Below are 57357 nucleotides of genomic sequence, written 5' to 3'. Positions count from 1 at the left end.
GCAGTGTCGCCGCCGGGATGACGACGCCGAGGCGTTTCGCGGCGTCGTAGGACTTTTCGATGGTGCCCCACAGCCTGGCCGGGCGGACACCTGCCCGCAGGGCGGTGTCGAGCAGCGTGGCCAGGTGGTCGGTGTCCGTGCCCGCAAGCGCGACGTCGAGGGCGACACCGGTGTAGGCGCCGTCCCCGCCGATGTAGTGCAGGTGTGCGAGAAGTGTTGCGGCGGTGGACCTTCCGCGTCCGGTCAGACGGCGGGTGAGTTCTCGCCAGAGGTGTTCGGCGGCTCCCCGGAGTTCGGTGACGGCCAGGGCGAGCGCGGCGTCGCGGACGTCGGGGCGCAGGATCGCCCGTTCCAGTCGGTCCAGTTCGCCACAATCCAGGGGTTGTTCCGCCTCGATGATCGCGCTGATGACCAGGTCGAGTGCCCGTGTCGAGGCCTCGACGTCCTGTTCCTCGGGTTCGAACAAGTCGAGATCGCTCTGATCCAGGTCGATGCCCCGGCATGCCCGACAGTCCGGCAGCGGACGTCCCGGACCGCATTCGCCGTCGAGCGGTTCGAGCATCGTCCGCATCTCCGAGCGCCGGGCGAGAATCCGCCGTCCCGAACGCACCGCCTCCGCGACCGCGGTCGGACTCGTGTGCGGATCGTCGAGCTGTCCGGCCGACCCCGCGGACACGTCGACCGACCAGGCCCGGTCCTCCGGACACCAGATGGTCGACCAGTGCACGCCGGCATCGAAGCCCGGCACCACGAAACCGGCGGCGACACCACCGACATCGCCGAAGTACCGGTCGCTCATCGCGAGGATCCGCCGATAGCGACGGTCGTCCGCCGGGTAGCGGTCATCGGCGATCACGACGACGATCTCCTCGATGCCGTAGGTGGACGTGATCTCACCGAGCCCGGCGAGGACGACGACCAGTTCGCGCGTGGGGCTGCCATCGGATTCGAGGGCGAGGTCGTGCCGCATGGTCGCGTTCACCGTGCGGTCGCCGGCGATGGCGATCGCGATGATCGACCGCTCGGGGACGAACCCCAGTCGAGCGGGGATCGAGGTGAGCAGCGTCGTCGGGTCGTGGGGGCCATGCGGTGGCGGTTCGAGGATCTGCATGGCGACAGCGTCACCCGTGGCAAAGCCGCTCGAACGGCGTGCGACACACGCTGTGGACAACCAGGGGTGGTCATCCACAGGGCGGTACTGATCAGCCGAACGCGGCCGCAAGCGCCTTTCCGAACAGCGCGTCGAGCGCGGCGGACGCTTCGGGAGGCACAGGACCTGCTGCGGGCCAACGGTATTCGGTGTACACCCGCACGCCGTCCCGCTCGCCGAGCAGCGTAAGGGCGCTCGTGGTGGACGGGACACCGCCGCCGGTCACGATCGCACGGCGGATCGTCGCGGTGTCGACCCTGTCCGGCGCCGGCGGCGGGGGCAGCACCTCGGTGGTGATCGTCGATGACGCCCCGAACGTGGTCGTGGTGGTCTCGGGGCAGCGCTCGGCCAACTCGACCACGTCGTCGAGCGGCGTCTCGACACCGGCCACGACCGAGGTGAGGGTGGCCCGCTCCCCCGGGCCGGGACCCAGGAACGCGACCGCTCCGTCCGCGGGGACGGACGCGGGTGCACACTCCGGCGGCGACACCTCGGTGCCCGTCTGTCCGGGCATCGGCGCCCCGGTCACGTCGGCCAGGGCGTTCGCGACCGCCGACGTCGGGATGGGACTCGCGGCGCCGTCCGGGAAGTCCGCGGCCTCGACCGATCGCGCGGACAGGTCCGGACTCGACGGCTCCGGCTGACCGCCGACGGAGCAGGCGGACAGCACGAACGCCGCGGCGACGAGACCGGCCACCGCGCCGGGAACGAGGCGGCCGGGCAGGGACAAGCGCAGTCGGGGCGCATGCGGCTCGATCACAACGGTCTACTGTGCCACCGGCGTCTCCGCCAGGTGTCGAGGACACACCCCCGGGGAACAACAACCAGGAACACCAACGGGGGGAATCACCGGTGTGTCGCGGTGGTTGCACCGAGGCGAGTGGCCACCGCCGGGTGCGGTGCGAGACAATGGACGTTCAGCTGTCTCTTCCGGGACAGTGCCAGCAGAAGGAGGGACGACGTGGACGAGCAGCCCGCGCGCAACGACGCGCTGTATGAACTCGCCTTTCCCGCTCCGCAGGTGACCCGGCCCGACGGCACGGGTCCGGTATTGATCCACGCGCTCGAGGGCTTCGCCGACGCCGGGCACGCGGTCGCGCTGGCCGCGACGCACCTCCGCGACAGCCTCGAGTCCGAGTTGGTCGCGACCTTCTCCTCCGACGAGCTGATGGATTACCGGTCACGCCGGCCGACCATCTCGTTCAGCGGCGAGACCTTCACCGACGTCGAGATGCCGACGCTGGCGTTGCACGCGATCCGCGACAACTCGGGCAAGGGTTTCCTCCTGCTCGCCGGTTCCGAACCCGACCTCCGGTGGGAGCAGTTCGTCGACGCGGTCCGACGCCTGAGCGACGGACTCGGCGTCACCGATGTCATCGGGCTCAACGCGATCCCGATGGCCGTACCGCACACCCGCCCGCCGTCGATCACGGCGCACGGCAGTGATCCCGACGCCCTCGGTGACCTGCCCCGGTGGGGATCGGCGATGAAGCTGCCCGCCAGCGCGTCGATGCTCCTCGAGTTGCGGATGGGCGAACACGACTACCGGGCGTCGGGCCTGTCCGTACATGTCCCGCACTATCTCGCGCAGACCAACTACCCGGCGGCGTCCGCACGCCTGCTGGCGGCGGTCGCCGAGCTCGCCGGTCTCGACCTCCCCCTCGCCGCTCTCGACAGCGCCGCCGAGAAGGTGCGCGCACAGGTGGACAACGAGGTCGAGGGCAACTCGGAGATCGAGTCCGTGGTGGCGGCGCTGGAGACCCAGTACGACACGTTCACCCAGGCCGCGCAGGAACGCTCGTCGCTGCTCGCCGCCGAGGAATCGCTGCCCAGCGGCGACGAACTCGGCGCCGAACTCGAACGGTTCCTGGCCGAGCAGACCGGCGACGGTGAGGCCGGCCCCGGGGACGAGGGTCCGCGATCACCGATCTGATCCCGGACACCGCACCGATACCCGCGCCGCACGTCCTGGTCCCCGCCGACGACGAGGACACCGCACTCGAGCGGTACACCGAGTGGTGGACGGGACGCGGCCTCGACCTCTACCCGCATCAGGAGGAGTCGCTTCTCGAGCTCCTCGCCGGCAGCCACGTGATCCTGGCGACGCCGACCGGCTCGGGCAAATCACTCGTCGCGGCGGGCGCGCTGTACTTCGCGCGCTGCCGCGGCGAGCGTGCGTTCTACACCGCACCCATCAAGGCGCTCGTCAGCGAGAAGTTCTTCGAGCTGTGCGCCATGTTCGGCGCCGACCAGGTCGGACTGCTGACCGGCGACGCCGCGGTCAACGCCGACGCGCCCATCGTGTGTGCGACCGCCGAGATCGTCGCCAACCTCGCCCTCGCCGCCGGCGGCGCGAGCGACATCGGCACCCTCGTCGCCGACGAGTTCCACTACTACGGCGAACCCGACCGCGGCTGGGCCTGGCAGGTCCCGCTCATCGAATTGCCGTCGACGCAGTTCCTGCTGATGTCGGCGACGCTCGGCGACGTGTCGTTCTTCGTCGACGACCTGACCCGGCGCACCGGACGCGAGACGGTCGAGATCACCGGCGCCGAGCGTCCGGTCCCCCTGGACCATGCCTACGCCATGACCCCGATCCACGAGACGATCGAGGAGCTCGTCGACCGGGGACGGGCGCCGATCTACGTGGTGCACTTCACCCAGGCCGCCGCGGTGGAGCGCGCGCAGGCGCTGCTCAGCGTCCGGATCTGCGACAAGGCGGAGAAGGCGGCGATCGCCGAGGCGATCGGTGACTTCCGGTTCTCCACCGGTTTCGGCAACACGCTGTCCAAACTGCTGCGCGCCGGTATCGGCGTCCACCACGCCGGGATGCTTCCCCGTTACCGCCGTCTGGTCGAACGTCTTGCGCAGCAGGGGTTGCTGAAGGTCATCGCCGGCACCGACACCCTCGGCGTCGGCATCAACGTGCCGATCCGCACGGTCCTGTTCGCGGCCCTGAGCAAATACGACGGACGGCGGGTCCGTCGCCTGCGGGCACGCGAGTTCCATCAGATCGCCGGCCGGGCCGGGCGCGCCGGTTTCGACACGATCGGCTACGTCGTCGCGCAGGCTCCCGACCACGACGTGGAGAACGCCCGTGCCGTGGCCAAGGCCGGCGACGATCCCAAGAAGCTCCGAAAGCTGGTGCGCAAGAAGCCACCCGAGGGTTTCGTCTCGTGGGGAGAGAAGACCTTCCTCCAGCTCGTCGACGCGCCCGACGAGCCCCTGCGCAGCCACTTCCAGATGACGACGGCCATGCTCCTCGAGGTCCTCGGCCGACCGGGCGACTGTTTCGCCGCGGTCCGCCACCTTCTCGAGGACAATCACGAACCGCGCGACCGCCAGCTGCGCACCATCAAGCACACGATCGAGCTCTATCGGGGGCTCCGGGACGCGGGCATCGTCGTGCAACTCGCCGAACCCGACGACACCGGCCGACACATCGCCCTGAGCGTGGACATGCCGGAGAACTTCGCGTTGACCAATCCGCTGTCCGCCTTCGCGCTGGCGACGTTCGAGATCCTCGACCCCGAGTCGTCCACTCACGCACTCGATGTGGTCTCGATCCTCGAATCGACCCTGGAGAACCCGCGCCCGCTGCTGCTGGCCCAGCGCAAGGTCGCGCGCGACGCCGCGATCGCGGAGATGAAGGCCGACGGCATCGAGTACGAGGAGCGGATGTCGCGCCTGGAGGAGATCACCTGGCCGCAGCCGCTGGCCGAGGAGATCTACGCCGCGTTCGACATCTATCGTCGCGGGCACCCGTGGGTGTCGTCGTTCCCGCCGGCGCCGAAGTCGGTGCTCCGCGAGATGCTGGAGAAGGCCATGACCTTCACCGAGCTGATCTCCGCGTACGGGCTGGCGCGCAGCGAGGGCGTGCTGCTGCGCTATCTGTCGGACTGCTATCGCGTTCTCCGGCAGGGCGTTCCGACGAGCGTCGTGACCCCCGAGATCGAGCGGATCGTCGAGGAGCTGGGCACCATGGTCCGCGAGGTCGACTCGAGTCTCGTCGACGAGTGGGAGGCTCTCGCCGCACAGGCGGCCGCGGCCGAGATGGCCGGCGGCACGGTCTAGAGCGCGGTCACGGCACCGGTCGCACCGACGAGATCGCCGATGAGAGAGCCCAGTTCGCGGTAGGCCTCGTCGTGGCGCGCGGACGCCCGGAAGACCAGGCCGATCCGCCGCCCCGGCCGCGGGGCCGCGAAGGTCGCGGTGGCCAGATCACCCGACGCCGTCTCGGAGGCCACCGCCGTCTGCGGGATGAGCGTCACGCCGAGTCCGCCGACGACGCAGTGCACCGCGGTGGTCAGCGAGGCGGCCCGGGTCTGACCCAGATCGGGCCGCACGCCCGCGAGCCGGCACACCTCGAGCGCCTGATCGCGCAGACAGTGCCCCTCGTCGAGGAGGAGGAGCGGCAGGTCGGCGAGCGCCGTGGGATCGACGCGGCGGCGTCCGGCCAGCGCATGACCGGACGGGAGTGCGAGAACAAAATCCTCACGATAGATGGGAACTTCGACGATGCCGGGCATGTCGACGGGGAGAGCGAGCAGCGCGACGTCGAGCGTGCCGGTGCGCAGTTGTTCGACGAGGCGGGCGGTCTGCTCCTCCACCACCCGGGGTACGAGGTCCGGGAGCCGTTGCCCGAGTCCGCGCAGCAGCGTCGGCAGGACGTAGGGCGCCACCGTCGGGATGACCCCCAGCCGCAGCGGCCCGCTGAGCGGTCGGCCCGTTCCGGCGGCCGCCGAGGTGAACTCGTCCATGGCCTCGGTCACCGCGATCGCTCGCGGGAGGAGTTCGTCACCCTCGGCGGTCAACAGGACACGCCGCGTGGTGCGTTCGACGAGGGTCACACCGAGACCGGACTCCAACGCCGACAACGCCTGCGACAGCGATGGCTGACTGACACCGAGATCGGCTGCCGCAGTGCCGAAGTGGCGTCGGTGCGCGAGTGCGACGAAGGCACGCAACCCGGCCACGGTCGGCTGATAAGTTCTATCGGACATGCTTATCAGTATAGTGCTAGTCATCACGTTTCGTTTTCGACCGGAATCCGGCACGATGGTACCCGTACGTCGCGAAACTCATTCGCGCGCAGATTCCGTACATTCACCAGCTGAAGGAGCGATACATGGCCCTGCTCACCATCGGTGACCAGTTCCCTGCCTACAACCTCACCGCCGTCATCGGTGGCGACCTCAGCAAGGTCAATGCCCAGCAGCCCGACGACTACTTCACCACCGTGTCGTCCGACGATCACCCCGGCCAGTGGCGCGTCGTGTTCTTCTGGCCGAAGGACTTCACCTTCGTGTGCCCGACCGAGATCGCCGCGTTCGGCAAGCTGAACGACGAGTTCGCCGACCGCGACACCCAGGTGCTCGGCGCCTCGGTGGACAACGAGTTCGTCCACTTCCAGTGGCGCGCACAGCACGAGGACCTCAAGACCCTCCCGTTCCCGATGCTGAGCGACCTCAAGCGCGAACTCGCCACCGCCGCAGGCGTTCTCAATGCCGACGGCGTCGCCGACCGCGCCACCTTCATCATCGACCCGAACAACGAGATCCAGTTCGTGTCGGTCACCGCGGGCTCCGTGGGCCGCAACGTCGACGAGGTCCTGCGCGTCCTCGACGCACTGCAGTCCGACGAACTGTGCGCCTGCAACTGGAAGAAGGGTGACCCGACGATCGACGCCGGCGAGCTCATGACGGCCGGCGTCTGAGAGGAGAACAGATGAGCATCGACAACCTGAAGGAAGCACTTCCCGAGTACGCCAAAGACCTCAAGCTCAACCTCGGTTCGATCAGCCGCACCACCGCGCTGACCGAGGAGCAGCTCTGGGGAACCCTGCTGTCGACCGCTGCCGCCACGCGAAACGCCAAGGTGCTCAGCGAGATCGCCGACGAGGCCGCCGACACGCTGTCCGCCGAGGCCTACAACGCCGCGCTCGGCGCCGCGTCGATCATGGGGATGAACAACGTGTTCTACCGGGGTCGCGGCTTCCTCGACGGCAAGTACGACGACCTGCGTCCGGGCCTGCGGATGAACATCATCGGCAACCCCGGCGTCGACAAGGCCGTCTTCGAGCTGTGGTCGTTCGCGGTGTCCTCGATCAACGGCTGCGGTCATTGCGTCGCCGCGCACGAGAACACCCTGCGCGAAGCCGGCGTCGATCGTGAGGCGATCCTCGAGGCGCTCAAGGTCGCGTCGATCGTCAGCGGTGTCGCCCAGGCGATCGCGACCACCGAGGTGCTCGCCAACGCCTGATCCGTCGCATGTGAGACGACGACGGGGCCCGGCTGCGCTACGCAGCCGGGCCCTGTCGTTCTCAGGCGCACTCACCGCGGTCCGGCGATGACCACCGGATCGTCGGGATGACCACGACAAGGCGTGGCCTGCGGCGTCAGCTCAGCGCCGCGCGCATCCGGTCGGCGAGTTCGCCGACCTCGGCGGTCGTCATCACGAACGCGGGCGAGATCTGCAGCGCCCCTTGACCTGCGGCCCGGGTGCTCACCCCGTGCTCGCGCAGCTTGACCACCGTCGCCGGCGCCGTCGCGGGGTCGGCCAGCTGTACCGCGGTGACCGCGCCCAGGCCGGTCCGGACCTCGGCGACCGTGTCGAGGTCGGCGAGCGGCGACAGCGCGGCGGCGAGGTCACCCTCGAGCCGGGTCGCCTCGGCGAGCAGGTTCTCGCGCCGGATGATCTCGAGGTTCGCGAGGGCCGCCGCCGCCGCGCCCGCGTGACCGCCGTAGGTGTACCCGTGCCGCCACCAGACGCCGCCGGCGAAGAACGGCTCGGCGATCCGCGGTGCGATGAACACCGCGCCCATCGGGACATACCCGGAGGTGAGTCCCTTGGCGGTGGTTATCATGTCGGGTTCGAGGTCGAATCGTGCGGAGGCGAACCAGGATTCGCCGCCGATGCGGCCGAAGCCGGTGACGACCTCGTCGACGACGAAGAGGATGTCGTGGTCGCGGCAGATGCCCCGCACCTCGGCGAGGTAGCCCTCCGGCGGGAGATAGATGCCGCCGGCCCCGATGATGGGCTCGCAGAAGAACGCGGCGATGTTGTCGGCGCCCACGCGCTCGATGAGACCGAGCAGGCTCTTCGCGTCGTCCCAGTCGACGTTCTGGACGTCGTGCATGAGTTCGCCGTAGCCGTCGTGGTTGAGCGGGATCCCGGCCAGCGAGGTACCCGCGACATGCATCCCGTGATAGGCCTTGGTGCGGCTGACGACGACCCGCTTGGACTCGCGTCCCTGTTCCACCCAGTAGCGACGGGCGAGTTTGACCGCGGTGTCGATCGAGTCGCTGCCGCCGGAGGTGAAGAAGATCTTCGATCCGCGTACCGGCGCGATGGCGCCGAGCTCCTCGGCGAGCTGCAGGGTGACGTCGCTCGCGAAGTCACCGAAGTTGGAGTAGTGCGCGAGGGTGCCGAGCTGGCGCGCGACGGCATCGGCGATCTCGGTCCGGCCGTGCCCGACGTTGGTGAACCACAGTCCGGCGGTCGCATCCAGGTAGGAGTTGCCGTCGCGGTCGAAGATCCGCGCACCCTCTCCCCTGGTCACGACGAACGGCCCGCTCGCGGTCACCGCACCCATGTCGGCGAAACCGTGCCATAACGATCCAGTACCAGTGCTCGAACCATCAGCCATGGCCCCATGATGCCGGTCCACGCGGCCCACGCGGCCACTGGGGTGAACCGGCCTCGGCGCTTCCCCATATCCTGGAGTGATCATGTCGGCCCCGTCCTCGTCACCTGACCCGTCCCCGTCTCCACCGGACACCGCTGCATCGGACATCCCCCGCTCGGATCTGCTCCGCGCACTCGACGACGTGGGCCTCGTCGACGCCGACCGGTTGCGTCGTCGCATCGATCGGCTCGCCGCGCGCCCGGATGCCGCGAAGTGGCGACAGTTGGTCGCCGATGTCGACAAGGCACGCGCCCGTCTCGACCGGCGGCGCGCGACCGTGCCGTTTCTGCGCTTCCCCGACGAACTACCGGTCTCCGCCGCACGCGACGAGATCGCCGAGGCGATCCGCAACCACCAGGTCGTGGTCGTCGCGGGCGAGACCGGCTCGGGCAAGACCACCCAGCTCCCCAAGATCTGCCTCGAACTCGGGCGTGGCATCCGCGGGTCGATCGGGCACACCCAGCCCCGGCGCATCGCCGCGAGCTCGGTCGCCAAGCGCATCGCCGACGAGACCGACACCGAACTCGGCGACGCGGTGGGCTACTCCGTCCGGTTCACCGACCGGTCGGGCGCCGACACCCTCGTCCGGGTCATGACCGACGGCATCCTGCTCCGCGAGATCGCCACCGACCCCATGCTGCGCCGCTACGACACCCTCATCATCGACGAGGCCCACGAGCGCAGCCTCAACATCGATTTCATCCTCGGCTATCTGCGCCGCCTGCTGCCCCGACGCCCCGATCTGAAGGTGATCATCACCTCGGCGACGATCGAACCGGCGCGCTTCGCACGGCATTTCAGCACGCCGAAGACCTCGGTCCCGGTCATCGAGGTATCCGGACGCACCTATCCGGTCGAGATCCGGTACCGACCGCTGAGCCTGCAGGAACGCCCCGACGACGGGGACGACGCCGGCGGCGGCGAACATGCCGACCTCGACCAGATCCAGGGCATCGACGCCGCCGTCGACGAACTGTGGGCCGGTGGCCGCGGCGACATCCTCGTGTTCCTGCCCACCGAACGGGACATCCGAGAGACCGCCGAGGCGCTCCGTCGACGAACCGGCGGCAGCAAGGGTCCCGGTGCCGAGATCGTGCCGCTCTATGCGCGACTGTCGATCGCCGAGCAGCAGAAGGTGTTCTCCCCCTCCGACGGACGCCGGATCGTGCTGGCGACCAACGTCGCCGAGACGTCGGTGACCGTGCCCGGCATCCGCTACGTCATCGACACCGGCACCGCCCGTATCAGTCGGTACTCGACCAGGACCAAGGTCAATCGTCTTCCCATCGAACCGGTCTCACAGGCCAGTGCCCGGCAGCGGGCCGGTCGATGCGGTCGTGTCGCCCCGGGCGTCTGCATCCGTCTCTACAGCGAGAACGACTTCGACTCCCGGCCGGCCTTCACCGACCCGGAGATCCTGCGCACCAACCTCGCGGCGGTCATCCTCCAGATGACCTCGCTGAAACTGGGTGAGATCGCCGAGTTCCCGTTCGTCCAGCCGCCCGACGACCGCGCGATCCGCGACGGTATGGGTGTTCTCACCGAACTCGGCGCCATCACCGTCCCGCGCGAGGGCGGGCCCCCGCGACTGACCCCGATCGGCCGGTCGATGTCGCGCATCCCGGTCGATCCCCGGGTCGCCCGGATGCTCATCGCCGGACACGAACTGGGTTGTCTCGACCACCTTCTCGTGATCGCCGCCGCGATGTCGCTCCCCGATCCACGGGAACGGCCGGCCGAGCACCGGGAGGCCGCCGACGCCCAGCACCGGCGCTTCGTCGTCCCGCAGTCGGACTTCCTGTCCTACGTGGAGCTGTGGCGGTACCTCGGCGAACAGCGCAAGGAGTTGTCCGGCAGCCGCTTTCGGCGCATGTGTGAGCGCGAGTACCTCCACTTCCTGCGCATCCGGGAGTGGCAGGACCTCCATCGACAGCTGACCGAGATCGTCAAGGACCTCGACTGGTCGGTCGCGCCCACCGAACTCGACGCCGACGCCGTCCACCGATCCATCCTGTCCGGGTTGCTCAGCAACATCGCCGCCCGCAACACCGAGGGCCGCGAGTTCACCGGTGCGCGCAACACCACGCTGATGATCTTCCCCGCCTCTCCGCTCGCCAAGAAGCCGCCCGCCTTCATCATGGCGGCCGAGGTCCTCGAGACGTCGCGCCTGTTCGCCCACACCGTCGCCGGGATCGATCCGCTGTGGGCCGAGAAACTCGCCGGGGATCTGGTGAAGCGCACCCACAGCGAGCCGCACTGGTCGGCGAAACGCGGAGCGGCGATGGCCTACGAACGCGTGACCCTCTACGGGGTCCCGCTCGTCGCCCGCCGGCGCGTCGACTACGGCCCCATCGACCCGGTGGTCTCGCGGGAGCTGTTCATCCGGCACGCTCTGGTCGAGGGCGATTGGCGGACGCAGCACGCCTTCTTCGACCGCAATCGCACGCTTCTCGAGGCCGCCTCGGACGTCGAGAACCGCACGCGCACCCGGGGTCTGGTGATCACCGAGGACCAGCTCTTCGAGTTCTACGACCAGCGGCTACCGGCCGAGGTCACCTCCGCCCGGCACTTCGACACCTGGTGGAAGAAGGCCCGCCGGGTCGAACCCGATCTGCTGGATCTGCGCCCCGAGGACGTCACGGGAGGCACCGACGTCGCGCCGACGGACTATCCCGGCGCCTGGCAGCAGGGCGACACCCGACTCGAACTGCGCTACCGGTTCGAACCGGGCGCACCCGACGACGGCGTCACCGTCGTGATCCCGCAGGCACTGCTCCCCCACGTCCGACCGGCCGGCTTCGACTGGTCGGTCCCGGGCATGCGCGCCGAACTGGCCACCGCACTGGTCAAGTCGCTACCGAAACAGTTGCGCAAGAGCATGTCACCCGCGCAGCGGTTCGCCGAACTCGCGCTCGGCCGGCTCACCCCGCGCAAAGAGCCGCTGGCCACCGGGCTGGCGCGCGAGCTCTCGGCGATCACCGGGATGCGGGTCACCGCAGCCGATTTCGACACCGACCGGGTACCGCCGCACCTGCGCATGCATTTCGCGGTGGCCGACGACTCCGGACGGATCGTCTCCCGCGCCGACTCGTTGCCCGAACTCCAGCAGACCGGAACGCCCGCGGCGCCGAAGACGGTGTCGCGCACCCTGTATCGGACCTGGACCGCCGACGGGATCGGTTCGCTCGCCGAGCAGACCACGGTCGATGTCGCGGGGCAGCGGCTGACCCGGTACCCGACGATCGACGTGGTCTCCGATGCGAAGGGCCACGCGCGGGGCGTCGTCGTCGTCGATGCGGCGAGCCCCGAGACACGAGACCGCCTCCTGCGACGAGGGATCGTCGCCCTCCTCGACCTCGCGATACCTCCGCTGCACAAGCGGATCGCCGGCTCGCTGAGTCCGGTCGACCGACTCGCCCTGAGCCAGAGCCCGTACTCGACCACCGAGGCACTGCTCGCCGACTGCACCCGACGGGCCATTCGGGACACCGTCGCCGACATCGACGACGCAGAGCTCGCCGCGGTTCGCTCACCACAGTCCTTCTCGGCGCTGCTCGAACGGATCCGGCCACGGGTCGCCGCGGCCGCACCGGACTATTTCTCGCTGGCCGTCGCGGCCCTCGAACGGATGGCCCCGCTGCGGGCGGCGATCGACCGGCACGCCGGTTCGCTGGCTGCCGACGACGTCGCCGAACAGGTCACCCACCTCGTGTTCGATGGATTCGTGGCGGCCACCGCGCGACGCCACCTGGAGAATCTGCCGCGCTATCTCGACGGCGCGCAAGCACGTCTGGAGGCACTACCCGCGTCCGCAGCACGCGACCAGGCCGGGGTGGCCGCCGTCGATCGCGTCGTCGAACGGTGGGCCCAGCGTCTCGAACAGGTACCCGAGCACCGGCGGGCGGTGGTCGACGACGAAGCGCAGTGGCTCGTCGAGGAGTTGCGCGTGGGGCTGTTCGCCCAGCGTCTCGGTACCGCGTTCCCGGTGTCGGAGAAACGGGTCCTACGAGCTCTGGACCGACTCGGCTGACACGGGTTCGGCGAGCGCGCTCCCGGAGCCCGATGCCGCCTTCAGGTCGTCGATCTCGCGCTGGAAGTCCTCCACCGAGTCGAACGACCGGTACACCGAGGCGAAGCGCAGATACGCCACCTCGTCGAGATCGCGGAGCGGACCCAGGATGGCGAGTCCGACCTCGTTGCTGGGGATCTCGGCCGATCCACTGGCGCGCACCGTGTCCTCGACCTGCTGGGCGAGTTGCGCGAGCGCGTCCTCGGCGACGTGGCGGCCCTGACAGGCTCGCCGCACGCCGCGCATGACCTTCTCCCGGCTGAATGGTTCGGTCACGCCGTTGCGTTTGACCACCGCGAGCACGGCGCTCTCCACGGTCGAGAACCGGCGACCGCACTCCACACAGGAGCGACGGCGGCGGATGGCCTGCCCTTCATCTGCGACACGCGAGTCGATGACCTTGGTGTCGTCGTTCTTGCAGAAGGGGCAGCGCATCGTGTCCTCACGCAGGTCGCGGGACGCTGGAACGCACCCGAAGCGTGCGCCCCGCCGCTTGTCGGCCGGCCCCTGTGACATCGAGGATACCGCCCGGCCTCAGCGGTACCGGGGGGTGAGCAGGGGCTGGCCCACCTGCAGCGCGCTCGACCCCAGATCGTTCATCGCGACGATCTCGTCGATCACGACCTCGCGCGGCATCTCGGGTGCCACCCGGCCGGCGATCGAGCTGAGCGAGTCCCCCGAGCGCACGTGGACGACCTCGGCACTCACGGCGGACGGGGTCAGCGAGTCCGAGTAGTTCTGGCCCACGACACCGAACACCCACACGACGAACGCCAGCCCGACGCCGGCGAGGAGCGCGACCGCGGTGCGGCGGCGGCGACGGAACACCGCCGCGTCGGGTCCGACCGGGCCACGCCCGCGCACCCCGACCGGAGAGCCACAGTGGGTGCCGCCCACCCGTGGGGTCACCGGCGACGCACCCCGCGGTCGGGTGCCGGCCGGCCGGTTGTCTACCGGGCGGCCGCCGTCGGACAGCGGGGCGCGCGTCCGGACCCGATCGGCGCGGTCGGTGGGGGGCCGGACAGCGTCGGGACGGTCGGTGCGGACGGGAGCGACGAGAGTGGCGGTGCGCATGGTGCCCTCCGGTGTTCTGGTGTCTGGATCGTGCGGGGTGTGGCGGTCGGTGTTCGAACATCGATCAGATGTTCGATGCACTGATGTTCGAATTTGTAGCACGACGTCCCGACAAAGTCTCGCGACACATCGAACAAATGTTTGAGGTGCCGGTCGCACTCCGCTAGGCTCGGACCCGGCGCAAGCCATCTACCAGCACGTTCCGAAGACGAGAGGAACCGAACATGAGTGACACCGGCGATAGGCGCGGCCGAGCGCGGGGCGCCGACGACGAGGCCCCGTTCGACGCCGCCGCCGCCGAGGCCTCACTCACCCCGCGACAGGCCGGGGTCCTGGAGGTGATCCGCCGCTCGGTGCGCGAGCGCGGTTATCCGCCGAGCATCCGGGAGATCGGCGACGAGGTCGGCCTGGCCTCGACGTCGTCGGTGGCCCATCAGTTGCGGACGCTGGAACGCAAGGGGCTGCTCAAGCGCGACGCGAACCGTCCCCGTGCGGTCAACATCGCCCCGAGTGACACCCCGTCGCCGGACACCCCGTCGGCCGGTCAGCTGCCCGAGCCGACCTTCGTGCCGGTTCTCGGCCGAATCGCGGCCGGCGGTCCGATCCTGGCCGAGGAGGCCGTCGAGGACGTCTTCCCGCTGCCCCGTGAGCTGGTCGGCGAGGGATCTCTCTTCCTGTTGCGCGTCGTCGGCGAGTCGATGATCGACGCCGCGATCTGCGACGGCGACTGGGTCGTGGTCCGGCAGCAGAACGTCGCCGACAACGGCGACATCGTCGCGGCCATGATCGACGGCGAGGCCACCGTGAAGACCTTCAAGCGTCAGGGCCCCAACGTCTGGCTCATGCCGCACAACGAACTGTTCGATCCGATCCCGGGCAACGATGCCGTCATCCTCGGCAAGGTCGTCACCGTGATGCGGCGAGTCTGACCTCTCCACCGACCGAACCGTCGAGCACCGCCGCGGCAGCCTCGCGCGCCGCGGCGGGATCCGAGGTGGCCAGGGCAGCCTCGGCGGCGGCCCGGCAGTCCGGTGCGGACACCTCGCCGAGCCGGGCCCCCACGGCCGCGGCAGCAGCCGGCGCGCTGGACAGCGAGGTGACCCCGAGACCGACGAGCACGCAGGCGAGGTTCGGATCGGCGGCGGCCTCGCCGCACACCCCGACCGGCTTTCCCTGACGTGCACCCGCTGCCGCGACACCCGCGATGAGGCTCAACACGGCCGGTTGCCACGGGTCGGTCAGTCCGGCGAGATCGGCCGACATCCGGTCGGCCGCCATCGTGTACTGGGTCAGATCGTTGGTGCCGATGGATACGAAGTCCACCTCGGCGAGGACGGCTTCGGCCAGGATCGCCGCCGCGGGCACCTCGATCATCACCCCGGCGACCAGACCACGGCCGCGGACCTCGGCGGCGAAGGTGCGCGCCTCCGCCGGCGAGGCGATCATCGGCGCCATGACCCACGGCGCGACGGCCGACCCCGACGCGGCCTGCGCGATCGCGTCGAGCTGATGCGCGCGGATCTCGGGGTGCGCCAGCGCGATCCGATCGCCCCGCACGCCGAGCGCTGGGTTCGATTCGTCGGGATGGGTCACGAACCGGAGCGGTTTGTCGGACCCGGCGTCGAGGGTGCGGATGACCACCTTCTGCCCGTCGAACGCATCGAGCACCTCCCGGTAGATCGCGGCCTGCTCGTCCACCGACGGTTCGTCGGCACGCTCGAGGAACGCGAGTTCGGTGCGGAAGAGCCCGACGCCCTCGACGGGGTACCCGGCCGCGGCGCGTGCCGACGATCCGTCGGCGACGTTGGCGAGCACCGCCACGGCCACCCCGTCGGCGGTCTGCCCCGGACCGGTCCAGCCGGCGACGAGTGCGGCATGCCGCCGATCCTCGTCGACGCGAGCCCGGGCCGCCTCCGCATCGGGCTCCACCTCGATTCGCCCGGTGCTGCCGTCGACGAGAACGGTTGTGCCGGGCTCGATCTCGTCCAGGTCGGCCACCGCCACCACGCACGGGATCCCCAGCTGGCGCGCGATGATCGCGGTGTGGCTGGTCGGTCCGCCGAGGCGGGTGACGAGGGCGATGGTGCTCGTGGGGTCGAGGCCCGCGGTGTCGGCGGGCGCGAGGTCGTCGGCGAGCAGGACCGACGGCACCTCCGGGGTGGGCACACCGGGTTCGGGTAGGCCGAGCAGTTCGGCGAGGACCCGGTCGCGCACGTCGTTGAGATCGGTGACCCGCTCGGCCATCAGTCCGCCGAGTTTGGTGAACACCGCCGCGAACTGTTCGGTGGCCGCGACGGCAGCGGCCTCGGCGGGAGCGCCCTTGCCGATGAGCGCGGTCGCTGCACCGATCCAGCCGCGGTCCTCGGCCAGGCCCGCCGTCGCGGCGAGCACCTCGGCCGTCACCCCGGTGTTCTGCGACGCGCGCGTGCGCAGCCGCGCGGCGACGGCGCCGGCCGCGGTGGCGAAGCGCGTGACCTCGTCGGCGCGCCGTTCCTCGGCGATCTCCACACCGACGCCGAGCTTCTCCGGCGAGTGGTCGGGTCGCTCGCCCGGCCACAGCGCGGGACCGTGGGCCAACCCGCCGACCACCGGGGTTCCCGTCAGGATCTGCGCCATCGTCTTGCCTCTCACTCGACTACCGATGTGACCACCGTTACAAAAAGTGCTTGACTTGTCAACACAAACAGGCGTAAACACAGTAACTACAACATCCAATCCCACACGCCTCAACAAGCGGGGTGGTCGAAACCGGAGATCGGAGCGGTGTGTACGCCGAGGAGAGACAACAGGCGATCGTCGACGAGGTGCGCCTCGCGGGGCGGGCATCCGTGGCCGCGCTCGCCGAGAAGTTCGACGTCACCAGCGAGACCGTCCGACGCGATCTCGCGGTACTGGAACGCGCCGGACATCTCCAGCGGGTCCACGGCGGCGCCGTGCGCGCCGAGATCATGCGCACCCTCGGCGAGCTCGGGATCGACGAACGGGAGTCGAGCCAGATCGAGCAGAAGACCGCGATCGGCCGGGCGGCCATCCGGTTCCTGCCGCCCGACGGCGGCTCGGTGCTCTTCGACGCCGGCACCACCACCTACCGCGCGGCCGAGGCGACCGCTCCCGATCGGAGGCTCACCCTGTTCACCAACAGCCTGCCCATCGCCGGCCTGCTCGCGGGCACCCATCCCGACGGTCTCCATGCCCTCGGCGGACGCGTACGCGGTCTCACCCAGGCGACCGTGGGCGTCGAGACCGTGGACGCGCTTCGCCGACTGCGCGTGACCACCGCCTTCATCGGGACGAACGGCCTGAGCGAGGCCCACGGGTTGTCGACACCCGACCCCGACGAGGCCGCGGTCAAGGCGGCGATGGTCGCAGCCGCGCAACGGGTCGTGGTCCTTGCCGACAGCTCGAAGATGGACCGCGAGGACCTCACCTCCTTCGCCGGACTCGACGACGTCGACGTCCTCATCACCGACTCCGGGATCGACCCGGCCTATTCGGCGGCCCTGTCCGCGCGTGGCGTCGAGGTCGTGATCGCATGATCGTCACCGTCACCGCCAACCCGAGTCTCGACCGCACCCTCGAACTCGGCGCACCGCTCGCCCGCGGCGAGGTGCAGCGCGCCGGCGTGGTCCGCACCGAGCCGGGCGGCAAGGGCGTCAACGTGGCCCGGGTCGTCGCGGCCGCCGGCCTGGCCACCCGCGCACTGCTCCCGGCGCGGCCGGGCGACCCGCTGCGGGCCGCACTCGACGACCTCGCACTCCCCTACGACGCCGTGCCGGTCGACGGCGAGGTCCGGTCCAACATCACCATCGCCGAATCCGACGGGACGACCACCAAGATCAACGCACCGGGCGTCACCTTGACGGGCCCGGATCGCGAGGCGCTCGTCGGGCTGATCCGTGAGCACGCCGGCTCCGCGCAGTGGGTCACCCTCTGCGGTTCGCTGCCTCCCGGCGTCCCCGACGACTGGTACCGCTCGATCGCCGACGACCTCGTCCTCGCCGGATGCCGGGTCGCGGTGGACACCTCGGGCGCTCCCCTCCGTGCCAGCGTCACCGGTCGCGTCGACCTGATCAAGCCCAACGAGGACGAGCTCGCCGAACTGACCGGCGCCGACCCCGGACAGCTTCGAGAAGCGCTCGCGCGCAACGATCTCGGACCGGTCATCGATGCCGCTGCGACCATCGCCGAGCAGATCGGGGGCAACGTCCTCGCCACCCTCGGCGCCGTCGGGGCCGTGTTGGTCACCGCATCCGGCGTGTGGTCGGCGACCCCGCCGCCGATCGTCCCGCGCAGCACCGTCGGCGCCGGCGACTCGTCACTGGCCGGCTACCTCATCGCGCAGAGCACCGGGGCCGCGCCCGCCGACTGCCTCCGGTCGGCCGTGGCGTACGGCGCGGCGGCCGCATCGCTCGCCGGCACCCAGGCCCCCACGCCCGACCACCTCGACCTCCCCGGCGTGCGGGTGACCGAACTGTCGGGAGCCGCGCGCATGACCTGACGGCACCGTCCCGGCGAGTCCCCGCATCCATCCAACACCGCACCCATCCAGCACCGACTCCATCCACCCTCGACACACCAGCACCGACCCCACCCTTTCCACCGAAGGACATGCCATGACCGAGCAGATCATCACCGCGCAGACGGTGAGTCTCGACGTCGACGCCGGCGGCGATCCCGCCGCCGTCATCACCGCGCTCGCCGACGCCCTCGCCGCGGCCGGCCGGACCACCGATCCCGCCGACCTCGCGCGGGCCGCACTGGACCGAGAAGCCAAGTCCGCCACCGGACTTCCCGGCGGCATCGCCATCCCGCACGCCCGTACCGCGTCGGTGACCGCGGCCAGTCTCGCCATGGCGCGGCTGTCCCGCACGGTCGACTTCGGCGCACCGGACGGGCCGGCCGACCTGGTCTTCCTCATCGCCGCGCCCGAGGGGGGTGCCAGTGCGCACATGAAGCTCCTCAGCTCGCTGGCCCGCTCACTCGTCCGGCCCGACTTCGTGGCCTCGCTCCGCGCGGCCGAGAACGAGGAGCGGGTCATCGAATTGGTCAACGAGGCCATCGACCCCGCGCCGCCGGCCGCGAGCACAGCCGCGCCGACCGCCACCCCGTCGACCCCTGCCCCGTCGACCACTGCCCCGTCGACCACTGCCCCGGCCGCCGCGGCAGCACCGCTGACGTCGACCACGAAATCCGAAGGTGCGCCGGCCCACCCGGACTCTGACCGGATCGCGGACCCGGGACCGGCCACGCCGCGCATCGTCGCGATCACCGCATGCCCGACCGGCATCGCCCACACCTACATGGCGGCCGACGCCCTGAAGTACGCCGCCGAGCGGGCCGGCGTCGAGTTCGCGGTGGAGACCCAGGGGTCCTCGGCGACCACGGCCTTCGACCCGGACGTGATCGCCTCGGCCGACGCCGTCATCTTCGCCACGGACGTCGGGGTCAAGGATCGCAACCGGTTCCGCGGCAAACCCGTCATCGCATCCGGGGTGAAGCGCGCCATCAACGAACCCGACGCCATGATCGCCGAGGCGGTCGCGGCGGGGCGCGACCCGAACGCGGCTCGCGTCACCGGCGACGGCTCGGACGCGGACGCGGCCGACTCGTCGAAGTCGGGCATCGGTCTCGCCGGCCGTACACGCCAGGCACTCATGACCGGTGTGAGCTACATGATCCCGTTCGTCGCGGCGGGCGGACTGCTCATCGCGCTCGGCTTCCTGCTCGCCGGCTACGAGGTCGCCAACACGAACCTCGACGACGGCGGCACCCTCAGCGACGGCGCGTTCATCGCCCTGAACAACAGCCTCTGGGACCTGCCGGCGGGCGGGCTGCTGCGATACCTGGGCGCGGTGAGCTTCGCGATCGGATCGGGCGTGATGGGTCTGGCCGTACCGGTCCTCGCGGGCTACATCTCCTTCGCGATCGCCGACCGCCCCGGTATCGCACCCGGTTTCGTGGCCGGCATCGTCTCGCTCGCCGTGGGCGCCAGCTTCATCGGCGCACTGATCGGCGGTCTCATCGCCGGCGTGGTGTGCCTGTGGATCGCGCGGACCCCGGTGCCCCAGTGGGCTCGTGGTCTCATGCCGGTCGTGGTCATCCCGCTGTTCGGCAGCATGATCGTCGGCGGACTGCTCTACATGGTCCTCGGCAAACCGCTCGCCTGGCTGACCGAGCAGATGAACAGCGGCCTCGAGAGCATGTCCGGCGGATCGGCCATCGCCCTCGGCATCGTGCTCGGCCTGATGATGTGCTTCGACCTCGGCGGACCGGTCAACAAGAGCGCGTACCTGTTCGCCACCGCCGGGATCGCCGACGCGGCGACTGCCGGACCCGCGCAGTTCCAGATCATGGCTGCGGTCATGTGTGCCGGCATGGTGCCCCCGCTCGCCCTGGCTCTCGCCACCGTCGTCCGTCCGGGCCTGTTCACCGAACCGGAGCGTGAGAACGGCAAGGCCGCATGGCTCCTCGGCGCGTCGTTCATCTCCGAAGGTGCCATCCCGTTCGCCGCGGTCGACCCCTTCCGGGTCATCCCGTCGATGATGGCCGGTGGTGCCCTCAGCGGTGCGCTGATCATGGCCTTCGGCGTCGAACTGCGCGCCCCGCACGGCGGCATCTTCGTCTTCTTCGCCATGAACAACTGGGTCCTGTTCCTCGTCGCGCTGGTCGCCGGTACGGTGCTGTCCGCCGTCCTGGTGGTCGCGGCCAAGCAGGTCCATCGCAGTCGCGACGCCGTCGCCTTCGAGGAACTCGAGGCGGTCGCCGTCTGACACCCGATCACACGACCACCTGACATCCGGGGCGGTCCCCGGCACCGAATCGCCCGACAACCACCACAGATCGCACGACAACACTCGAAGGAGTTCCCATGCCCAGCACCACCGCCACCGTCGGCTCCGCAGTCGGACTGCACGCCCGCCCCGCCACGATCATCGCCGAGGCGGTCGCCGAGACCGGCAGCCCGGTGACGCTGGGCCTCGAGGGCGGTGACCCGGTGGACGCGGGGTCGGCGCTGATGATCATGACGCTCGGGGCCGAGAAGGGCACCCGCGTGGTCGTGACGGCCGACGACCAGGCCGCACTCGACACCATCGTCGGTCTCGTCGAGAAGGATCTCGACGCCGACTAGGTCCGTACAGCCGACTGGGTCCGTACAGCCGGCGAAGCGCTCAGATCCGGAGGTCCGCGATCTCGCCCGCGAAAGCGGCCGGGACGCGGACCTTCATCGTGGTACCGGTCTCGGTGTGCTCCGACGAGATGACCTCGCCCTCGCTGTGGACGCGAGACACGACATCACCCCGGTCGAACGGCACCTCGATGGTCATCTCGACGTCCTCGCGACCGACGAACTCGCGCACCCGCCCGAAGAGTACGGGCAGTCCCTCACCGGTTCGGGCGGAGATGAACACCGCATCCGGACCGAGCGCGCCACGCAACTCGGTGAGGCGGTTGCCGTCGATGGCGTCGATCTTGTTGATGACCAACAACTCCGGCGGCGCGGTGACGCCCTCTTCGGCGACGATCTCGTTGATGACCTGACGGACAGCCGAGATCTGTTCCATCGGGAAGGCGTCCGCACCGTCCACGACGTGCAGCAGCAGATCGGCGTCGACGACCTCCTCGAGCGTCGAGCGGAACGCCTCGACGAGCTGGGTGGGCAGATGCCGCACGAACCCGACCGTGTCGGTGAAGACGACCGCGCGGCCGTCGTCGAGCGTCGCCCGCCTGGTGGTCGGGTCCAGGGTCGCGAACAACGCGTCCTGCACGAGGACACCGGCGCCGGTCATCGCGTTGACCAGGCTGGACTTGCCCGCGTTGGTGTAACCGGCGACGGTGATCGTCGGGATCGAACCACTCTTGCGCGCAGCACGTTTCGTCGTCCGCGCCTTCTTCATGCCGCGTATCTCGCGCCGCAGCTTGGCCATCCGCTCCCGGATCCGGCGACGGTCGGTCTCGATCTTGGTCTCACCGGGACCGCGCAGGCCCACACCGCCGTTGCTGCCCGCCCGGCCACCGGCCTGCCGGGACATCGATTCACCCCATCCGCGCAGACGCGGGAGCATGTACTCCATCTGCGCGAGGGAGACCTGCGCCTTGCCCTCGCGAGAGGTCGCGTGCTGGGCGAAGATGTCGAGGATCAGCGCGGTGCGGTCGATGACCTTCACCTTCACCACCTTCTCCAGCGCATTGAGCTGGGCGGGGGTGAGCTCACCGTCGCAGACGACGGTGTCGGCGCCGGTCGCGAGGACGATCTCGCGCAATTCCTCGGCCTTGCCACTGCCGATGTAGGTGGCGGGATCGGGTTTGGAGCGACGCTGGATCACCGCGTCCAGGATCTGTGAACCGGCCGTCTCGGCGAGGGCGGCCAGCTCGGTCATGTTGGCCTTCGCGGCAGCCGCGCTGCCCTCGGTCCACACGCCGACCAGGACCACGCGTTCGAGTCGTAGCTGCCGGTACTCGACCTCGGTGACGTCGGTGAGTTCGGTGGAGAGTCCCGCGATGCGCTGCAGTGAGGCGCGCTCGGACAGTTGGAGTTCGCCGGTGGTGGGATCCGCGGTGTCGCGGATCCCGAGATCGGCCGCGGACATGATCTGTGCTTCTGATTCGGTCATACGGGAACCATGGTCTCACGACCGGCCCGGGCCGAGCACGCGAATATCGAGCTCAGCGCGCCCAGCCGGGCCGCAGCACCCCGTCGGCGACCAGCATCGACGGCCCGCGCAGGGTCGAGCCGTCGGGACGGATCGTCACGGTGACCTCACCGCCGGGGATGCCGATGCGCAGCTCGCCGGTGTCCGCGCCGCGGGCGTCGAGAGCGGCGCGCGCCGCCGCGACCAGGCCGGTTCCGCAGCTGCGCGTCTCCCCGACGCCCCGCTCGAACACCCGCATCCGCGCGGTCAGGCCGCCGTCGGGGCCTTCCACGGGTGGGGTCAGCAGCTCGACGTTCGCGCCGTGCGGGAAGTCGGCGGCCTCGATGATCACGCCGGCGGAGAAGTCGACCGCGTCGAGGTCGGCCGCGGTCATGTCCGCGACGACGCACGCCAGGTGGGGGTTTCCCACGTCGACCATCGCACCGGGGTAGATGTCGTCACCGATGCGGACCACCGACGACCCGTCGAGCCGCGCCGGACCCATCTCCACCGTGACCTCGGCGTGCACGGCGTCGAAGGAGTGGATGGTGACGCCGCGGGCACCCGCGCGGGAACCGACGGAGAACGTGTCGGTGTCGACCAGTCCCGACGCCCGGACGTAGTGGGCGAAGACGCGTACCCCGTTGCCGCACATCTCCGCGACCGAACCGTCGCCGTTGCGGTAGTCCATGAACCAGTCGTCGGCCGACACCCCGTCGGGCAGGGCGTCGAGGACACCGGCCGCGACGAGGGCACCCGAGCGGGCGACGCGCAGCAATCCGTCGGCGCCGATCCCCCGTTGCCGGTCGCACAGCGCCGCGACCGTCGCGGCGTCGAGCGCGATCTCGGCGTCGGGGTCGGCGAGGACCACGAAGTCGTTCTGGGTGCCATGACCCTTGACGAAGTGCAGGCCGTCGCTCGCACTGCTCTGCGGGGCGGAAGTCACGGATCACAGCCTACGGGGAAGGCGCGTCGACGATGCGCAGCGCTCGGTCGAGCAGATCGGGTGCGGCGGCGTCGAGCCACTGCGCCCGGTGATCGCGGCGGAACCACGAGCGCTGCCGACGCACATAACGCCGGGTGCCGATGAAGGTCAGCTCCTCGGCCTGCGCGAGGTCGTACTCGTCGTCGAGGGCCGCGAGGACCTGTTTGTAACCGATCGCCTGCGACGCGGTGCGTCCCTCTCGCAGGCCGCGGGAACAGAGGTCCTCCACCTCCTCGACGAGGCCCTGCTCGAACATCGCTCTCGTCCGACGGCGGATCCGATCGTCGAGTTCCTCGGTGTCCCGGTCGAGGGCGAGGATGATCGTGCCCCAGCGCGGTTCGCCGATGGTGGGCTGCGACGCGGCGAAGGGTGCACCGGTCAGCTCGACCACCTCCAGCGCCCGCACGATGCGGCGACCGTCGGTGGCCAGGATGGTCGACGCCGCGGCCGGGTCGACCTCCGCGAGCAACCGGTGCATCTCGCCCACTCCGCGCTCGTCGAGCAGGTCCTCGTAACGCCGGCGGACCTCCGGGTCGGTGGCCGGGAACTGCCAGTCGTCGAGGAGTCCCTGGACGTACATCATCGATCCGCCGACGATCACCGGGACCCGACCCGCGGCGCGCAACCGATCGACGTCGGCCCGCGCGGCCTGCTGATAGCGCGCGACGGTCGCCACCTCGGTCACGTCGAGCACGTCCAACTGGTGGTGCGGGATGCCACGGCGTTCGTCGGGCGGGAGCTTGGCCGTCCCGACGTCCATGCCGCGGTACTGCTGCATCGCGTCGATGTTGACGATCTCGCCGCCGAGCCGTTCGGCGAGGTCGAGGGCCAGATCGGACTTGCCGCCGGCAGTGGGTCCGACAACAGCGATCGGGGTGGGCGGCGCGGTCATCGGGCGTGCTCGCCGTCGTCGACGGTCCAGGTCACGACCACGTAACCCACGCCGAAGGGCGCGTCGGCGAAGTCGGGTACCGCCCGGACCGACCGGTCGCCGACGAGACCGGCCGCCACCTGCCACGCGACCCGGCCGCCGACGCCCTCGGCATCGCACTTCGCAGGGTCGAGTGCCATCAGCGTGTCCGTGTCCGCCGATCCGAGCGCAGCCACGATCGCGTCGTTCAGCGCCACCGCCGATTCCCGACGCCCCCCGCCGGGGGCCTTGTCGGTCAGCGCCGTCGACCCGTCGCCCACCACCAGGACCCCGACGGCGTCCGAGCCCTCGTCGAGACGGGCGGCCAGCCGGGTACCCACCGCGACGCACTCCGCGGGCGGCGTGGCGGAACCGACGCTGCACACGCTCAGCGGACCCAGCGCCATCCGCTCGGCGATCCACCCGGCGATCAGCGCCGACAGACTCATCCGGGGCAGCGGGTCGGTGACCGCGACATCGGTGGCGGCGACATCGGTGGCGGCGACATCGGTGATCGCGGAGTCGATCGTGACCGGGACATCCACGCCGAAGCGCGCGAAGGTGCCGCGCAGGGGCTCGCCCACCAGGCCCGCGATCGCCTCGTCGGCGGTTCCGATCGCCACCCAGCGGTCGATGCCGAGCGCGCCCGCGACCGCGTCGAGAGCTGCCCGCCGCACCGGCTCGGTGTCGAAGGCGGCCGGTCCGGCCAACTCGGGGACGAGCAGCGGGGCACTCGGAACGAAGACGACGGCCGCAAGCACACCACGACGCTAGTCGACAGGATCCGTCCCGCTCGCCCCGCTCCCGGCGCCGGTTACCCCGCGCCGCGACCCACCAACTCGGCACGGACGCCACATCGACGGGCCTGAACTGCTTGAATGGAACGGTACTTGTCGGCGATCGCGGGCGTAGGATGCCCGGCGAGAACCGACTCCAGCGACCGGCAGCCGTGACGCGCGGCACCACTGAACGGCAGGACACGTGCACATGAGCAACCCGACCGAATCGGCTTCCGAACCCCAGCAGGCACCCGCCGGGCCGGACACACCGAAGCCGGGACCCAAGCCGGGACCCCGGCCCAAGCCCGGACCCCGCCCCGGCATCGCGTCCGAACCGGTCGTCACGCATCTCGTCACCGGCGATCCGCACCGCTTCGGTCGAATCGACGAGTCGGGTGTCGTGTGGCTCAAGACCGACGAGGGCGAACGCGAGATCGGTTCGTGGCAGGCCGGCACGGTCGAGGAGGGGCTTGCGCACTTCGGACGCCGGTTCGACGACCTCGCCACCGAGGTCGAGATCCTCGAGGAACGGCTCACCGCCCGCTCGGGAGATCCGCGGAAGGCCCAGCAAGCCGCCAGACACCTGCTCGAAGAGTTGCCCAACGCGCATGTGATCGGTGACGTCGCCGCGCTGCAGCGCCGCCTCGAGGCGATCGTCGGCAGCGCCGACGAGGTCGCCGAGACCATCCGCGCCGAGCGCGAGAAGACCCGGTCGGAGGCCATCGCGCGCAAGGAGGTCCTCGCCGCCGAGGCCGAGCAGATCGGCGCCGACGCGACCAACTGGAAGAGCGCGGGCGACCGGCTGCGCGAGATCCTGGACGAGTGGAAGTCCATCAAGGGCGTCGACCGCAAGACCGACGACGCGCTGTGGAAGCGGTACGCCAAAGCGCGCGACGCCTTCAATCGCCGGCGAGGTGCGCACTTCGCCGAACTCGACCGCGAGCGCGCCGGTGCGAAGGAACGCAAGGAAGCACTCATCGCCCGCGCCGAGGAGCTGTCCGGCTCCACCGACTGGGGTCCGACGTCGGCCAAGTTCCGGGAACTGCTCGGTGAGTGGAAGGCGGCCGGCCGCGCCCCGCGGGACACCGACGAGGCCCTCTGGCAGCGGTTCAAGGCCGCACAGGACGTCTTCTTCGGCGCCCGCAACGCGGCGTCGTCGGAACGCGACGCGGAATTCTCCGCGAACGCGACCGCCAAGGTCGCCCTGCTCGATGCCGCCGAGAAGGCCATCGACCCGGCCGCCGATCTCGACGCGGCCCGCCGCGAGTTCCGGTCGTTCCGCGATCAGTGGGACGAACTGGGCAAGGTCCCGCGCGATCAGATGCACAGCCTGGAGGCCCGCGCGCGGGCCCTGGAGAAGCGCATCCGCGACGCCGAGGACGCTCAGTGGCAACGGACCGATCCCGAGGCACTGGCGCGGGCGGCGCAATTCGCCGATCGCGCAGCGCAACTCGAGGACCAGGCACGCAAGGCGGCCGAACGCGGAAAGGACCGCGACGCCGCGAAGTTGCGCGATCAGGCTGCGCAGTGGCGCGAGTGGGCCGCCGCCGCGGAGAGTGCCGTCACCGACCGCTGAGTCCGGTCGGGCCGGCCGGATCAGTCCTCGTTCGGGTTCTTGCGGTACAGCGCTGCGGCGTAGGCCTCCTGCTCGGCGGCCTGCCGGCGCCGCTCGTCCTCGAGCGCGAGCTGATAGGAGCTCCGCGCCCACACGACGCGGGACCAGTGGAACGTGAGCACGAAGACCGCGATCCAGCCCAGCACAAGGCCGATGCCGACGCCCGACGGCGGCTCGACGCCACCGACGCCCGGCGTGTTCCGCGACCACCACGCCAGCATCCCGGCGACGCACGCGATGGCGCACCCGCACAGCGCGATCCACGCCAGGAACCACCGGCGGGTGAGCAGCGCGAGCATGGAGACGACGATGCCGAAGATCGTCACCAGGTAGACGAAGATCCTCGACACGATCGTGACGCGCTCGGCGGCCGCCTCGGGCGTGAAGGTGAGGACCTCGAGCCCGGTGACGGATCCCGTGTGCGGCAACACCATCGACACCATGGCGAGGACGACGGCCACGGCGACGACGACCGCGCGCGCACCCGGGTCGATCTCGCCGGCCACCCGCCGTTCCGCCTTGCGCAGGTCGTTCTCGTACTGCTCGAACGCGGCCTTCTCGGACGCAGAGCTGCCGGACGCCTCGTTGTCGGACGCCGAATTCTCGGACATGGTCATCGCCTCACTTCGTGATGGTGGTCAGCTGCCGCAGCCACTGCCGCAGCCGGCGTCGGCCGGGACGGCGGCGGGGGCACCGAACCCCGGCAGCCCGAGCCCGACGCCGACGGGCGCGGTGGTGGGGGTACGGCTCTGTTCGTGTGCGTCGCCGGCGCGGGTGCGGCGGTGCGCGAGAACGCCGGAATCGGCGATCAGATGGTGCGGTGCAGCCGCGGTGAGCTGCGTGTGCACGACGTCACCCGGGCGGATCCCCGACGCCGTTCCGGGCGCGAAGTGCACCAGCCGGCCGTCCCGGGCGCGGCCGGTCATGCGCTGGGTCTTCGCCGACTTGCGCCCCTCGTCGGCGACCACGAGCAACTCCACCTCGGTCCCGACCAGCGCCTCGTTCTCGGCCAGGCAGATCCGCTCCTGCAGCGCGATGAGACGCCGGTAGCGATCGGCCACGACGTCGGGCGGCACCTGATCGGCCATCGTCGCGGCGGGCGTGCCGGGGCGGGGCGAGTACTGGAAGGTGAACGCGCTCGAGAAGCGGGCGCGCTCGACGACGTCGAGGGTGGCCTGGAAGTCCTCCTCGGTCTCGCCGGGGAAGCCGACGATGATGTCGGTGGTGATCGCCGCATGCGGCATGGCCTCGCGGACCTTGTCGAGGATGCCCAGGAACTTGGTCTGCCGGTAGCTGCGGCGCATCGCGCGCAGGATGCGATCGGACCCCGACTGCAGCGGCATGTGCAGTTGCGGACACACATTCGGTGTCTGGGCCATCGCCTCGATCACGTCGTCGGTGAACTCGGCGGGATGCGGTGAGGTGAACCGGACGCGTTCGAGCCCCTCGATGTCACCGCAGGCGCGCAGCAGTTCGGCGAAGGCGCCCCGGTTGCGGGGCTGATCGGGATCGGCGAAGGACATCCCGTAGGCGTTCACGTTCTGGCCCAGCAGCGTCACCTCGACGACACCCTGGTCGACGAGGGCCTGCACCTCGGCGAGCACCTCGCCCGGCCGGCGATCGACCTCCTTGCCGCGCAGCGACGGCACGATGCAGAACGTGCAGGTGTTGTTGCACCCCACCGACACCGACACCCAGCCCGAGTAGGCGGAGTCGCGCTTGGCCGGCAGGGTCGACGGGAACCGCTCGAGCGCGTCGAGTATCTCCACCTGGGCGGCGTCGTTGTGGCGGGCACGATCGAGCAACGCGGGCAGCGACCCGATGTTGTGTGTGCCGAAGACGACGTCGACCCACGGCGCTCGGGACAGCACCGTGTCCTTGTCCTTCTGCGCGAGGCAGCCGCCGACGGCGATCTGCATGCCGGGCCGGTCGGATTTGACCGGGGCGAGGTGGGACAGGTTGCCGTACAGCTTGTTGTCGGCGTTCTCCCGGATCGCGCAGGTGTTGAAGACGACGAGATCGGCGGGGTCGTCCTCACCCGCGCGCACGTACCCGGCGTCCTCGAGCAGACCGGCGATGCGCTCGGAATCGTGGACGTTCATCTGGCAGCCGTAGGTACGGACCTGATAACTGCGCGCGGCGGGTGCTGCCTGCTCAGGCCGATCCGACAACTCGATACTCACCCCTACGAGGGTACGGGGCGCACGCAAATCGACTCCCACAGGACACCGTGTTCCACGTCGGCCGATAGGGTGCCCCAATGACCGTTTCGCCGAGTAAGTCCGCGGACCCAGGGTCCCAGCCGATGATCGCGATGCGCGGGGTGCAGAAACACTTCGGGTCGTTGCACGTCCTCAAGGACATCGATCTCGAGGTCCCCGCCGGTCAGGTCGTGGTGGTCCTCGGACCGTCGGGTTCGGGCAAGTCCACCCTCTGCCGCACGATCAACCGCCTTGAGCCGATCGACGGCGGCGAGATCCTGGTCGAGGGTCAGGTGCTGCCCGCCGAGGGCAAGGACCTCGCCCGGCTCCGCGCCGACGTCGGAATGGTCTTCCAGTCCTTCAACCTGTTCTCGCACAAGACGATCCTCGAAAACGTCACGCTCGCGCCGATCAAGGTGCGCAAGAAGAGCAAGGACGAGGCCGGCAAGCGCGCCCTCGAACTGCTCGAGCGCGTCGGCATCGCCAGCCAGAAGGACAAGTACCCCGCCCAGCTCTCCGGCGGCCAGCAGCAGCGCGTGGCCATCGCCCGGTCGCTGGCGATGAACCCGAAGATCATGTTGTTCGACGAGCCGACCTCGGCGCTCGACCCGGAGATGGTCAACGAGGTGCTCGACGTGATGGTGTCCCTCGCGAAAGAGGGCATGACGATGGTGGTCGTCACCCACGAGATGGGCTTCGCGCGCAAGGCCGCCGACCGCATCATCTTCATGGCCGACGGGGCGATCATCGAGGACTCCGATCCGGAGACGTTCTTCAGCAACCCGTCGACCGATCGCGCCCGGGACTTTCTCGGCAAGATCCTGGGGCACTGACATGACACAGCGAACCACCCGCCCGGTGCGGACCGCGGGCCTGGTCCTCGCGGTCGGCGCACTGCTCGCCACCGTGTTGTCCGCCTGCGGCAGCACCGAACCGCGCAACCTGCTCGACTCCATCCGCGAGGGCTCGGTCGTGCTGGGCGTCAAGTTCGACCAGCCCGGTCTCGGCCTCTACGAGCCGGACGGCAACGTCGAGGGATTCGACGCCTCGGTGTCGCGCTATGTCGTCAACCACATCGCCGACGACCTCGGAGTGCCGCATCCGGAGGTCACCTGGCGCGAGACCCCCTCGGCGCGCCGCGAGGCGATGATCGACAACGGTGAGGTCGACCTGATCGCGGCCACGTACTCGATCAACGCGGCACGCTCGAAGAAGGTGTCCTTCGGCGGCCCCTATCTCGTCACGTACCAGGGTCTGATGGTGCGCGCCGACGACAACACGATCGACGAACTCGCCGACCTCGACAAGGGCAAGAAGCTCTGCTCGGTGACCGGTTCGACGCCGGCGCAGAACGTCAAGGCACAGCTGCCCGCGGTCCAGTTGCAGGAGTACGACTCCTACTCGGCCTGCGTCGAGGCGCTGCGTCGCGACAAGGTCGACGCGGTGACCACCGACGAGGCGATCCTCGCCGGCTACTCCAACTTCTGGGAGGGCGAGTTCAAGCTCGTCGAGATGACCTACCTCAAAGACGCCTGCGTGAAGGACGCCCTGAAGACCGCGGGCAGTCCGTTCTCCACCGAGCGCTACGGCGTGGGGCTGGCTCTGGACGACACCGCGTCGCAGAACGCCGTCAACACGGCACTCGACGCGATGCTCGCGCCTTCCGTCGACGGCGAGTCGGCCTGGAACGCCGCGCTGCGCGAGGCGCTCGGCAATCCCTACGTGGACGAGATCATCGCCCGCGCCGACCGTCCGGACTCGAAGTTCCCCTACCTGCCCGATCCCGGCGACCTCGACTTCCTCGACTCGCCCTCCACACCGTGCCCGCCCGGGCTGCAGTGAGCGACGGAGCTACCGATGAATGACGTCTCTCTGTGGGAGAGCATGGGTCCAGAGCTGTGGCCCGCCTTCTGGGTGACCATCCAGCTGACCTTCTACTCGGCGATCGGCTCGCTGGTGTGGGGCACGATCCTCGCGGCCATGCGGGTCTCCCCGGTGCCGGTGATGCGCGGCTTCGCCGAGGTCTACGTGAACATCGTCCGCAACACGCCGCTGACACTCGTGGTGCTGTTCTGTGCGATCGGCCTGTACCAGAACCTGGGCCTGACCTTCGCGCCGACGATCGAGTCGAACAACTTCTGGCTCGCCGTCCTCGCCTTCGTGCTGTACACCTCGACGTTCGTCTGTGAGACGCTGCGCTCCGGCTTCAACACGGTCCCGCTCGGGCAGGCCGAAGCCGCTCGCTCCCTCGGCCTCTCGTTCACGCAGGTCTTCGGGGTCATCGTGCTGCCACAGGCGATCCGGTCGGTGATCGGTCCGCTGGGCAGCGTCCTGATCGCGCTCACCAAGAACACGACGGTCGCTTCGGTGATCGGCGTCGCCGAGGCGGCGGCTCTCATGAAGACCGAGATCGAGACCTACTCCGACCAGCTGTTCGTCATCTTCGGCGTCATCGCGGCGGGATTCATGATCATCACACTCAGCGAGGGTGCCGTCTTCGGCTACCTCGCCAAGCGACTGGCGGTGAAACGATGAGCGCTGACTCGACCGTCCTCTACGACGCCCCGGGACCACGCGCCCGCACCCGGAACCGCTTGCTGGCGATCGCGTTCATCGCGGTCCTGGCCGCGATCGCGATCTACGTGATCGCCGTCCTCGCCGCCAACGAACAGTTCACCGCCGAGAAGTGGTCGCCGTTCGTCACGTGGAGCACTTGGACCGGCTACATCCTGCCGGGCCTGTGGCGGACCCTCGCGGCCGCGGCGGTCTCGATCGTGCTGTCGCTGTTGCTCGGTGCGGTCCTCGGTATCGGCCGACTCTCCGATCACCTGTGGGTACGCACCATCGCAGGCCTGTTCGTCGAGGTGTTCCGCGCCATCCCGGTGCTGATCCTGATGGTCTTCACCTGGTTCCTGTTCGCGATCTACGGGATCTTCCCGTCGTCCTTCCTGGCGTTCGCGGCGGTGGTCACCGGACTCACCCTGTACAACGGGTCGGTCATGGCCGAGATCCTGCGATCCGGCATCAACTCACTGCCCAAGGGACAGACCGAGGCGTCGATGGCACTGGGTCTGCGCAAGAGCCAGATGATGCGCATCATCCTTCTGCCACAGGCGATCACGGCAATGATGCCGGCACTGATCTCGCAGATGGTCGTGGCGCTGAAGGACAGTGCGCTGGGCTACATCATCGGTTACTCCGAGGTGGTCCGCAGCGGCCTGCTCTCGGCGTCGCGCTACGGCAACTACATCCCGGCACTGATCGTCGTGGCCATCATCATGATCCTGATCAACTTCGGGCTCTCGACCTTCGCCACCAGCCTCGAACGCCGGCTCCGGCAGGGGCGCCGGTCGTCCGCACCGCCTGCGGATCCGGAGGAGACCGAACTCGCTGCTTCGGAGAACCTGCCGACCGGCAGGTGACACCCGCACGATCGTCGTGTGGGGGCGTTCAGCCGCTACGCAGCTCGCTGAGCGCCTCCCCCACGACGTCGAACGCCAGGGACTGGGAATAGCCGCGCCGCACCAGCATTCCGACGAGACGTCGCATCGCCTTGTCGCGTTCGGCGCGATCCTCGGCTATCCGGTCGACGACCGAGGGCGTGAGTTTGCGCACGACCAGACCCGACGCGATCTCACGTTCGTCGTCGGGGTCGATGTCGGCGAGGGCCTCGGCGATGATCGACTCGTCGATCCCCTTGGTGCGGAGCTCGTGTCGTAACGCGACGCGCCCCTTACCGGAGTTGAGGTGGCGGGATCGTACCCACTCGGAGGCGAACTCCTCGTCGTCGAGGAGGTTGTGTTGCTCCAGGCGCGCCATCACGTCGTCGACCGCCTCGGGTTCGAAACCCTTGCGCGTCAATCGCTCTCGCATCTCCTGGCGTGAACGCGCACGGACCCCGAGCAGTCGGAGCGCCGAGTCCCATGCACTGGGTCCCTTACGGTCGGGATCGTTGTCCCGCCGCGTGCGCGTCTGCCCGGGGTCCGTTGCCTCGCTCACGGTCTACCTGAACTCGCCTTCGATGTCAGAATTCGACTGGGGCGGGAGCGATGTCGTCGGCGTCGACGGTGGCGCCGATGCCCAGCTTCTCTTTGATCTTCTTCTCGATCTCGTCGCGGATGTCGACGTTCTCGAGCAGGAACTTGCGCGCGTTCTCCTTGCCCTGGCCGAGTTGATCGCCCTCGTAGGTGAACCACGAACCGGACTTGCGGATGAAGCCCTCCGCGACACCCATGTCGATCAGCGAGCCCTCCTTGCTGATGCCCTGGCCGTAGAGGATGTCGAACTCGGCCTGCTTGAACGGCGGTGCGACCTTGTTCTTGACGACCTTGACGCGTGTGCGGTTACCGACCGCGTCGGTCCCGTCCTTGAGGGTCTCGATCCGGCGAACGTCGAGGCGCACCGACGAGTAGAACTTCAGTGCCTTTCCGCCCGTGGTGGTCTCGGGCGAACCGAACATGACGCCGATCTTCTCGCGCAGCTGGTTGATGAAGATCGCGGTGGTCTTCGACTGGTTCAGCGCGGAGGTCATCTTCCGCAGGGCCTGGCTCATCAGGCGGGCCTGCAGACCGACGTGGCTGTCGCCCATCTCGCCCTCGATCTCGGCCTTGGGGACCAGCGCGGCCACCGAGTCGATGACCAGGATGTCGAGCGCGCCCGATCGGATCAGCATGTCCGCGATCTCGAGCGCCTGCTCACCGGTGTCGGGCTGGGACACCAGCAGCGCGTCGGTGTCGACGCCGAGTTTGGCGGCGTAGTCGGGATCGAGTGCGTGCTCGGCGTCGATGAACGCGGCGATGCCGCCCTGCGCCTGGGCGTTGGCGACGGCGTGCAGGGCGACGGTCGTCTTACCCGAGGACTCCGGACCGTAGATCTCCACGACGCGGCCGCGGGGCAGTCCGCCGATACCGAGGGCGACGTCGAGCGCGATGGACCCGGTGGGGATGATCTCGATCGGCTGACGGGTCTCCTCGCCGAGCCGCATCACCGAACCCTTGCCGAAGTTCTTGTCGATCTGCGCGAGGGCGAGGTCGAGAGCCTTCTCGCGGTCTTGGGGCGCAGGTGCCATGGGAGTTCTCCTCGGTTGTGAGCCGGATTTCCGGCGGGCGGTCTGTGCGGTCCGGGCGTTCATGTGATGAAAGTAGCCGGTGGGTCCGACAACTCTTCAGACGCAGACTCGGCCCGTGTGGTTCCGTCTGATTTCACCTCTGGGCACCAGGATGGACGAACACCTGTTCGATGGCAAGTGTGACACGCGGTGGCGTGTCACCAGCGATGGCGCGGTACGTCGAAGTCGCGACAGATCGCGATCCAGACGTCGCGCGGGTCGACCCCGTCGTCGATCGCCTGGGCACCCGTGCGTCCGCCGACCTCGATCAGGATGTGATCGGACAGGATCGAATCCGCCGACGGCACACCGAATTCGGTGGTCATCAACTCGGTGAACTCGGTCAGACGCACGGGTCCAGCCTAGGTGACGCCGCCAGGACGCGATGCGCGACCGCCACCGGGTCGACGACGTCGGTCACCGACTCCCCGATCGCACCCGCCGCGCGTGCATGTGCCGGATCGTCCAGGACGGCCCGCACGGCGTCGGCAACCGCGTCCGCGGTGACCGGACGCACCGCCTGCCCCGCGCCGGCTCGTCGGATCCGGGCGGCGAGCTCCCACTGGTCACCCCCACCGGGCACCGCGACGACCGGCACCGACGCGAGCATCGCCTTGGCGAGGATCCCGTGCCCGGAGCCACAGATCAGCAGGTCGGCGTGCGCGAGCACCTCGTCCTGCCGGCCCGGCCCCGCCGTGATCAGTTCCCCGCGGAAGCGGGCGAGATCGGCCCCGTCGGGGTCGCGGAGCCCCGAGACCACCACCCGCACGGTCCGGCCCAGTGTGTCCGGCGACAGGGCTTCGAGAGCCGCGCCGAGCATGTCGGCGGCGCCGGTCTGCGCGGTCGACGGGGCGACGACGACGAGGGGGTGATCGCCGGTAGGCACGGTGAAGTGATCGTCGGTGGGCTCCCAGACCAGGGGTCCGACGAGATGCGCGTCGGTCGGCCAGTCGGGGCGCGGGACCTCGAGGCCGGGAAGGGTGGCGATGAGCCGCGCCGCCGGTTCCGCGTCGACGTCACCCAGCCCGATCGTCCGCCGGGCAGCGTCCCGCTGCCGCACGCCCTGGCGGATCGACGACGCGGTGGCGGCGCGCATCAGCGTGTCGCGCAGCCGACCCCCGACGCCGCGACCCGGTTCGAGCCCGGATCCGATCGGCGGTAGTCCCCGGGACGGCCGGTACAGCGGATGCGGCGACAGCTCGATCCAGGGCAGTCCACTCAGTTGAGCGGCCCAGCCCCCGCCCACCGTGATGACATCGGAGATGACGAGTTGGGTCCGGGCCGCACGCAACGGCCCGACGAGCTGCTGGGCCATGCGCGCGGCGCGGGCACTCAGCTTGGCGCCGGCGTCGGAGTCGTCGTCGGAGCCCTCGGCGCGCAGCCCCGGGAGATCCGCGATGTCGATCCCCCGGCGGCGCGCGGCCTCCGACCATGCGAGGGAGGTGAACACGACCGGTGTGTCACCGGAGGAGCGGAACCGCTCGGCCAGCGCGAAAGCCGGGAAGGCATGCCCGGCGTCGGAGCCCGCGACGATCGCGACGCGCACGGGTTCGTCGTGCACGCGTGCGCGATCTGTCAGTTCTGCTGGGGCGGCTCGGTGGTCGGCGGCGCGGACTGGGTCGCCGGCTTCTGCAGACCCGGTGCGGTCGTGCCGGCGGCGGGCAGCGCGTCACCGCGCATGCTCGCGCGGATCTGTTCGAGACGAGAATGTCCGGCCATCTGCACGCCGGCCTGCTCGACCTCCTGCATGCGGCCCTGCACGGAGTTCTTGGCCAGCTCCGCCGAACCGAGCGCGTTCGCGTAGCGTCGTTCGATCTTGTCGCGGACCTGGTCGAGGCTCGGCGTGTTGCCGGGCACCGACAGCTCGCTCATCTGGTTGAGCGACGCCGAGACCTGCTCCTGCATCTTCGCCTGCTCGAGTTGACTGAGCAGCTTCGAACGCTCGGACAGCTTCTGCTGCAGGATCATCGCGTTGCGCTCGACGGCCTTCTTGGCCTGATCGGCCGCCTGGAGCGACTGGTCGTGCAAGGACTTGAGGTCCTCCACGCTCTGCTCGGCGGTCACCAGCTGGGCCGCGAACGCCTCGGCAGCGTTGGTGTATTCGGTCGCCTTCTGGGTGTCACCGGCCGCGGCGGCCTGATCGGCCAGCGTCAGCGCCTGGCGGGTGTTCGCCTGCAGCCGCTCGACGTCCTCGAGTTGCCGGTTCAGCTTCATCTCGAGCTGCCGCTGGTTGCCGATCACCGAGGCCGCCTGCTGCGAGAGCGCCTGGTGCTGACGCTGGGCGTCCTCGATCGCCTGCTGGATCTGGACCTTCGGGTCAGCGTGCTCGTCGATCTTCGCGTTGCCGAGTGCTGTGAGGTAGCGCCACAACTTCACGAACGGGTTCGCCATGCTCGTCGTACTCCATTCAGGGGTCTGAGAACTCTGGTGACCAATCTAGCGTCTGCGAGTCCGGTGTTGAGTCGGTGTCGTTCAGACGGTGCGGGTCAGGCAGCCGCGAGAGCCGTGGCCTCCCGGCGGCCGGCGGGAGCCGGGATCACGACCTTGGTCGCGGTCAGTCCGGCCTCGGTGGCCTCCACGCCGTCGCCCATCGGCTCGGCGCCGACCACGACGGGTTCGGCACCGGCCGGACGCATTGCGCTGCCGACTTCGAGGAGCAGGTCGGCGATCTCGACGTCGAGCGCGTCGCAGATCGCGGCGAGCAGTTCGCTCGACGCCTCCTTCTGACCGCGTTCGACTTCCGAGAGGTAGCCCAGACTCACCCGCGCACCGGTGGACACCTCGCGCAGGGTCCGGCCCTGCTGCGTCCGGACCCGACGCAGGCTGTCGCCGAGCGCCTCGCGTAAGAGCATCGCCATCGAGTCTCCTCCCTACTGAACGTCTCGGCCCAACTGAACTGCTCGGCGCCCACCGAACCGGCGGCGCGCCTGCTGCCCTACCCAACGCTTCGCGGTCCCGACGGGTTCCCCGCGGCACCGGCGGCGTCGGCACCCACGGTCGGGGCAGCACCGTCTGATCGACGATAGTCGAAGTCAGTGACCGCCGCCGGTTCCTCCCACAGCACGTCCGCGCGGTGCCACCGGCCGGGGTGCGGTCTCATCGCGATCGGACCGGACCTTGACCGCCTGCCAGGTGTAGTCCAGACCCGTGTAGATCGTCACCACCACCGCCAGTCCCATCAGGATGTCGGCGGCGAGCTGCCACGGTCCGCCGAGCGGGAGGAGGTACAGACCGATGGCGAGCGCCTGCAGCAGCGTCTTGAGCTTGCCGCCGCGGCTGGCCGGGATGACCTTGTGCCGCAACACCCAGAAACGCAGCGCCGTCACCCACACCTCGCGGGCGACGATCACCACGGTGACCCACCACGGCAGGATGCCGAGGATCGACAGCCCGACGAGGGCACCGCCGATGAGGGCCTTGTCCGCGATGGGGTCGGCCAGCTTCCCGAAGTCGGTGATCAGGCCGCGCTGCCGGGCGATCATCCCGTCGTACCGGTCGGTCAGCGCCGCGACCCCGAAGACGATCGTGGCGATCGTGCGCCACAGCGTCGACTCGCCCGACTCCATGAACAGCGCGACCAGGAACACCGGCACCAGGACGATCCGGAACACCGTGAGCGCATTGGCGATGTTGACCACCGGCACCGGGTCCACCGGGTCGGTGATGTGGTCGGGCCCGCGGCCCACATTGGCGATGCCGTTCTCTTCGACGGCGCGCCGGATCCGGTCGGTCATGAGCTCGCTCCTGACCGCGGCGTCGTGCCGCAGTTCAGGGCAGTCCTCAAGTACACGCCCATCAGGGTATCGGCAGTCCCGGCGAACGACGTGCACAGGTCGCCCCATCGCAGAGACTAAGCTGAATTCCCATGTCCCCCGCCGATCACGTCGTCATCCGTCGTGCGCGCACCTCCGACGTCCCGCGGATCAAAGAACTGATCGACCAGTACGCCGGGAAAATCCTCCTCGAGAAGAACCTCGTCACGCTCTACGAGTCCGTCCAGGAGTTCTGGGTCGCCGACGTCGACGGCCTGGTCGTCGGTTGTGGTGCGCTGCATGTGCTCTGGGCCGATCTCGGCGAGGTCCGCACGGTCGCCGTCGACAACGCCCACGCCGGGCGCGGCATCGGCCACCTCCTCGTCGACCGGCTCATGGCGGTCGCCCGCGAACTGCAGCTCTCGCGCGTCTTCGTGCTCACGTTCGAGACGGCCTTCTTCGCGCGGCACGGTTTCGCCGAGATCCAGGGCACCCCGGTCACGCGCGAGGTGTTCGAGGAGATGTGCCGGTCCTATGACACCGGCGTCGCAGAATTTCTCGACCTCAGTTATGTCAAACCCAACACCCTGGGCAACACCCGGATGCTGGCAACCATCGAGCAGGAGTGACCATGCCGTTCTTCGCCGTGCAGTACACCTATCGCCCCGCCAAGGCCGCCCTGCGGGATCAGCACCGGCCTTTGCACCGGGAGTGGCTCGCGGAAGAACACTCGGCGGGCAACGTGCTGATCGCCGGCCCCTATCCCGACGGGTCGGGCGCGCTCATCGTCATCCGCGCAGCCGACCTCGAGGCGGCCGAGGCATTCCTCGCCAACGACCCGTTCCAGGCGCATCAGGCCGTCGACGCCATCCGCATCGACGAGTGGACGCAGGTGTTCGGGCCGTTCCCGGGCTGATGCCACGTCCACCCGTCGGCGACGGGTGGACGTGGACGGGTCAGGAGTCGGTGGACTTCGGTGCCGGGGCGTCGGTCGTGTCGCCGGCGGATTCGACCTCCGGCGACTTCGCCATCCCGCGACTCTTGATCAGGCTGGCCACCGTGGTGATCACCAGGACACCGAGGATCACCGACAGCGACAGCCCGGTCGAGATCTCGGGGACCGCCACGTGCTCGCCACCGTTGATGAACGCCAGGGTGTTCTCGTGCAGGGCGTGGAGGACCAGCTTGACGCCGATGAAGGCCAAGATGATCGACAGGCCGATGGACAGGTACACCAAGCGGTCGAGCAGTCCGCCGATGAGGAAGAACAGCTGACGCAGACCCATCAGGGCGAACGCGTTGGCGGTGAACACCAGGTAGGGCTCGGACGTGAGCCCGTAGATGGCCGGGATCGAGTCGAGCGCGAACAGCACGTCGGTGAAGCCGATGACGATGAGGACCATCAGCATCGGGGTCGCGAGGCGCTTGCCGTTGACGCGGGTGAACAGCTTGTCGCGGTCGTAGGAGTCATGCGTGCGCAGGTAACGCTTGACGAAGCGTTCGAGACGCGTCTCGCGCTCTTCCTCGTGCTCGACCGGGTCGTCGCTCTCGCGGAGCAGCTTGACGGCGGTGAAGATCAGGAACGCGCCGAACAGGTAGAAGACCCAGCTGTAGGCGTTGATCGCGGCCGCACCGACGGCGATGAAGATGCCGCGCATGATGAGGGCCATCAGGATGCCGAGCAGCAGGACCTTCTGCTGGTACTCCTTGGGCACCGCGAACTTCGCCATGATGATGACGAAGACGAACAGGTTGTCCACCGACAGCGCCTTCTCGGTGACGTAACCGGCGAAGTACTCACCGCCGAAGGTCGAACCCCAGTTCCACCAGACGAACAGACCGAAGATGACGGCGAATCCGATGTAGATCGCCGACCAGATGCCCGACTCCTTGAGCGACGGCGCGTGGGGCACGCGCACGTGGGTGAAGAAGTCGAACGCGAACAGGGCGAGGATCACCGCACAGGTGATCAGCCATACGGACAGCGAAACATCCACTTGTAACCTCCAGCAGGCAGCATGAGCTGACGAGCCAGAGGTCTCTCCCACCGAACGAGGGCCGACGCTCCGGGTCAGGGCCGCGACGATGATCGGCATCGTTGCGAATCGTGACCGTATTGACGGAGACGCCGCTTTGGGGATACTCCCCTCATGGATCTCCGGCTACCTTATACAAACCGCAGGAAACCTGCAGAAACCGCAGGTCAGCGACCCGAGTCAGGTGCCGGAACTGTCCGTTTCGTCGCCGCCGCCGGTGATCGAGGCGATCACCCCCGCCAGATCGTCGGGCTTCACGAGCACCTCACGCGCCTTGGAGCCCTCGCTGGGGCCGACCACTCCGCGCGTCTCCATCAGGTCCATGAGACGGCCGGCCTTGGCGAACCCGACCCGCAGCTTGCGCTGCAGCATCGACGTCGACCCGAACTGGCTCGACACGACCAGTTCGATCGCCTGCAGGAGATCGTCGAGGTCGTTGCCGATGTCGCTGTCGATGTCCTTCTTGTCGCCCGCCTTCGCCGCGGTGACACCCTCGGTGTACTCCGGCTCGGCCTGCTCCTTGGAGAAGTCGACGACCGCGGCGATCTCCTCGTCGGTGATGTAGGCACCCTGCATGCGGATCGGCTTGTTGGCGCCCATCGGGAGGAACAGGCCGTCGCCCATGCCGATCAGCTTCTCGGCACCCGGCTGGTCCAGGATGACGCGTGAGTCGGTCAGAGACGACGTCGCGAACGCCAGCCGCGACGGCACGTTGGTCTTGATCAGACCGGTGACGACATCGACCGACGGACGCTGCGTCGCGAGCACCAGATGGATGCCGGCGGCGCGCGCCTTCTGGGTGATCCGCACGATCGCGTCCTCGACGTCGCGGGGCGCGGTCATCATCAGGTCGGCGAGCTCGTCGACGATGGCCAAGATGTACGGATACGGCTTGTAGACGCGTTCGCTGCCCAGCGGGGCGGTGATGTCTCCCGACCGGACCTTCGAGTTGAAGTCGTCGATGTGGCGCACCCGCGAGGCCTTCATGTCCTGGTAGCGCTGCTCCATCTCCTCGACGAGCCAGGCGAGTGCGGCAGCGGCCTTCTTCGGTTGCGTGATGATCGGCGTGATGAGGTGCGGGATTCCCTCGTACGGGGTGAGCTCGACCATCTTCGGGTCGATCAGGATCATCCGCACCTGCTCCGGCGTCGCACGGCTGAGCAGCGACACGAGCATCGAATTGACGAAGCTCGACTTGCCCGAGCCGGTCGACCCGGCGACCAGCAGGTGCGGCATCTTCGCCAGGTTGGCGCTGACGAAATCACCCTCGATGTCCTTGCCGAGCCCGATCACCAACGGATGCTTGTCCTTCCGGGTCGACGGCGAATTCAGCACGTCGGCCAGGCGAACCATCTCACGGTCGGAGTTGGGGACCTCGATACCGACCGCGGACTTGCCGGGGATCGGCGCGAGCAGGCGCACGTTGTCCGTTGCCGCGGCGTAGGCGATGTTGCGTTGCAGCGCGGTGATCTTCTCGACCTTCACGCCCGGGCCGAGTTCGATCTCGTATCGCGTGACGGTCGGCCCGCGGGTGTATCCGGTGACCGCGGCGTCGATCTTGAACTGCTCCAGCACGCCGGTCATCCGGTCGATCATGTCGTCGTTGGCGCTGCTGCCCATCTTCGGCGGATCGCCCTCGAGGAGAAGGTCGGCGGGCGGCAGGCGATAGTCCCCGTCCGCGGTGGGATCGGACGGGATGAACGCCTCGTCGTCCGACATCCCCTCGTCCGTCATCTCGTCGTCGAGATCGGGTTCGTGCCGGGGCTCCGGTTCGGGTGCGGGACGCGGCGCGGATCGCGCGGTGGCCCGCCGGGCCGGGGTGGCGCGGGTACGGGGGCTCGGCGCGATCACCTCGGTTACCTGCTGGTCGGCATCCGCGAAGTTCTCGGTGACGGCCTCCTCGAGCGGGGCGACGTCGGCGACGTCGGCGGGCTTGCGCCGCGACGTCCGTCCCGAGGTCCGCGCCGGCGCCGAATCCGGCGGGTAGTTGTCGTACGGGTTCGACGAGTACGGCCGACGCCGGGACCGCGACTCGAGCGCACCGGAGTCCCAGGGATCCGACTCGGCGCTGTCGGTCTCGGTATCGGGGTCGTCGAAATCCGGATCGTCGTAGTTCTCGGCGTCGGCATCCCACTCGTCGTCGTCCCAGGGCGCGTCGTCGCCTCGTCCGACACCCAGCCCGAGGTAACCGGCGGCGGCGTCCACGACCTCGCGGACGGTTCGGCCGCTGAGGATGAGTACGCCGAATGCCATGCACAACAACAGGATCGGCACCGAGACCCACGCGGTGACGCCCGCGGTCAACGGTGTGCCCACCGCGAAGCCGACGAACCCGGCCGCGCCGGACCGTCCGGGGAGGTCGACCGGCCCACCGGCGACGAGGTGCATCAGACCGAGCAGCGGAAGGATCACCAAGAATCCACCCGACAGGTAGCGGCCGCGTCGCTCTGGGGCGGCCGGCCGTCGCATCAGGACCACTGCCAGCGCGAGGAGACCGACCGGCACGAGCACGGCTGCCGACCCGATGACCGCGCGGATGAGGGCCTTGATGAAGGCGCCCACCGGACCCGCCGCACCGAACCACACACTGGCGCCGACGAGCAGACCGAAGGCGAGGAGACCGAGTGCTGTCCCGTCCCGCCGATGGCTGTGACCGCCGGGCCGGGGTCGACCGTTGCCGTCGGACCCGTCGTCGAACTCCTCGAAGTCCGGGTCGGTGTCGTCGATGTCGCCGAACTCTCCGACGACTTCGGTGCGCGGTCCGCGGCCGACGCCCGAGCCCGCCCGGGCGGCGCTGCCGACGCCCCGCGCGAACAACGACCATCCGGCGCCGATGCCCTTGCCCACCGCGGACGCCCCGGCCGCGGCGACGGAACGACGATGCAGGTCCACCGACTCCGCTGGTGCAGCGGACCGGGAACTCTTCCGCGATGCCCCGGCCTTCGACCTCGTCGAGGCACCGGCGCCCGTCTGACGACGCGAACCACCGCTCTTCGAACCGCCGCTCTTCGAACCGTCACCCGTCGAGCGGCGAGCGGCGGTCGAACTCCCTCGAGCCGAACTCGCCCGCCCCGAACCACCGCGTGCGGATCCACCGCGCGTGGAACCAGCAGCGCCGCGCGCGGAGGACGCGCGTGTACCCGTGCTTGCCTTCGAAGCCATACCGACAGACTAGTGGGCAGCGGTCACATCAGTCACACGGGCAACACAGACAACGAATGCGTGTCGAAGTTGTGATCGCTCAGAGGCCGCGCGAACTCTCGCGGACGCCCGTGATCGCGGCGGCGTCGCCGGCGAATGTGACGTCGACCGGTGTACGGCCGAACGCGAACAGCACCAGCTCACCGACGCGACCGGTCACGATGACGTCGTCACCCGATCCCGCCGTCACCAGATCCTCGCCGTCCGGGGTGCGCAGGGTCACGCGGGCCGGGACCTTCTTGAGCGTCATCCGGCCCATCGACTTGGCCGGCGTTCGCAACTCCGCCTCGAGTTCGGGGGCCAGCGACCGGGGCGTCCACGGCCCGTCGGGGTCGGCGCCGCCACGCAGGACGTCTTCGTGGTGGACGAACATCTCGGCGAGGTTGGCGAATCGGTCGATCAGCTTGAACGGCGAGTAGACCGGCGGTCCGGAGGCGAGCAACGCGAGTTGGGCATCCCAGTCCTTCGACGTCGCCTGGGTCCGCACCTTCTCGGTGTGGCCGGCGAAAGCCGGGATGAGGATGCCCGGCCCGGTGTCGGGGCGTCGTTCCCGGACCACGAGATGCGCCAACAGATCGCGGGTGGTCCAGCCCTCACACAAGGTGGGCGCGTCGGGGCCCACCTTTCGAAGGGTCTCGACGAGGGCTGCTCTTTCCTTCTGCGCTCCGGTCACACGACCACGGTAGCGACAAAGAGGTGGTCTCGTTCCTCCGCGCCGGTCAGTCCCCGACCGCGATGACCGTCGGCACGATCATCGGTCGGCGACGATAGGCGGTCGACACCCAGCGTCCCACCGCACGGCGAATCCCCTGGGCGATCCGATGTGTGTCGGAGACACCCTCGGCCGCCAGGGAATCCAGCGTCTGGTTGACGATGTCCGCCGCCTCCTTGAGCGCGTCCGGGTCGTCGGAGAAGCCGCGGCCGGAGACCTCGGGTGTGCTCACCGCACGGCCGGTGGTCACGTCCACGGCGACGGTGATGGCGATGAAGCCGCCCTCCCCCAGCACGAGCCGTTCGGAGAGCGTCGACTCCCCCACGTCGCCGACCGACAGGCCGTCGACGTAGACGTGCCCGACCGGCACCCGTCCGACGATGTCGGCGCGTCCGTCGACGAGGTCGACCACCACGCCGTCCTCGGCGAGGACGACCCGGTCCTCGGGCACACCCGTCGCGACCGCGAGCGCGGCGTTGGCGCGCAGGTGCCGCCATTCGCCGTGCACGGGCATCGCATTCGAGGGGCGCACCGCGTTGTAGAGGTAGAGCAGCTCACCGGCCGAGGCGTGGCCCGAGACGTGGACCTTCGCGCTCTGCTGGGTGATGACGGTGGCGCCGCGCTTGGCCAGCCCGTTGACGACGGCGAACACCGAGTTCTCGTTGCCGGGGATGAGTGAGGACGCCAAGACGACGAGGTCGTCGGCCCGGATGTTGATCTGCCGGTGCTCTCCGCGCGCCATCCGGGAGAGTGCGGACAGCGGCTCGCCCTGTGAGCCGGTCGAGATCAGCACGACACGGTGGTCCGGCAGGCTCGCCGCGGTGTCGAGATCGACGACCACGCCGTCGGGGACCGACAGGTACCCGAGGTCCTGCGCGATCTGCATGTTGCGCACCATCGAGCGGCCGACGAAGGTGACCCGCCGGTTGTGCGTGTGCGCGACGTCGATGATCTGCTGGATGCGGTGGACATGGCTGGCGAACGACGCCACGATGACCCGCTGCTTGGCCTTGCCGATGACCTGGTCGAGAACCCCGCCGATCTGGCGTTCCGGGGTCACGAAGCCGGGCACCTCGGCGTTGGTCGAGTCCACCAGGAAGAGGTCGACGCCCTCGTCGCCGAGGCGGCTGAACCCGGCGAGGTCGGTGAGGCGACCGTCGAGAGGCAGCTGGTCGAGCTTGATGTCGCCGGTGTGCAGCACGACGCCGGCGGGGGTCCGGATCGCGACGGCCAGGGCGTCCGGGATCGAGTGGTTGACCGCGAAGTACTCGCACTCGAACGGGCCGTGCGAGGTCTTCTGACCTTCGACGACCTCGACGAGCTTGGGCCGCAGACGATGCTCGCGGCACTTGGCCTCGACCAGGGCGAGCGTGAACTTCGCGCCGATCACCGGGATGTCACTGCGCAGCCGGAGAAGGAACGGCAGGGCGCCGATGTGGTCCTCGTGGCCGTGGGTCAGGATCACCGCGTCGACGTCGTCCATGCGGTCTTCGATGTAGCGGAAGTCCGGCAGGATCAGGTCGACGCCCGGTTGGGCGTCCTCGGGGAAGAGCACACCGCAGTCGACGATCAGCAGGCGGCCGTCGTACTCGAAGACGGTCATGTTGCGGCCGATCTCGCCGATGCCGCCGAGTGCCACCACGCGCAGACCGCCCTTGGGCAGTCGGCGGGGTGTGCCCAGCCGGTCGACGGGGGCCGGGGTCGCCGGTTCGGGCCGGCGGCCGCCACGGGCGTCGCCGCGCTCGTGGCGGGGGCGACGGGTGTTCGACGCGGGGCTCGCCGGACGCTTGGCCGCGTGCTTCGGCGAGTTCGCGTCGGACTTCGGTTCCGATGATCCGGTCCGCTCGGCTCGCGCGCGCCGGGGTTCCCTTGCCTTCGAGGTCACCTCGACAGGCTCGGCGGACGGGGAGGCCACTGCGGGGGGCGGACTCGGCGGGCCGGCCTTGCGGGCGGCCGCCCGGCGTCGGGTCCGGGGGCGGACGGTGCCGGTGGTGTCGTTGTCGGCGGTGTCGTTGCCGGTGTGGGGGCCGGTGGTGTCGTTGTCCGCCATCAGAGCAGCACACCCGCCGCACGCAGATCCACGATCAGTTCCTCGATCTGCGCGGGGTTCGCGGGCACCTGCGGCAGGCGCGGGTCGCCGACCTCCAGCCCGAGGATGCGCAGTGCCGCCTTCACCATCGTGACCCCGCCGAGGCGGCCCATGGCGTTGACCAGCGGCAGCATCGAGGTGTTGATCGCGCGGGCGGTCGGCAGATCGCCCTTCTCGACGGCGATCTGCATGTCGCGCAGGCGATCCGGGACAAGGTGGCCGATGACGCTGACATAACCGGTCGCTCCGATCGACAGCCACGGCAGGTTGAGTGCGTCCTCGCCGGACAGGTACTCCAGGCTGGTGCTGGCGATCAGGCCGGCCGCCGAGTGCAGGTCGCCCTTGGCGTCCTTCACCCCGCGGATGTTGGGATGTTCGGCCAGGGCGAGCATCGTCTCGTTCATGATCGGGACCACCGATCGCGGCGGGATGTCGTAGAGCAGCACCGGCAGCGCGGTGGCGTCGGCTACGGTCCGGAAGTGCGCGAGGAGCCCGGCCTGCGGCGGCTTCGAGTAGTAGGGGGTCACCACGAGGAGCGCGTGAGCACCGATCTTCTCGGACTCGATCGCGAACCGGACGCTCTCGGCGGTGTCGTAACTGCCTGCGCCCTGGGTGATCCGGGCCCGATCACCTACCGCGTCGAGGACCACCCGCAGCAACTCGAGCTTCTCCGGCACGGTGGTGGTCGGCGACTCACCGGTGGTGCCGGACACGACCAGCCCGTCACATCCCTTGGCGACCAGGTGGTCGGCGAGGACGGCGGCCTTGTCCAGATCGAGGCTTCCGTCCGGGCGGAAGGGGGTGACCATCGCAACCACGTTCGTCCCGAAGGGATGCTCGTGCAGCGGTTCCTGGACTGCGTTCATGGTGCTCAAGGCTACCGCCTCCCTGTTGGTGACGATCCTCACCCTTCCAGCACGAATGGTGAGGTGGCGACCTCGGTCCCGTCGGCCAGGGTGCCGATCTCGAAATCGCCGAACACGGTGGGCGCCACCCGCATCAGCTGGCGCAGACATTCGACCGCGAGCTGGCGGATCTCGACGTCGGCGTGCTCGGTGGCGCGCATGCCGACGAAGTGCCGCCAGGCGCGATGGTTGCCGGTGACGACGATCTTCGTCTCGGTGGCGTTCGGCAGCACGGAACGAGCAGCCTGACGTGCCTGTTTCCGACGCAGGATGGCGTTGGGGACGTCGGCGAACTTCGCCTCCAGCGCCGCGAGGAGCTCGGTGTAGGCCGCCCGGCTCGCGTCGGTCGCGGCGGCGAACAGGTCCTCGAGTTCCGGGTCGCCCACGATCGCCGGCGGCGCCACCACGTTGGAGTCGTGCTCGGGCACGAACCGCTGGGACAGTTGCGAGTACGAGAAGTGGCGGTGCCGGATCAGTTCGTGGGTGCACGAGCGGGAGATGCCACTGATGTAGAACGTCACCGATGCGTGTTCGAGCAGCGACAGGTGCCCGACCTCGAGGATGTGCCGCAGGTAGCCGGCATTGGTGGCGGTACGCGGGTTCGGCTTGTCCCAGCTCTGGTAGCACGCCCGGCCGGCGAACTCGACCAACGCCTCACCGCCCTCGGCGTCGGTGCTCCACGGCACGTCTCCCGGCGGGGTGAACTGGGTCATCGCCACCATCTGCACCTTCAGCGGCACCAATTCGGACACGCATGTCTCCTGTCGTCCGTCGCGGCCACACGTCCGCGTGCCGCGCGGTATCCGATTCTCCCCCACCACGTGAGTACCGCACCGTCGGGCTCCGCCCGCGGTAGAGTCCCTGCAGGCGTGGGCGAGTACCCGGGGGTGGATGCGATGACGACGCGACGCGACTTCCTGCGCACGGGCGCGGTCGTGACCGGTGCGGCGCTCGCCTCCCCCGCCGTCGTCGCCCAGGGCACGCCGCGGTCGCCCGGGCCCCCGTCGGCGGCGGTGTTCCGCCACGGCGTCGCGTCCGGCGACCCGCTCCCCGACGCCGTCGTCCTCTGGACCCGCATCACCCCGACCCCGGCTGCGACACCCGGCTCCGGCCTGGGGCCGGCGAGCCTCGTCCGCTGGGAGATCGCCCGGGACCCCGGCTTCGGCGCCGTCGTGGCCGCGGGCGAGGTGCGGACGTCCGCCGACTCCGACCACACCGTGAAGATCGACGCGTCGGGTCTGACGCCGCGCACCTGGTACCACTACCGCTTCGCGGTGCTGTCCGGACCCGCGACCGGCGCGGTGTCGCCCGTCGGTCGCACGTGCACCGCCCCCGCGACCGGTGCCGATGTCGCGAAGATCCGATTCGGCGTCGTGTCGTGTGCCAACTGGGAGGCCGGATACTTCGCCGCCTACCGGCATCTGGCCGCGCAGCCGGCACTCGACGCGGTGGTCCACCTGGGCGACTATTTCTACGAGTACGAGACCGGGCGGTACACCGGCAAGACCGGAACCGTCCGGCCGCACGACCCCCGCCACGAAATCATCACCCTGCGCGACTACCGGACACGCCACGCGCAGTACAAGACCGACCCCGATCTCGCCCGGCTGCACCGGGACCTGCCGTTCATCTGCATCTGGGACGACCACGAGTCGTCGAACGACTCGTGGTCGGGCGGGGCGGAGAACCATCAGGCGGGCGAGGGCTCCTGGGCCGCGCGGCGCACCGCCGCACTGCGCGCGTACGCCGAGTGGATGCCGATCCGCCCCGCCGTCGACACCGCGGGCCGGCACCTGTTCCGCAGGCTCCGCTTCGGCCGTCTGCTCGAATTGTCCATGCTGGATCTGCGCTCCTACCGCGACCTGCAGGTCAGCGCCCGGTCGGCGGCCATCGACGATCCCGCCCGCTCGATCCTCGGCCGGTCTCAGATGTCGTGGCTGACCAACGGACTCACGTCGTCGGAGACCCGCTGGAAGATCGTCGGTAACCCGGTGATGATCGCCCCGGTGCTGATCCCCCCGCTGGACCCGCAGACAACCGGCGCGGTCACCGCACTGCTCGGCATCCCGCGGGAGGGCATCCCGTACAACGCCGACCAGTGGGACGGTTACGCCGCCGATCGTCGACGTCTCCTCGAATCACTGCGCCGCAACCGCGTCGACAACGTCGTCTTCATCACCGGTGACATCCACTCGTCGTGGGCGTGCGACATCCCGGCCGACCCGGCGAACTATCCCGGCGGCGGGAGTGTCGCAACGGAATTGGTCGGCACGTCGATCACGTCGACCAACATCGACGACATGCTGAACGTGCCCGCCAACACCGCCGGGGTCGCGGTGTCCTCGGCCTTCGCGGCCACGAACCACCACGTGCGCTGGAGCGAGTTCGACGCGCACGGGTATTCGGTCCTGACCGTGACGCCGGCGGCGACGCAGATGGACTGGTACTTCGTGCACGACAAGACGAATCCGCGCTCCGGCCAGTATTACGCGAGGTCTTACCGGGTCGCGAACGGCACCCAGCGGGTCGTATCGGCGGGCGGGCCGGTCGACTAGCTGCCCGTCTCGACCTGATCCAGCAGCGCCGACAGCTTCGCGTGCGTGTCGGGCCAGCCGTGGACGGCGATAGACGTGATGCCCAGAGCCTTGACCGGGTAGTCGTTGCCGCCCTCGTCGAGCCGGTCGCCGAAGAACAGGATGTCGCTGGTGCTGAGGCCGAGGATGTCCATCAACTTCAGTGCGCCGTAAGCTTTGTCGATGCCCTTCTTGGTGACGTCCACCGACGTCGACCCGCCGCTGCGCACCTCGAGGTCGGGAAGTCGCTCGGCGGCGTAGGCACGCAGGGACTCTTTCTTCGCTCCGTCGGGGTCCCAGGCCGCCTTCGCGTCGACGGGCGCCTTCTGCCCCAGCGCGCTGAAGGTGATCTGGCTGCCGCGGTCCTCGAGGATGTCACCCCACGTCTCGCTCTCCCACAGACCCAGTTCTTTGGCGCCGGTCTCGAGCACGTCGAGCGTGCGCTGCTTCTCGTCGTCGGTGAGGAACTCCGCGTAGACCGTCTCCCAGTCGTTCCCGGACCACCGCACGTACTGCGTTCCGCACGTCGGCATGAGGTGGAGGTTGGCGACGCTGTCGAAGTTGCCGAGCCGCGCGAGAACCTGCTTCTCGAACTGGGTGAAGTTGCCGCCGGAGATGATGCAGCCCAGGCTCACGTCGAGCATCCGCCGCAACAGATCGACCATCTGGTCGTCGAGCGGGCTCTTCGACGGGGCCAGGGTGTCGTCGAGATCGAACATCACCAATCGGTAGTCGTTGCCCTCATACGACACGGTCATCGCTTCGTCTCCCATCGCTGTCGTGAACTTTCGATCCTCAGCATCGCATCACTCGGGGTGAGTCACGCGACGTGCAGCACCCGTTGCAGGTCGGGCGCCAGGTCGCCGCGTCCCGACACGACGACATCGTCGAGGTCCTGCCAGCCGGCGAAGCTCCGCAGATCCGCGGACAGCCGTTCGGCGACGAGGCCTCGGGAACGACCCGGCTCGCAGTAGGCCCCGAGCACCTGCAGGGTGCGGTTCTTGCGGTCGGCCTTCAGGTCCACGCGCGCGGCGATGTCGGTGCCCAGCAGATACGGCAGCACGTAATAGCCGTGCACGCGTTTGTGTTCGGGCACATAGATCTCGATGCGGTAGTGGAAGTCGAAGAGTCGTTCGGCGCGGGGGCGGAAGAACACGAGCGGGTCGAACGGCGACAGGATCGCCGAGGCGTCGACGCGCCGCGGAATCACTGCGCCGGCGGCCAGGTAGGCCGGGTCGCGCCAGCCGTCCACGGAGATCTCCTGCAGCCCACCGTCCTCGACGAGTTCGGCGACCGCCGGCCGCGCGTCGGCCGGCCGGAGCCGGTAGTAGTCGGCCAGATCGGCCACGGTGGCGACACCGAGCGCCTGGGCGGCACGGCTGACGAGTTCACGGTGCGCCTGCCCACGGTCGGGTCGCAGCGCGACGATGTCCGCGCCGACGATCCGTTCGGTGAGGTCGTAGTGCCGCACGAAGTTCCCGTTGCGGACCGCCGACAGGTCACCGGCGGCGAACATGGCCTCGCACAGGTGCTTGACCTCACCGCGCTGCCACCAGCTCCCGGCTGCACCGGGTTCACGTTCGATGCCCAGTTCCGCTTCGATGGCACGGGGCGTGGTCGCGCCGACCGCCTCGATCACGGCCCGGATGTCGCCGACCAGAGAACGGTTGCGACGCATCACGTCTCGCGTGTGCCGATACCGACCGTCGGCGAAGTCGTCCATCCGCCATCGGAAGAGGGGCCAGTCGGGTACCGGGATCAGCGCCGCTTCGTGGGCCCAGTACTCGACGAGTAGCCGCCGACCGCGCCCGGGCTGCCACGCGGCGCGGTGCAACAGGTCGGGATCGTAGGCACCCAGGCGAGAGAACAGCGGCATGAAGTGCGCACGCGCGGCGATGTTGACCGAGTCCATCTGCAGCAGCCGCGTCCGGCCGACGACGCGCTTCAGGTGTGCCATGGTGGGCGCGGCGGCGGGCCGGCGGTCGGTGAAACCCTGTGCGGCGAGCGCGATTCGACGCGCCTGCGCGATCGAGAGACGATCCGGCGCCATCAGCCCTGCCGAGCGCGCCGATAGTCGACGAAGCGGTACCCGATGCCGCTCGTCGAGGTCTGCCACTCACCGCGATGTGCCAAAGCCCACTCGTCGGTGATCTCCGGGGCGAACGCGTCGGCGCCGTCGACCTCGACGTCGATCTCCGTGACACACAGTTCGGTGGCGAATTCCATTGCCAAGCGGTAGATCTCGCCGCCGCCGATGATTCCGACCCGTTCGCCACCGGCCAGCTCGAGCGCCTCGGCGACCGATCCCGCGACCGACGCGCCGTCGGCCGACCAGCTCGCGTCGCGGGTGACGACCACATTGGCGCGACCGGGCAGCGGCCGAAATCGCGGCGGCAGCGAATCCCATGTCTTGCGGCCCATGACAACCGGGTGCCCGACCGTCAGTTCCTTGAACCGCGCCACATCTTCGGGGACCCGCCACGGGATCGTGTTGTCCCGGCCGATCGCCCCGCCGCGTCCCTGCGCCCAGACCAGGCGCACCTCACGCGAGCCCTCCCCCGCGGGGCCCGACGTCACACCGCCACCGGGGCTTTGATCCCTTGATGGGACCGGTAGTCGACGATGGCGATGTCGTCGTACTCGTAGTCGAAGATCGAATCCCGCTTGCGCAGTTCGAGTTTCGGGTACGGATACGGGTCGCGTGACAGTTGCAGCGTCACCTGCTCGACGTGGTTGTCGTAGATGTGGCAGTCGCCGCCGGTCCACACGAACTCGCCGACCTCGAGGCCCGCCTGCTGGGCCATCATGTGCGTCAGCAGCGCATACGACGCGATGTTGAACGGCACGCCGAGGAACAGGTCGGCGCTGCGCTGGTACAGCTGGCACGACAGTTTGCCGTCGGCGACATAGAACTGGAAGAACGCGTGGCAGGGTGGCAGTGCCATCTGCGGGATGTCCCCCACGTTCCATGCGGACACGATGTTCCGGCGCGAATCGGGGTTGGTCTTGAGCAGGTCGAGGGCGGCCGCGATCTGGTCGATGTGCTCGCCGGACGGTGTCGGCCAGCTCCGCCATTGCACGCCGTAGACGGGTCCGAGTTCACCGTTCTCGTCGGCCCACTCGTCCCAGATCGAGACCCCGCGCTCCTGCAGCCACCGCACGTTGGAGTCGCCGCGCAGGAACCACAGCAACTCGTAGACGATCGACTTCAGATGCACCTTCTTGGTGGTGATCAGCGGGAAACCCTCGGCGAGGTCGTAGCGCAATTGCCTGCCGAAGAGGCTGCGCGTCCCGGTGCCGGTGCGGTCGGCCTTCGGTGTCCCGGTCTCCATGACGAGGCTCAGCAGGTCCTCGTACGGAGTCGGGATGGTCCCGGTCGATGACATGTCGCGGATGGCCGTGCTCACGGGTGCCAGTCTAGGCAAAGCACCAGTCGCACCGCCGGGCGCACGACACGACCCCCGACTGGGCCTGTGACGGCTGTGACTCGTGTGATCCGAGCGGTAGGCTCCTCCCCGTGGCCACCCGCAGCACCACCCGCGCCAATCGGTACGCGAAGCGTCGTCGCAAGCGTGTCGCGGCCCGCGACAACGACCTCACCGACGCCCAGTGGCTCGCGCTGCAGGAGGCCTGGGGTGGGTGCGCGTATTGCGGCGCGGTGGGCGTTGCGCTGCAGCGTGACTGCATGCTGGCCATCTCCCGCGGCGGCCGGTACACCGTCGCCAACGTCGTGCCGTGCTGCGGTTCGTGTAATGCGAGCAAGTGCAATTCCGAGGTCACGACGTGGATGCGGCGTAAGAAGCTGGACGAGAAGGCATTCCTGGTCCGGCAATTCGAGGTGAGCCGCGCGCTCGCCGCCGCCGTCGACCCGGCCGCCGGCCAGGACGAGTGATCAGCCGGCCCGCGCCGCGCGTCGTACTCGCGGGGTGAGGACCGGTGGCGACATCAACCGTCGGATCACGCCGCGGTTCTCACCGAGTCAGCGCGGTCACTGAGCCGAGTTGCGGGCGATGATCAGTTTGTCCGTGCTGCGCAGCGGTCCCGGCGATTCGAGGGTGCGACTCAGAGTGCCGTCGCGGACGATCCCGATCACGTTGCCCGGTAGGTCCTGCGGCTCTCGCCCGATCTCGCCGGAGGTGACGGCGCGCTCGCCGATCGCCAGTCCGGTGGCCGGGGTGAGCAGATCCTCGATGACGTCGACGACGTGCGGTCTCCGTGTCGCGATCCCCATGAGCCTTCCGGCGGTCGCTGCCGATACGACGACCGAGTCCGCTCCTGATCGTCGTAACAGGGCGGCGTTGTCCGCGTCTCGAGCCGCGGTGACGATCTTCGCCGACTGGTTCAGTTGCCGCGCGGTGAGCGTGATGAGGACCGCGGTGGCGTCTCGGTGGGCAGCGATCAATACGGCGCGCGCGTCGTCGACCTTGGCGAGGGCCAGCACCTCCCGTCGTGTTCCGTCACCTCGTACGGCCACCATGCCGAGCGCTTCGGCTGCCTCGAGCGGCTCCGGTTCCGAGTCGACCACGACGATCTGCGTTCTGTCGACGCCGGCATCGAGCAGCGCGTGGGCGGCGCTGCGCCCCTTTGTCCCGAAACCGACGATGACATGGTGGTCACGGAGCTGCTGCCGCCACCGCTGGATACGCAAAGCCTGCCGGGAACGCTCCGTCAGGACCTCGAGCGTGGTCCCGATCAGCACGACCAGGAACAACACCCGGAGCGGCGTGACCACGAAGACGTTGATGGCCCGGGCTTCGGCGGTGATCGGCGCGATGTCGCCGTAACCGGTCGTCGACAGTGACACCGTGACGTAGTAGAAGCTGTCGAGCAGCGTGAGCGGCTCGTCCGTGGAGTTGGTGTAGCCGTCCCGGTCGAGGTAGACCACGAACGCGGCGATGCAGATCACGGTGACCGCGATGGCAACCCGCCGCCCGATGGCGCGCAACGGGTTCTGCGCGCGCTCGGGGACGGTGATCACGCCGACCGCGAGGTTCTCCTCGCCCTTGGGCCGCCGGCTCAGGAACATGCGCGTCCCACCGTTTGTGCTCTCACCGTTCTTGCCGTTGATACACGTCCGGGATGCCGTCGTGGTCGTCGTCGCGCATCTCCTCGTCGGCGATCCTTCGGTAGTGCCGGTTGCGCATCCGGAGGATCACCGCTGCGGCCGAGGCGGCCGTCAGCGAACCGACCAGGACCCCGATCTTGACGTACTCCGCGCGGTCGGATTCCGGGTCGTATGCGAGGTCGCCGATGAGCAGCGACACGGTGAAGCCGATCCCGGCGAGCATCGCGACACCGGTGACGTCGATCCATCGGATGCTGGCGTCGAGGGTGGCCCGCGTGAACCTGGCCAGCAGTGCGGTGGTGCCGACGATGCCGGCCGTCTTGCCGATCACCAGACCGAAGATGATGCCCAGCGCGACAGGACTGGTGAGTGCCTCGCCCAACCCGCTCAGTCCGCCGATCGTGACGCCTGCGGCGAAGAAGGCGAACACCGGGATCGCGAACCCGGCCGAGATGGGCCGGATCCGATGTTCGAAGTGTTCGGCCAGGCAGTGCCGGGTGTCCGTCTCGTCGCTCCCGGCTCGGCGCAGCACCGGGACCGTGAACCCGAGGACGACGCCGGCGACGGTGGCGTGGACCCCGGACTCATGGACGAACGCCCATGTGAGGGCCGCCAACGGGAGCAGGAGCCACCACGAGGTGACCCGTCGCTGCACGAGAACGGCGAACGCCGCGAGTGGGATCAAGGCCAGGGCCAGCGCGGCGCCGTTGATGGAGTCGGTGTAGAAGACCGCGATGACCGTGATGGCGAGTAGGTCGTCCACCACGGCCAGGGTGAGCAGGAAGGTACGCAGTGCGGCGGGCAGATGCGTCGAGATCACGGCCAGCACCGCGACCGCGAACGCGATGTCGGTGGCGGTGGGAATGGCCCATCCCTGCACCGCGTCGTCGCCTGCCCGAATGGTGATGGCAGCGAAGATGATTGCCGGAACAGCCATTCCACCGACCGCAGCCGCGATGGGCAGGGCAGCGCGGGCGGGATCCCGCAGGTCGCCGGCGACGAACTCGCGCTTCAGCTCCAGACCGACGACGAAGAAGAAGATGGCGAGCAGGCCGTCGGCAGCCCAGGTCGCGAGGGACAGGTCCAGGTGCAGACCGAGCGCGTCGGTACCCACGTGGATGTCGCCGAGGCCGAAGTATGCCGCCGACCACGGGGAGTTCGCCCATACGAGGGCGACGACCGCGGCGACGAGCAGCAGCATGCCGCCGATGGTTTCGCGCCGGAAGATGTCGGCGATGCGGGAAGCTTCGGGCCAAGAGCCGCGCGAGAAGAGCGTCGGGGTGGCCCGACGTGAGTCGGTGTCAGTCATGGTGCGTACGGAGTCCTTCGTCGGGTGGGCTACGTACGCGTCGTGGCCGCCCCACCGTGCAGGGCTCACCGTCAACGCGCAGCCGACCAGACTTCCCGGCACACCGCGTGTCAGTCTAGCAGCTGAGCGCCTATGCAGCCCGTTGCACAGCGGGCTCGGAGCGAGTTGCGTTGCGTGCCTTCCACTCCCACACCGCGTAGAGCACCTCGGTGGTGTACCCAAGGTCCATCCGACCCCCACCGACCGGCACCGTCGCGTCTGCGTCTATCCGGGCGTTCGGCCGCCACCCAACCGGTCTCTCGGTTGGCGGCGCCACCTCGATCTCCGAACCGTCCGGACGATGAAAGCTGAACCGTTGCTCACCATGTGCGGTGATCGCAAAATCGCCCCGATGCAACGACCGATGACACGACCCACACAACAAGATCAGATTGTCCGGATCGGTCCGCCCACCCGCCGACCAGAACCGCACATGATGGGCATGCAGATGTCGCGTCCGCCCGCACCCCGGCATCTGACAACACCGATCCCGCACGAACAACGCCCGCACCAACGCCTTGTTCGGCGCCCGCTTCCGACGCCCCAGCCCCAACAACGCCAACTTCCCCGGCTGGCCAGCAATCCTGCGGCTTGAGACATGTTGCGTCGACGCACCACACCGGGCCTCGGCCACCTCAGCCTCGGACAACGCCGGCCCGTCATCGAGATGAGCCGACTCCACACCCTCACCGGCATGAATCAGGATCTCCGCACCCGGCGCCAGATCGGGCATCGCGATCCCCTCGTGCACCATGTCGGCCATCGCCACCACCGCCGGCGCCACATTCGATGGCACCTGCCGCCACAGATCCCGCCGCCGAGACGGAACCACCTCCGAATCGGGTTCGGTGTTCCGCGGAACACTCTCAGCCGACGGTAGATCCGGGTCACCGCAGGTCCGGGTGCGTTCATACTCCGCCCGCACCGACCCAGCAAGGAACCGCGCCCCATCCAACGGACTCAACCGCAACGACACCGACAACGACCCGTCAGCATTCCACTTCCACCCACCCGTCGACTCCACCGGCGGCCGGCTTTCGTCTTCGACGCCACGGTTACGGTCGATCTGGCCCATCGCCCGTACCGCCCGATCCAACTGACTCGCCGTCGTCGACAACGCCAGATTCACCAACTCCTGCTCACGCTCGGGAGTGGCAACCCGCGTCAGGGCGCGGACCTTCGAATACGTCAGCCGACCCTCGCCAAAGGCCTTGCGGGTCACCGGCAATTCTCGTATCGCCTTGGCGACCCTCACATGCTCATGCGCCGTTCGCGGTGCAATGCCGGCCTTCCACGACAACCAGTGCGCCAATGAGTGAATCCCCGGCCCCCGCCACGACTCCCGCCCATCCAGTTCTGAATCACCCCAGGTTTGATGCCGCTTCCTTCTGAGTCAGGAAGGATGAGCACATGCCTAAGAAAATCGACCCAGAGGTCCGTTCGAGGGCCTTGCGGCTGCTGGAGGCCCA

51 protein-coding genes and 1 pseudogene (1 of these 52 only partly in view) are annotated in these 57357 nt (G+C 69.2%); 19 read left to right on the top strand and 33 right to left on the bottom strand.

Features of this window, described 5'->3' with window-relative positions:
* Together FFS52_RS02615 and FFS52_RS02610 are read right to left on the bottom strand one after the other, a co-directional pair.
* A protein-coding gene (locus tag FFS52_RS02615; RefSeq protein WP_137808728.1) for a DUF4192 domain-containing protein crosses the window boundary here: on the bottom strand, positions 1-1111 show its 5' portion. Its footprint begins 14 nt before the window's first position; 1111 of the gene's 1125 nt are visible here — the first part of the coding sequence; its start codon is at positions 1109-1111; the stop codon falls past the left edge of the window.
* 91 nt (positions 1112-1202) lie between these two features.
* Positions 1203-1874, bottom strand: a complete 672-nt coding sequence (locus FFS52_RS02610; RefSeq protein ID WP_137808831.1) for a hypothetical protein — start codon at positions 1872-1874, stop codon at positions 1203-1205.
* A gap of 237 nt (positions 1875-2111) precedes the next feature.
* On the opposite strand from FFS52_RS02610, the gene FFS52_RS02605 reads away from it, so the two are divergent.
* Both FFS52_RS02605 and FFS52_RS02600 read left to right on the top strand, forming a co-directional pair.
* Complete coding sequence (locus FFS52_RS02605; RefSeq protein WP_065628907.1) at positions 2112-3083, top strand: PAC2 family protein; 972 nt, start codon at positions 2112-2114, stop codon at positions 3081-3083.
* Between the two features lie 17 nt (positions 3084-3100).
* Positions 3101-5224 carry a DUF3516 domain-containing protein gene (locus FFS52_RS02600; protein ID WP_171011538.1) on the top strand — a complete coding sequence of 708 codons (2124 nt, stop codon included), beginning with the start codon at positions 3101-3103 and terminating at the stop codon, positions 5222-5224.
* On the opposite strand, the gene FFS52_RS02595 is transcribed toward FFS52_RS02600, so the two are convergent.
* On the bottom strand, positions 5221-6153 hold the full coding sequence (locus FFS52_RS02595) for a hydrogen peroxide-inducible genes activator (protein ID WP_171011531.1): 933 nt from the start codon (positions 6151-6153) through the stop codon (positions 5221-5223). The genes FFS52_RS02600 and FFS52_RS02595 overlap by 4 nt on opposite strands.
* 125 nt (positions 6154-6278) lie before the next feature.
* On the opposite strand from FFS52_RS02595, the gene FFS52_RS02590 reads away from it, so the two are divergent.
* Both FFS52_RS02590 and FFS52_RS02585 read left to right on the top strand, forming a co-directional pair.
* On the top strand, positions 6279-6866 hold the full coding sequence (locus FFS52_RS02590) for a peroxiredoxin (RefSeq protein WP_058250204.1): 588 nt from the start codon (positions 6279-6281) through the stop codon (positions 6864-6866).
* An 11-nt stretch (positions 6867-6877) separates the two neighbouring features.
* Entirely contained in the window at positions 6878-7411 is a 534-nt protein-coding gene (locus FFS52_RS02585) for an alkyl hydroperoxide reductase (RefSeq protein WP_058250203.1), read from the top strand.
* Positions 7412-7547: 136 nt separating this feature from the next.
* Here the strand turns inward: FFS52_RS02585 and FFS52_RS02580 are convergent, their stop codons facing one another.
* Complete coding sequence (locus tag FFS52_RS02580) at positions 7548-8798, bottom strand: aminotransferase class III-fold pyridoxal phosphate-dependent enzyme (protein ID WP_137808725.1); 1251 nt, start codon at positions 8796-8798, stop codon at positions 7548-7550.
* An 82-nt stretch (positions 8799-8880) separates the two neighbouring features.
* Between FFS52_RS02580 and hrpA the strand changes: the two genes are divergently transcribed.
* On the top strand, positions 8881-12867 hold the full coding sequence (gene hrpA / locus FFS52_RS02575; RefSeq protein ID WP_137808724.1) for an ATP-dependent RNA helicase HrpA: 3987 nt from the start codon (positions 8881-8883) through the stop codon (positions 12865-12867).
* Here the strand turns inward: hrpA and nrdR are convergent.
* Both nrdR and FFS52_RS02565 read right to left on the bottom strand, forming a co-directional pair.
* Entirely contained in the window at positions 12841-13341 is a 501-nt protein-coding gene (gene nrdR, locus FFS52_RS02570; protein WP_058250310.1) for a transcriptional regulator NrdR, read from the bottom strand. The two genes, hrpA and nrdR, sit on opposite strands and share 27 nt — an antisense overlap.
* A 99-nt stretch (positions 13342-13440) precedes the next feature.
* The gene (locus tag FFS52_RS02565; RefSeq protein WP_137808723.1) at positions 13441-13980 is read right to left on the bottom strand and encodes a LysM peptidoglycan-binding domain-containing protein; all 540 of its coding nucleotides are present in this window, start codon (positions 13978-13980) and stop codon (positions 13441-13443) included.
* A 224-nt stretch (positions 13981-14204) separates the two neighbouring features.
* Here FFS52_RS02565 and lexA point away from each other — a divergent pair, with 224 nt between their 5' ends.
* Positions 14205-14909 carry a transcriptional repressor LexA gene (lexA, locus tag FFS52_RS02560; RefSeq protein ID WP_137808722.1) on the top strand — a complete coding sequence of 235 codons (705 nt, stop codon included), beginning with the start codon at positions 14205-14207 and terminating at the stop codon, positions 14907-14909.
* Here the strand turns inward: lexA and FFS52_RS02555 are convergent.
* The gene (locus FFS52_RS02555) at positions 14887-16596 is read right to left on the bottom strand and encodes a putative PEP-binding protein (RefSeq protein WP_137808721.1); all 1710 of its coding nucleotides are present in this window, start codon (positions 16594-16596) and stop codon (positions 14887-14889) included. The genes lexA and FFS52_RS02555 overlap by 23 nt on opposite strands.
* A 149-nt stretch (positions 16597-16745) precedes the next feature.
* On the opposite strand from FFS52_RS02555, the gene FFS52_RS02550 reads away from it, so the two are divergent.
* The 4 genes from FFS52_RS02550 to FFS52_RS02535 all read left to right on the top strand — a co-directional run bounded on the left by FFS52_RS02550 (position 16746) and on the right by FFS52_RS02535 (position 21109).
* Positions 16746-17516 carry a DeoR/GlpR family DNA-binding transcription regulator gene (locus tag FFS52_RS02550; protein ID WP_068969892.1) on the top strand — a complete coding sequence of 257 codons (771 nt, stop codon included), beginning with the start codon at positions 16746-16748 and terminating at the stop codon, positions 17514-17516.
* On the top strand, positions 17513-18478 hold the full coding sequence (locus FFS52_RS02545; protein WP_065628914.1) for a 1-phosphofructokinase family hexose kinase: 966 nt from the start codon (positions 17513-17515) through the stop codon (positions 18476-18478). Before FFS52_RS02550 ends, FFS52_RS02545 begins: the two co-directional genes overlap by 4 nt.
* 115 nt (positions 18479-18593) lie before the next feature.
* Positions 18594-20750, top strand: a complete 2157-nt coding sequence (locus tag FFS52_RS02540) for a fructose-specific PTS transporter subunit EIIC (protein ID WP_137808720.1) — start codon at positions 18594-18596, stop codon at positions 20748-20750.
* Between the two features lie 98 nt (positions 20751-20848).
* Positions 20849-21109, top strand: coding sequence for an HPr family phosphocarrier protein (locus FFS52_RS02535; protein WP_058250193.1), 261 nt, complete (start codon positions 20849-20851; stop codon positions 21107-21109).
* Positions 21110-21149: 40 nt separating this feature from the next.
* On the opposite strand, the gene hflX is transcribed toward FFS52_RS02535, so the two are convergent.
* From hflX to FFS52_RS02515, 4 genes are read right to left on the bottom strand one after another with little or no spacing between them, the layout of a single operon-like run.
* Positions 21150-22592, bottom strand: a complete 1443-nt coding sequence (hflX, locus tag FFS52_RS02530; RefSeq protein ID WP_137808719.1) for a GTPase HflX — start codon at positions 22590-22592, stop codon at positions 21150-21152.
* Positions 22593-22644: 52 nt separating this feature from the next.
* Positions 22645-23556, bottom strand: a complete 912-nt coding sequence (gene dapF / locus FFS52_RS02525; RefSeq protein WP_137808718.1) for a diaminopimelate epimerase — start codon at positions 23554-23556, stop codon at positions 22645-22647.
* Between the two features lie 10 nt (positions 23557-23566).
* Complete coding sequence (gene miaA, locus FFS52_RS02520; protein ID WP_137808717.1) at positions 23567-24487, bottom strand: tRNA (adenosine(37)-N6)-dimethylallyltransferase MiaA; 921 nt, start codon at positions 24485-24487, stop codon at positions 23567-23569.
* Positions 24484-25266 carry a hypothetical protein gene (locus FFS52_RS02515; RefSeq protein WP_137808716.1) on the bottom strand — a complete coding sequence of 261 codons (783 nt, stop codon included), beginning with the start codon at positions 25264-25266 and terminating at the stop codon, positions 24484-24486. The genes miaA and FFS52_RS02515 overlap by 4 nt, the downstream gene beginning before the upstream one ends.
* 226 nt (positions 25267-25492) lie before the next feature.
* Between FFS52_RS02515 and FFS52_RS02510 the strand changes: the two genes are divergently transcribed.
* Entirely contained in the window at positions 25493-26860 is a 1368-nt protein-coding gene (locus FFS52_RS02510; protein WP_171011529.1) for a DUF349 domain-containing protein, read from the top strand.
* 20 nt (positions 26861-26880) lie between these two features.
* Here FFS52_RS02510 and FFS52_RS02505 read toward each other — a convergent pair whose 3' ends face one another.
* Together FFS52_RS02505 and miaB are read right to left on the bottom strand one after the other, a co-directional pair.
* Complete coding sequence (locus FFS52_RS02505) at positions 26881-27510, bottom strand: hypothetical protein (protein ID WP_137808714.1); 630 nt, start codon at positions 27508-27510, stop codon at positions 26881-26883.
* A gap of 27 nt (positions 27511-27537) precedes the next feature.
* A complete protein-coding gene (gene miaB, locus FFS52_RS02500; protein ID WP_137808830.1) occupies positions 27538-29070 on the bottom strand; it encodes a tRNA (N6-isopentenyl adenosine(37)-C2)-methylthiotransferase MiaB in 1533 nt (510 codons plus the stop codon).
* A 134-nt stretch (positions 29071-29204) separates the two neighbouring features.
* Here miaB and FFS52_RS02495 point away from each other — a divergent pair, with 134 nt between their 5' ends.
* From FFS52_RS02495 to FFS52_RS02480, 4 genes are read left to right on the top strand one after another with little or no spacing between them, the layout of a single operon-like run.
* Entirely contained in the window at positions 29205-29933 is a 729-nt protein-coding gene (locus FFS52_RS02495; RefSeq protein ID WP_171011537.1) for an amino acid ABC transporter ATP-binding protein, read from the top strand.
* A gap of 1 nt (position 29934) precedes the next feature.
* Positions 29935-30942 (top strand): glutamate ABC transporter substrate-binding protein, encoded by a 1008-nt coding sequence (locus FFS52_RS02490; RefSeq protein ID WP_137808712.1) that lies wholly within the window; start codon positions 29935-29937, stop codon positions 30940-30942.
* A gap of 15 nt (positions 30943-30957) precedes the next feature.
* Complete coding sequence (locus FFS52_RS02485; protein WP_058250184.1) at positions 30958-31635, top strand: amino acid ABC transporter permease; 678 nt, start codon at positions 30958-30960, stop codon at positions 31633-31635.
* Entirely contained in the window at positions 31632-32522 is an 891-nt protein-coding gene (locus FFS52_RS02480) for an amino acid ABC transporter permease (protein ID WP_137808711.1), read from the top strand. The genes FFS52_RS02485 and FFS52_RS02480 overlap by 4 nt, the downstream gene beginning before the upstream one ends.
* A gap of 28 nt (positions 32523-32550) precedes the next feature.
* On the opposite strand, the gene FFS52_RS02475 is transcribed toward FFS52_RS02480, so the two are convergent.
* The 7 genes from FFS52_RS02475 to pgsA form a co-directional block, all read right to left on the bottom strand.
* On the bottom strand, positions 32551-33099 hold the full coding sequence (locus FFS52_RS02475) for a regulatory protein RecX (RefSeq protein WP_058250182.1): 549 nt from the start codon (positions 33097-33099) through the stop codon (positions 32551-32553).
* Between the two features lie 25 nt (positions 33100-33124).
* On the bottom strand, positions 33125-34168 hold the full coding sequence (recA, locus tag FFS52_RS02470; RefSeq protein ID WP_006866461.1) for a recombinase RecA: 1044 nt from the start codon (positions 34166-34168) through the stop codon (positions 33125-33127).
* A gap of 197 nt (positions 34169-34365) precedes the next feature.
* On the bottom strand, positions 34366-34560 hold the full coding sequence (locus tag FFS52_RS02465) for a DUF3046 domain-containing protein (RefSeq protein WP_058250181.1): 195 nt from the start codon (positions 34558-34560) through the stop codon (positions 34366-34368).
* On the bottom strand, positions 34551-35753 hold the full coding sequence (locus FFS52_RS02460) for a glycosyl transferase (RefSeq protein ID WP_137808829.1): 1203 nt from the start codon (positions 35751-35753) through the stop codon (positions 34551-34553). Before FFS52_RS02460 ends, FFS52_RS02465 begins: the two co-directional genes overlap by 10 nt.
* A gap of 29 nt (positions 35754-35782) precedes the next feature.
* On the bottom strand, positions 35783-36598 hold the full coding sequence (gene pspA, locus FFS52_RS02455) for a phage shock protein PspA (protein ID WP_058250180.1): 816 nt from the start codon (positions 36596-36598) through the stop codon (positions 35783-35785).
* 95 nt (positions 36599-36693) lie between these two features.
* Positions 36694-37065 carry a helix-turn-helix transcriptional regulator gene (locus FFS52_RS02450; protein ID WP_058250179.1) on the bottom strand — a complete coding sequence of 124 codons (372 nt, stop codon included), beginning with the start codon at positions 37063-37065 and terminating at the stop codon, positions 36694-36696.
* A 174-nt stretch (positions 37066-37239) separates the two neighbouring features.
* Positions 37240-37941, bottom strand: coding sequence for a CDP-diacylglycerol--glycerol-3-phosphate 3-phosphatidyltransferase (gene pgsA, locus FFS52_RS02445; protein WP_065628926.1), 702 nt, complete (start codon positions 37939-37941; stop codon positions 37240-37242).
* Positions 37942-38072: 131 nt separating this feature from the next.
* Here pgsA and FFS52_RS02440 point away from each other — a divergent pair, with 131 nt between their 5' ends.
* The gene (locus tag FFS52_RS02440) at positions 38073-38588 is read left to right on the top strand and encodes an amino-acid N-acetyltransferase (RefSeq protein ID WP_058250177.1); all 516 of its coding nucleotides are present in this window, start codon (positions 38073-38075) and stop codon (positions 38586-38588) included.
* A gap of 2 nt (positions 38589-38590) precedes the next feature.
* A complete protein-coding gene (locus FFS52_RS02435; RefSeq protein ID WP_068969879.1) occupies positions 38591-38875 on the top strand; it encodes a YciI family protein in 285 nt (94 codons plus the stop codon).
* A gap of 40 nt (positions 38876-38915) precedes the next feature.
* Here the strand turns inward: FFS52_RS02435 and FFS52_RS02430 are convergent, their stop codons facing one another.
* The 6 genes from FFS52_RS02430 to thyX form a co-directional block, all read right to left on the bottom strand.
* On the bottom strand, positions 38916-39956 hold the full coding sequence (locus FFS52_RS02430; RefSeq protein ID WP_137808710.1) for a TerC family protein: 1041 nt from the start codon (positions 39954-39956) through the stop codon (positions 38916-38918).
* A gap of 219 nt (positions 39957-40175) precedes the next feature.
* On the bottom strand, positions 40176-43157 hold the full coding sequence (locus tag FFS52_RS02425; protein WP_249356358.1) for a DNA translocase FtsK: 2982 nt from the start codon (positions 43155-43157) through the stop codon (positions 40176-40178).
* A gap of 79 nt (positions 43158-43236) precedes the next feature.
* Positions 43237-43869 (bottom strand): TIGR03085 family metal-binding protein, encoded by a 633-nt coding sequence (locus tag FFS52_RS02415; protein WP_137808708.1) that lies wholly within the window; start codon positions 43867-43869, stop codon positions 43237-43239.
* A gap of 46 nt (positions 43870-43915) precedes the next feature.
* Positions 43916-45958, bottom strand: coding sequence for a ribonuclease J (locus FFS52_RS02410; protein ID WP_249358705.1), 2043 nt, complete (start codon positions 45956-45958; stop codon positions 43916-43918).
* Complete coding sequence (gene dapA, locus FFS52_RS02405; protein WP_137808707.1) at positions 45958-46863, bottom strand: 4-hydroxy-tetrahydrodipicolinate synthase; 906 nt, start codon at positions 46861-46863, stop codon at positions 45958-45960. Before dapA ends, FFS52_RS02410 begins: the two co-directional genes overlap by 1 nt.
* A gap of 38 nt (positions 46864-46901) precedes the next feature.
* On the bottom strand, positions 46902-47654 hold the full coding sequence (thyX, locus tag FFS52_RS02400; protein ID WP_137808706.1) for an FAD-dependent thymidylate synthase: 753 nt from the start codon (positions 47652-47654) through the stop codon (positions 46902-46904).
* 144 nt (positions 47655-47798) lie between these two features.
* Here thyX and FFS52_RS02395 point away from each other — a divergent pair, with 144 nt between their 5' ends.
* Positions 47799-49457 carry an alkaline phosphatase D family protein gene (locus tag FFS52_RS02395; protein ID WP_137808705.1) on the top strand — a complete coding sequence of 553 codons (1659 nt, stop codon included), beginning with the start codon at positions 47799-47801 and terminating at the stop codon, positions 49455-49457.
* Here FFS52_RS02395 and FFS52_RS02390 read toward each other — a convergent pair.
* The 4 genes from FFS52_RS02390 to FFS52_RS02375 form a co-directional block, all read right to left on the bottom strand.
* Positions 49454-50233 (bottom strand): HAD-IIB family hydrolase, encoded by a 780-nt coding sequence (locus tag FFS52_RS02390; protein ID WP_137808704.1) that lies wholly within the window; start codon positions 50231-50233, stop codon positions 49454-49456. The genes FFS52_RS02395 and FFS52_RS02390 overlap by 4 nt on opposite strands.
* 62 nt (positions 50234-50295) lie before the next feature.
* Entirely contained in the window at positions 50296-51525 is a 1230-nt protein-coding gene (locus tag FFS52_RS02385) for a crosslink repair DNA glycosylase YcaQ family protein (RefSeq protein ID WP_137808703.1), read from the bottom strand.
* Positions 51525-52052, bottom strand: a complete 528-nt coding sequence (locus tag FFS52_RS02380; protein ID WP_137808702.1) for a dihydrofolate reductase — start codon at positions 52050-52052, stop codon at positions 51525-51527. The genes FFS52_RS02385 and FFS52_RS02380 overlap by 1 nt, the downstream gene beginning before the upstream one ends.
* A complete protein-coding gene (locus FFS52_RS02375) occupies positions 52049-52882 on the bottom strand; it encodes a thymidylate synthase (RefSeq protein ID WP_137808701.1) in 834 nt (277 codons plus the stop codon). The genes FFS52_RS02380 and FFS52_RS02375 overlap by 4 nt, the downstream gene beginning before the upstream one ends.
* A gap of 110 nt (positions 52883-52992) precedes the next feature.
* Between FFS52_RS02375 and FFS52_RS02370 the strand changes: the two genes are divergently transcribed.
* The gene (locus FFS52_RS02370; RefSeq protein ID WP_058250166.1) at positions 52993-53367 is read left to right on the top strand and encodes an HNH endonuclease signature motif containing protein; all 375 of its coding nucleotides are present in this window, start codon (positions 52993-52995) and stop codon (positions 53365-53367) included.
* 96 nt (positions 53368-53463) lie between these two features.
* Here FFS52_RS02370 and FFS52_RS02365 read toward each other — a convergent pair whose 3' ends face one another.
* The 3 genes and pseudogenes from FFS52_RS02365 to FFS52_RS02355 all read right to left on the bottom strand — a co-directional run.
* The gene (locus FFS52_RS02365; RefSeq protein ID WP_137808700.1) at positions 53464-54501 is read right to left on the bottom strand and encodes a potassium channel family protein; all 1038 of its coding nucleotides are present in this window, start codon (positions 54499-54501) and stop codon (positions 53464-53466) included.
* A 22-nt stretch (positions 54502-54523) separates the two neighbouring features.
* Positions 54524-55849 (bottom strand): Na+/H+ antiporter NhaA, encoded by a 1326-nt coding sequence (gene nhaA / locus FFS52_RS02360; RefSeq protein ID WP_137808699.1) that lies wholly within the window; start codon positions 55847-55849, stop codon positions 54524-54526.
* A gap of 130 nt (positions 55850-55979) precedes the next feature.
* Positions 55980-57248 (bottom strand): annotated as a pseudogene (locus FFS52_RS02355) (DUF222 domain-containing protein); the annotation flags it as partial.
* Between the last annotated feature and the right edge of the window lie 109 nt (positions 57249-57357).

Origin of the sequence: Gordonia sp. ALPHA1B1, from assembly GCF_005502615.1 — a bacterium.
In the GTDB taxonomy this organism is placed as follows: domain Bacteria; phylum Actinomycetota; class Actinomycetes; order Mycobacteriales; family Mycobacteriaceae; genus Gordonia; species Gordonia hongkongensis.
The sequence above is the reverse complement of the archived record's forward strand: the minus strand, read 5'-3'. Positions and strand labels throughout refer to the sequence as shown.

Excerpts from the sequence above, each read along its gene's own strand:
- FFS52_RS02595 (WP_171011531.1), bottom strand. The coding sequence starts at position 6,153 with ATGTCCGATAGAACTTATCAGCCGACCGTGGCCGGGTTGCGTGCCTTC.
- FFS52_RS02590 (WP_058250204.1), top strand. The coding sequence starts at position 6,279 with ATGGCCCTGCTCACCATCGGTGACCAGTTCCCTGCCTACAACCTCACC.
- FFS52_RS02585 (WP_058250203.1), top strand. The coding sequence starts at position 6,878 with ATGAGCATCGACAACCTGAAGGAAGCACTTCCCGAGTACGCCAAAGAC.
- FFS52_RS02580 (WP_137808725.1), bottom strand. The coding sequence starts at position 8,798 with ATGGCTGATGGTTCGAGCACTGGTACTGGATCGTTATGGCACGGTTTC.
- hrpA (WP_137808724.1), top strand. The coding sequence starts at position 8,881 with ATGTCGGCCCCGTCCTCGTCACCTGACCCGTCCCCGTCTCCACCGGAC.
- nrdR (WP_058250310.1), bottom strand. The coding sequence starts at position 13,341 with ATGCGCTGCCCCTTCTGCAAGAACGACGACACCAAGGTCATCGACTCG.
- FFS52_RS02565 (WP_137808723.1), bottom strand. The coding sequence starts at position 13,980 with ATGCGCACCGCCACTCTCGTCGCTCCCGTCCGCACCGACCGTCCCGAC.
- lexA (WP_137808722.1), top strand. The coding sequence starts at position 14,205 with ATGAGTGACACCGGCGATAGGCGCGGCCGAGCGCGGGGCGCCGACGAC.
- FFS52_RS02555 (WP_137808721.1), bottom strand. The coding sequence starts at position 16,596 with ATGGCGCAGATCCTGACGGGAACCCCGGTGGTCGGCGGGTTGGCCCAC.
- FFS52_RS02545 (WP_065628914.1), top strand. The coding sequence starts at position 17,513 with ATGATCGTCACCGTCACCGCCAACCCGAGTCTCGACCGCACCCTCGAA.
- FFS52_RS02540 (WP_137808720.1), top strand. The coding sequence starts at position 18,594 with ATGACCGAGCAGATCATCACCGCGCAGACGGTGAGTCTCGACGTCGAC.
- FFS52_RS02535 (WP_058250193.1), top strand. The coding sequence starts at position 20,849 with ATGCCCAGCACCACCGCCACCGTCGGCTCCGCAGTCGGACTGCACGCC.
- hflX (WP_137808719.1), bottom strand. The coding sequence starts at position 22,592 with ATGACCGAATCAGAAGCACAGATCATGTCCGCGGCCGATCTCGGGATC.
- miaA (WP_137808717.1), bottom strand. The coding sequence starts at position 24,487 with ATGACCGCGCCGCCCACCCCGATCGCTGTTGTCGGACCCACTGCCGGC.
- FFS52_RS02510 (WP_171011529.1), top strand. The coding sequence starts at position 25,493 with ATGAGCAACCCGACCGAATCGGCTTCCGAACCCCAGCAGGCACCCGCC.
- FFS52_RS02505 (WP_137808714.1), bottom strand. The coding sequence starts at position 27,510 with ATGTCCGAGAATTCGGCGTCCGACAACGAGGCGTCCGGCAGCTCTGCG.
- FFS52_RS02495 (WP_171011537.1), top strand. The coding sequence starts at position 29,205 with ATGATCGCGATGCGCGGGGTGCAGAAACACTTCGGGTCGTTGCACGTC.
- FFS52_RS02490 (WP_137808712.1), top strand. The coding sequence starts at position 29,935 with ATGACACAGCGAACCACCCGCCCGGTGCGGACCGCGGGCCTGGTCCTC.
- FFS52_RS02485 (WP_058250184.1), top strand. The coding sequence starts at position 30,958 with ATGAATGACGTCTCTCTGTGGGAGAGCATGGGTCCAGAGCTGTGGCCC.
- FFS52_RS02480 (WP_137808711.1), top strand. The coding sequence starts at position 31,632 with ATGAGCGCTGACTCGACCGTCCTCTACGACGCCCCGGGACCACGCGCC.
- recA (WP_006866461.1), bottom strand. The coding sequence starts at position 34,168 with ATGGCACCTGCGCCCCAAGACCGCGAGAAGGCTCTCGACCTCGCCCTC.
- pspA (WP_058250180.1), bottom strand. The coding sequence starts at position 36,598 with ATGGCGAACCCGTTCGTGAAGTTGTGGCGCTACCTCACAGCACTCGGC.
- FFS52_RS02450 (WP_058250179.1), bottom strand. The coding sequence starts at position 37,065 with ATGGCGATGCTCTTACGCGAGGCGCTCGGCGACAGCCTGCGTCGGGTC.
- pgsA (WP_065628926.1), bottom strand. The coding sequence starts at position 37,941 with ATGACCGACCGGATCCGGCGCGCCGTCGAAGAGAACGGCATCGCCAAT.
- FFS52_RS02440 (WP_058250177.1), top strand. The coding sequence starts at position 38,073 with ATGTCCCCCGCCGATCACGTCGTCATCCGTCGTGCGCGCACCTCCGAC.
- FFS52_RS02435 (WP_068969879.1), top strand. The coding sequence starts at position 38,591 with ATGCCGTTCTTCGCCGTGCAGTACACCTATCGCCCCGCCAAGGCCGCC.
- FFS52_RS02425 (WP_249356358.1), bottom strand. The coding sequence starts at position 43,157 with ATGGCTTCGAAGGCAAGCACGGGTACACGCGCGTCCTCCGCGCGCGGC.
- FFS52_RS02410 (WP_249358705.1), bottom strand. The coding sequence starts at position 45,958 with ATGGCGGACAACGACACCACCGGCCCCCACACCGGCAACGACACCGCC.
- dapA (WP_137808707.1), bottom strand. The coding sequence starts at position 46,863 with ATGAACGCAGTCCAGGAACCGCTGCACGAGCATCCCTTCGGGACGAAC.
- FFS52_RS02395 (WP_137808705.1), top strand. The coding sequence starts at position 47,799 with ATGACGACGCGACGCGACTTCCTGCGCACGGGCGCGGTCGTGACCGGT.
- FFS52_RS02390 (WP_137808704.1), bottom strand. The coding sequence starts at position 50,233 with ATGACCGTGTCGTATGAGGGCAACGACTACCGATTGGTGATGTTCGAT.
- FFS52_RS02385 (WP_137808703.1), bottom strand. The coding sequence starts at position 51,525 with ATGGCGCCGGATCGTCTCTCGATCGCGCAGGCGCGTCGAATCGCGCTC.
- FFS52_RS02365 (WP_137808700.1), bottom strand. The coding sequence starts at position 54,501 with ATGTTCCTGAGCCGGCGGCCCAAGGGCGAGGAGAACCTCGCGGTCGGC.
- nhaA (WP_137808699.1), bottom strand. The coding sequence starts at position 55,849 with ATGACTGACACCGACTCACGTCGGGCCACCCCGACGCTCTTCTCGCGC.